The organism is Clostridium sp. 7_2_43FAA (assembly GCF_000158375.2).
GTDB classification, from domain to species: Bacteria; Bacillota; Clostridia; order Clostridiales; family Clostridiaceae; genus Clostridium; species Clostridium tertium.
In genome coordinates this window covers 1,957,654-2,015,324 of sequence record NZ_JH815222.1, presented here as the reverse complement: position 1 = coordinate 2,015,324, position 57,671 = coordinate 1,957,654, and the positions used below count along the sequence as shown (strand labels likewise).

Annotated in this window: 62 protein-coding genes (2 of these 62 only partly in view); 53 read left to right on the top strand and 9 right to left on the bottom strand. The window is 28.7% G+C overall.

Going from position 1 to position 57,671, the window contains the following annotated elements:
* From CSBG_RS11140 to CSBG_RS10990, 33 genes are all read left to right on the top strand, one after another.
* Positions 1-37: the 3' portion of a restriction endonuclease gene (locus CSBG_RS11140; protein ID WP_008679565.1), read on the top strand. Its footprint begins 776 nt before the window's first position; only the last 37 of its 813 coding nucleotides appear in the window; its start codon lies off the left edge, out of view; the stop codon is at positions 35-37.
* A 381-nt stretch (positions 38-418) separates the two neighbouring features.
* Positions 419-577, top strand: a complete 159-nt coding sequence (locus CSBG_RS18580; RefSeq protein ID WP_008679563.1) for a hypothetical protein — start codon at positions 419-421, stop codon at positions 575-577.
* Positions 577-1,221: a tyrosine-type recombinase/integrase gene (locus CSBG_RS11135; RefSeq protein WP_008679562.1), complete on the top strand. Its 645-nt coding sequence runs from the start codon at positions 577-579 to the stop codon at positions 1,219-1,221. Before CSBG_RS18580 ends, CSBG_RS11135 begins: the two co-directional genes overlap by 1 nt.
* Positions 1,222-1,526: 305 nt before the next feature.
* Entirely contained in the window at positions 1,527-2,000 is a 474-nt protein-coding gene (locus CSBG_RS11130; RefSeq protein ID WP_008679561.1) for a hypothetical protein, read from the top strand.
* A complete protein-coding gene (locus tag CSBG_RS11125; RefSeq protein WP_008679560.1) occupies positions 2,000-2,707 on the top strand; it encodes an HNH endonuclease in 708 nt (235 codons plus the stop codon). The genes CSBG_RS11130 and CSBG_RS11125 overlap by 1 nt, the downstream gene beginning before the upstream one ends.
* Positions 2,708-2,852: 145 nt before the next feature.
* On the top strand, positions 2,853-3,167 hold the full coding sequence (locus CSBG_RS11120) for a hypothetical protein (protein ID WP_008679559.1): 315 nt from the start codon (positions 2,853-2,855) through the stop codon (positions 3,165-3,167).
* Positions 3,160-4,899: a terminase TerL endonuclease subunit gene (locus tag CSBG_RS11115; protein WP_008679558.1), complete on the top strand. Its 1,740-nt coding sequence runs from the start codon at positions 3,160-3,162 to the stop codon at positions 4,897-4,899. The genes CSBG_RS11120 and CSBG_RS11115 overlap by 8 nt, the downstream gene beginning before the upstream one ends.
* Positions 4,900-4,952: 53 nt before the next feature.
* A complete protein-coding gene (locus CSBG_RS11110; RefSeq protein ID WP_051005320.1) occupies positions 4,953-6,155 on the top strand; it encodes a phage portal protein in 1,203 nt (400 codons plus the stop codon).
* Complete coding sequence (locus CSBG_RS11105; RefSeq protein WP_008679556.1) at positions 6,148-6,747, top strand: HK97 family phage prohead protease; 600 nt, start codon at positions 6,148-6,150, stop codon at positions 6,745-6,747. Before CSBG_RS11110 ends, CSBG_RS11105 begins: the two co-directional genes overlap by 8 nt.
* 18 nt (positions 6,748-6,765) lie before the next feature.
* Positions 6,766-8,049 carry a phage major capsid protein gene (locus CSBG_RS11100; RefSeq protein ID WP_008679555.1) on the top strand — a complete coding sequence of 428 codons (1,284 nt, stop codon included), beginning with the start codon at positions 6,766-6,768 and terminating at the stop codon, positions 8,047-8,049.
* Positions 8,050-8,056: 7 nt separating this feature from the next.
* Complete coding sequence (locus CSBG_RS11095) at positions 8,057-8,320, top strand: hypothetical protein (RefSeq protein WP_008679553.1); 264 nt, start codon at positions 8,057-8,059, stop codon at positions 8,318-8,320.
* Positions 8,321-8,324: 4 nt separating this feature from the next.
* A complete protein-coding gene (locus CSBG_RS11090; protein WP_008679551.1) occupies positions 8,325-8,639 on the top strand; it encodes a head-tail adaptor protein in 315 nt (104 codons plus the stop codon).
* Positions 8,626-9,069, top strand: coding sequence for a hypothetical protein (locus tag CSBG_RS11085; protein ID WP_008679549.1), 444 nt, complete (start codon positions 8,626-8,628; stop codon positions 9,067-9,069). The genes CSBG_RS11090 and CSBG_RS11085 overlap by 14 nt, the downstream gene beginning before the upstream one ends.
* Entirely contained in the window at positions 9,062-9,430 is a 369-nt protein-coding gene (locus tag CSBG_RS11080) for a hypothetical protein (protein WP_008679547.1), read from the top strand. The genes CSBG_RS11085 and CSBG_RS11080 overlap by 8 nt, the downstream gene beginning before the upstream one ends.
* Before the next feature lie 3 nt (positions 9,431-9,433).
* Positions 9,434-10,270 (top strand): chitobiase/beta-hexosaminidase C-terminal domain-containing protein, encoded by an 837-nt coding sequence (locus tag CSBG_RS11075; protein WP_008679543.1) that lies wholly within the window; start codon positions 9,434-9,436, stop codon positions 10,268-10,270.
* A gap of 43 nt (positions 10,271-10,313) precedes the next feature.
* Positions 10,314-10,646, top strand: coding sequence for a hypothetical protein (locus CSBG_RS11070; protein WP_008679541.1), 333 nt, complete (start codon positions 10,314-10,316; stop codon positions 10,644-10,646).
* Positions 10,604-10,930 carry a hypothetical protein gene (locus CSBG_RS11065; protein WP_008679539.1) on the top strand — a complete coding sequence of 109 codons (327 nt, stop codon included), beginning with the start codon at positions 10,604-10,606 and terminating at the stop codon, positions 10,928-10,930. The genes CSBG_RS11070 and CSBG_RS11065 overlap by 43 nt, the downstream gene beginning before the upstream one ends.
* Before the next feature lie 16 nt (positions 10,931-10,946).
* Positions 10,947-13,106 (top strand): hypothetical protein, encoded by a 2,160-nt coding sequence (locus CSBG_RS11060; RefSeq protein ID WP_008679537.1) that lies wholly within the window; start codon positions 10,947-10,949, stop codon positions 13,104-13,106.
* Complete coding sequence (locus CSBG_RS11055) at positions 13,106-13,804, top strand: phage tail domain-containing protein (RefSeq protein ID WP_008679534.1); 699 nt, start codon at positions 13,106-13,108, stop codon at positions 13,802-13,804. The genes CSBG_RS11060 and CSBG_RS11055 overlap by 1 nt, the downstream gene beginning before the upstream one ends.
* 13 nt (positions 13,805-13,817) lie before the next feature.
* Positions 13,818-14,201 (top strand): hypothetical protein, encoded by a 384-nt coding sequence (locus tag CSBG_RS11050; RefSeq protein WP_008679532.1) that lies wholly within the window; start codon positions 13,818-13,820, stop codon positions 14,199-14,201.
* A 33-nt stretch (positions 14,202-14,234) separates the two neighbouring features.
* Positions 14,235-18,332, top strand: a complete 4,098-nt coding sequence (locus CSBG_RS17750; protein ID WP_008679530.1) for a phage tail protein — start codon at positions 14,235-14,237, stop codon at positions 18,330-18,332.
* Between the two features lie 36 nt (positions 18,333-18,368).
* The gene (locus CSBG_RS11040) at positions 18,369-18,611 is read left to right on the top strand and encodes a hypothetical protein (protein WP_008679528.1); all 243 of its coding nucleotides are present in this window, start codon (positions 18,369-18,371) and stop codon (positions 18,609-18,611) included.
* Positions 18,608-18,814, top strand: a complete 207-nt coding sequence (locus CSBG_RS11035; RefSeq protein ID WP_008679525.1) for a hypothetical protein — start codon at positions 18,608-18,610, stop codon at positions 18,812-18,814. The genes CSBG_RS11040 and CSBG_RS11035 overlap by 4 nt, the downstream gene beginning before the upstream one ends.
* 51 nt (positions 18,815-18,865) lie before the next feature.
* Positions 18,866-19,633, top strand: a complete 768-nt coding sequence (locus CSBG_RS18975) for an N-acetylmuramoyl-L-alanine amidase (RefSeq protein ID WP_008679524.1) — start codon at positions 18,866-18,868, stop codon at positions 19,631-19,633.
* Between the two features lie 128 nt (positions 19,634-19,761).
* The gene (locus CSBG_RS11025) at positions 19,762-21,252 is read left to right on the top strand and encodes an NlpC/P60 family protein (protein WP_008679522.1); all 1,491 of its coding nucleotides are present in this window, start codon (positions 19,762-19,764) and stop codon (positions 21,250-21,252) included.
* Between the two features lie 245 nt (positions 21,253-21,497).
* Positions 21,498-21,665 carry a hypothetical protein gene (locus tag CSBG_RS18570; protein ID WP_008679520.1) on the top strand — a complete coding sequence of 56 codons (168 nt, stop codon included), beginning with the start codon at positions 21,498-21,500 and terminating at the stop codon, positions 21,663-21,665.
* Positions 21,666-21,749: 84 nt separating this feature from the next.
* On the top strand, positions 21,750-21,959 hold the full coding sequence (locus CSBG_RS11020) for a DUF6290 family protein (protein WP_035285319.1): 210 nt from the start codon (positions 21,750-21,752) through the stop codon (positions 21,957-21,959).
* A gap of 110 nt (positions 21,960-22,069) precedes the next feature.
* Positions 22,070-22,858 carry an ABC transporter substrate-binding protein gene (locus CSBG_RS11015; protein WP_008679517.1) on the top strand — a complete coding sequence of 263 codons (789 nt, stop codon included), beginning with the start codon at positions 22,070-22,072 and terminating at the stop codon, positions 22,856-22,858.
* Between the two features lie 88 nt (positions 22,859-22,946).
* The gene (locus CSBG_RS11010; protein WP_008679516.1) at positions 22,947-23,714 is read left to right on the top strand and encodes an ABC transporter ATP-binding protein; all 768 of its coding nucleotides are present in this window, start codon (positions 22,947-22,949) and stop codon (positions 23,712-23,714) included.
* Positions 23,707-24,495 carry an ABC transporter permease gene (locus CSBG_RS11005; protein ID WP_008679515.1) on the top strand — a complete coding sequence of 263 codons (789 nt, stop codon included), beginning with the start codon at positions 23,707-23,709 and terminating at the stop codon, positions 24,493-24,495. Before CSBG_RS11010 ends, CSBG_RS11005 begins: the two co-directional genes overlap by 8 nt.
* A gap of 215 nt (positions 24,496-24,710) precedes the next feature.
* On the top strand, positions 24,711-26,558 hold the full coding sequence (locus CSBG_RS11000) for a tetratricopeptide repeat protein (RefSeq protein WP_008679514.1): 1,848 nt from the start codon (positions 24,711-24,713) through the stop codon (positions 26,556-26,558).
* A 99-nt stretch (positions 26,559-26,657) separates the two neighbouring features.
* Positions 26,658-27,761, top strand: a complete 1,104-nt coding sequence (locus CSBG_RS10995; protein ID WP_008679513.1) for a hypothetical protein — start codon at positions 26,658-26,660, stop codon at positions 27,759-27,761.
* A 145-nt stretch (positions 27,762-27,906) separates the two neighbouring features.
* Positions 27,907-28,797, top strand: a complete 891-nt coding sequence (locus CSBG_RS10990) for an undecaprenyl-diphosphate phosphatase (RefSeq protein ID WP_008679512.1) — start codon at positions 27,907-27,909, stop codon at positions 28,795-28,797.
* Between the two features lie 37 nt (positions 28,798-28,834).
* Here the strand turns inward: CSBG_RS10990 and CSBG_RS10985 are convergent, their stop codons facing one another.
* A complete protein-coding gene (locus CSBG_RS10985; protein ID WP_008679511.1) occupies positions 28,835-29,767 on the bottom strand; it encodes a hypothetical protein in 933 nt (310 codons plus the stop codon).
* Positions 29,768-30,093: 326 nt separating this feature from the next.
* Here CSBG_RS10985 and CSBG_RS10980 point away from each other — a divergent pair, with 326 nt between their 5' ends.
* Both CSBG_RS10980 and CSBG_RS10975 read left to right on the top strand, forming a co-directional pair.
* On the top strand, positions 30,094-31,194 hold the full coding sequence (locus CSBG_RS10980) for a 6-phosphofructokinase (RefSeq protein ID WP_008679510.1): 1,101 nt from the start codon (positions 30,094-30,096) through the stop codon (positions 31,192-31,194).
* Positions 31,195-31,363: 169 nt separating this feature from the next.
* Positions 31,364-32,143: a serine hydrolase gene (locus CSBG_RS10975; RefSeq protein WP_008679509.1), complete on the top strand. Its 780-nt coding sequence runs from the start codon at positions 31,364-31,366 to the stop codon at positions 32,141-32,143.
* Between the two features lie 279 nt (positions 32,144-32,422).
* On the opposite strand, the gene CSBG_RS10970 is transcribed toward CSBG_RS10975, so the two are convergent.
* Positions 32,423-32,746, bottom strand: a complete 324-nt coding sequence (locus tag CSBG_RS10970; RefSeq protein WP_008679508.1) for a hypothetical protein — start codon at positions 32,744-32,746, stop codon at positions 32,423-32,425.
* Positions 32,747-32,843: 97 nt separating this feature from the next.
* Positions 32,844-33,161, bottom strand: a complete 318-nt coding sequence (locus CSBG_RS10965; RefSeq protein ID WP_008679505.1) for a hypothetical protein — start codon at positions 33,159-33,161, stop codon at positions 32,844-32,846.
* A gap of 228 nt (positions 33,162-33,389) precedes the next feature.
* Between CSBG_RS10965 and CSBG_RS10960 the strand changes: the two genes are divergently transcribed.
* Positions 33,390-33,593, top strand: a complete 204-nt coding sequence (locus tag CSBG_RS10960) for a DUF6290 family protein (protein ID WP_008679503.1) — start codon at positions 33,390-33,392, stop codon at positions 33,591-33,593.
* Positions 33,594-33,865: 272 nt separating this feature from the next.
* Here CSBG_RS10960 and CSBG_RS10955 read toward each other — a convergent pair whose 3' ends face one another.
* Complete coding sequence (locus CSBG_RS10955) at positions 33,866-34,210, bottom strand: YmaF family protein (protein ID WP_008679501.1); 345 nt, start codon at positions 34,208-34,210, stop codon at positions 33,866-33,868.
* Between the two features lie 485 nt (positions 34,211-34,695).
* Here CSBG_RS10955 and pyrB point away from each other — a divergent pair, with 485 nt between their 5' ends.
* The 6 genes from pyrB to CSBG_RS10925 are packed head-to-tail and all read left to right on the top strand — an operon-like array spanning position 34,696 to position 39,842.
* The gene (gene pyrB, locus CSBG_RS10950; protein ID WP_008679499.1) at positions 34,696-35,622 is read left to right on the top strand and encodes an aspartate carbamoyltransferase; all 927 of its coding nucleotides are present in this window, start codon (positions 34,696-34,698) and stop codon (positions 35,620-35,622) included.
* Complete coding sequence (locus tag CSBG_RS10945) at positions 35,623-36,054, top strand: aspartate carbamoyltransferase regulatory subunit (protein ID WP_008679496.1); 432 nt, start codon at positions 35,623-35,625, stop codon at positions 36,052-36,054.
* Positions 36,055-36,082: 28 nt separating this feature from the next.
* Positions 36,083-37,279: a dihydroorotase gene (locus CSBG_RS10940; RefSeq protein ID WP_008679495.1), complete on the top strand. Its 1,197-nt coding sequence runs from the start codon at positions 36,083-36,085 to the stop codon at positions 37,277-37,279.
* Positions 37,280-37,289: 10 nt separating this feature from the next.
* Positions 37,290-38,165 carry an orotidine-5'-phosphate decarboxylase gene (pyrF, locus tag CSBG_RS10935; protein WP_008679494.1) on the top strand — a complete coding sequence of 292 codons (876 nt, stop codon included), beginning with the start codon at positions 37,290-37,292 and terminating at the stop codon, positions 38,163-38,165.
* Positions 38,166-38,176: 11 nt separating this feature from the next.
* Positions 38,177-38,920 carry a dihydroorotate dehydrogenase electron transfer subunit gene (locus CSBG_RS10930; RefSeq protein WP_008679491.1) on the top strand — a complete coding sequence of 248 codons (744 nt, stop codon included), beginning with the start codon at positions 38,177-38,179 and terminating at the stop codon, positions 38,918-38,920.
* Between the two features lie 22 nt (positions 38,921-38,942).
* A complete protein-coding gene (locus CSBG_RS10925; protein ID WP_008679490.1) occupies positions 38,943-39,842 on the top strand; it encodes a dihydroorotate dehydrogenase in 900 nt (299 codons plus the stop codon).
* Between the two features lie 73 nt (positions 39,843-39,915).
* Here the strand turns inward: CSBG_RS10925 and CSBG_RS10920 are convergent, their stop codons facing one another.
* Together CSBG_RS10920 and CSBG_RS10915 are read right to left on the bottom strand one after the other, a co-directional pair.
* Positions 39,916-40,239, bottom strand: coding sequence for a hypothetical protein (locus tag CSBG_RS10920; protein WP_008679488.1), 324 nt, complete (start codon positions 40,237-40,239; stop codon positions 39,916-39,918).
* Positions 40,240-40,285: 46 nt separating this feature from the next.
* Positions 40,286-40,663, bottom strand: coding sequence for a YtxH domain-containing protein (locus CSBG_RS10915; protein ID WP_008679486.1), 378 nt, complete (start codon positions 40,661-40,663; stop codon positions 40,286-40,288).
* A 251-nt stretch (positions 40,664-40,914) separates the two neighbouring features.
* On the opposite strand from CSBG_RS10915, the gene CSBG_RS10910 reads away from it, so the two are divergent.
* The gene (locus CSBG_RS10910; RefSeq protein ID WP_008679484.1) at positions 40,915-41,751 is read left to right on the top strand and encodes a hypothetical protein; all 837 of its coding nucleotides are present in this window, start codon (positions 40,915-40,917) and stop codon (positions 41,749-41,751) included.
* Positions 41,752-41,815: 64 nt separating this feature from the next.
* On the opposite strand, the gene CSBG_RS10905 is transcribed toward CSBG_RS10910, so the two are convergent.
* The gene (locus CSBG_RS10905; protein WP_008679482.1) at positions 41,816-43,243 is read right to left on the bottom strand and encodes an alanine/glycine:cation symporter family protein; all 1,428 of its coding nucleotides are present in this window, start codon (positions 43,241-43,243) and stop codon (positions 41,816-41,818) included.
* A 246-nt stretch (positions 43,244-43,489) separates the two neighbouring features.
* Positions 43,490-46,156, bottom strand: a complete 2,667-nt coding sequence (locus tag CSBG_RS10900) for a PBP1A family penicillin-binding protein (protein ID WP_008679480.1) — start codon at positions 46,154-46,156, stop codon at positions 43,490-43,492.
* Positions 46,157-46,262: 106 nt separating this feature from the next.
* On the opposite strand from CSBG_RS10900, the gene yunB reads away from it, so the two are divergent.
* On the top strand, positions 46,263-46,919 hold the full coding sequence (gene yunB, locus CSBG_RS10895; protein ID WP_008679478.1) for a sporulation protein YunB: 657 nt from the start codon (positions 46,263-46,265) through the stop codon (positions 46,917-46,919).
* A 288-nt stretch (positions 46,920-47,207) separates the two neighbouring features.
* Here yunB and hpt read toward each other — a convergent pair whose 3' ends face one another.
* Positions 47,208-47,735 carry a hypoxanthine phosphoribosyltransferase gene (gene hpt, locus CSBG_RS10890; protein WP_008679476.1) on the bottom strand — a complete coding sequence of 176 codons (528 nt, stop codon included), beginning with the start codon at positions 47,733-47,735 and terminating at the stop codon, positions 47,208-47,210.
* 391 nt (positions 47,736-48,126) lie between these two features.
* On the opposite strand from hpt, the gene hflX reads away from it, so the two are divergent.
* The 9 genes from hflX to CSBG_RS10845 all read left to right on the top strand — a co-directional run.
* Complete coding sequence (hflX, locus tag CSBG_RS10885) at positions 48,127-49,923, top strand: GTPase HflX (RefSeq protein ID WP_008679475.1); 1,797 nt, start codon at positions 48,127-48,129, stop codon at positions 49,921-49,923.
* Between the two features lie 37 nt (positions 49,924-49,960).
* Complete coding sequence (locus CSBG_RS10880) at positions 49,961-50,572, top strand: hypothetical protein (RefSeq protein WP_008679474.1); 612 nt, start codon at positions 49,961-49,963, stop codon at positions 50,570-50,572.
* A 68-nt stretch (positions 50,573-50,640) separates the two neighbouring features.
* The gene (locus tag CSBG_RS10875) at positions 50,641-51,540 is read left to right on the top strand and encodes a nucleotidyltransferase domain-containing protein (RefSeq protein WP_008679472.1); all 900 of its coding nucleotides are present in this window, start codon (positions 50,641-50,643) and stop codon (positions 51,538-51,540) included.
* A 17-nt stretch (positions 51,541-51,557) separates the two neighbouring features.
* Positions 51,558-52,958, top strand: coding sequence for a PLP-dependent aminotransferase family protein (locus CSBG_RS10870; protein ID WP_008679471.1), 1,401 nt, complete (start codon positions 51,558-51,560; stop codon positions 52,956-52,958).
* Positions 52,958-53,605 (top strand): YigZ family protein, encoded by a 648-nt coding sequence (locus CSBG_RS10865; protein WP_008679469.1) that lies wholly within the window; start codon positions 52,958-52,960, stop codon positions 53,603-53,605. The genes CSBG_RS10870 and CSBG_RS10865 overlap by 1 nt, the downstream gene beginning before the upstream one ends.
* Before the next feature lie 220 nt (positions 53,606-53,825).
* A complete protein-coding gene (locus CSBG_RS10860) occupies positions 53,826-54,563 on the top strand; it encodes a YebC/PmpR family DNA-binding transcriptional regulator (protein ID WP_008679466.1) in 738 nt (245 codons plus the stop codon).
* 350 nt (positions 54,564-54,913) lie between these two features.
* The gene (locus tag CSBG_RS10855; RefSeq protein ID WP_008679464.1) at positions 54,914-56,206 is read left to right on the top strand and encodes a potassium transporter TrkG; all 1,293 of its coding nucleotides are present in this window, start codon (positions 54,914-54,916) and stop codon (positions 56,204-56,206) included.
* 12 nt (positions 56,207-56,218) lie between these two features.
* Positions 56,219-56,893 (top strand): TrkA family potassium uptake protein, encoded by a 675-nt coding sequence (locus CSBG_RS10850; protein WP_008679463.1) that lies wholly within the window; start codon positions 56,219-56,221, stop codon positions 56,891-56,893.
* A 461-nt stretch (positions 56,894-57,354) separates the two neighbouring features.
* Positions 57,355-57,671, top strand: the 5' portion of a protein-coding gene (locus CSBG_RS10845) for a galactose ABC transporter substrate-binding protein (protein ID WP_008679461.1). Its footprint extends 718 nt past the window's final position; only the first 317 of its 1,035 coding nucleotides appear in the window; the start codon lies at positions 57,355-57,357; its stop codon lies off the right edge, out of view.

Sequence of the window (57,671 nt, the reverse complement as noted above, 5' to 3'; positions counted from 1 at the left end):
TGAACTTATATGGAATAAACTCATAAGGCTTAAATAATAATTAGAAGTATAGCTCAGGAGGGGATAAGGTGGAGCTTCCAATATGAATAATAGGGTACCTTCTATCTTCTAAAAAAGAAATAAACAAATATAAGATAATAAATTGCAACATACCAACTTATGAAAGACCACTAAGACCAGGTAAATAGCTAAGCTATATTTAAGTAGGATAAAATAGTGAAAAAGTCAGGAAAATACAAGGAAAATATTATAGACATATGAAAAACTAATTGCTAAGATTATGGTATAGTGAGAAAAGTGTATAGATTCAGAAATAAGAAGCACAGGCGAGAGAGTTTGTGCTTTTTTATGAAGTTTAAAGGATTAGTAGTTAATAAATTACTAGTCCTTTTATTATGTTCAAAAAAGGGGTGAGAGTATGAGGATAAAGGATATATTAAAAGAAAAGCAACCAGGAACATACAGTAAGCTACATTCCAAAAAAGAAGAAAAGCTTACTGAAAAAGACATTAAAGAACTTATGAGTCATAGTGCTTATAAACGAAGTTCTAGTGGGGCAATTAGGCAGGTGAGGTAATGGATGAAATAATTCGAGGAGAAAAGGTTCCTGCTAATCCTATTCCTGAAAGAAAATATGAACAGTTTAAATATAAGCTAGAAGAAAAAAGTATAAAGTATGCTAAAAGAAATATAATGCTTTTTTATTTAGGTGTTGCTACTGGATATAGACTAGGTGATATATGTGGATTAACTATTGGAGAAATACTTGAAGCTTTAGTTGAGGATAAGTTTTCTATTCAAGAACAAAAGCAATATAAAGCATGGCAAAAATATATAAAGGAACATCCTAATTCAAGTAGGAGACCACCTAAGAAAAGAGAATCACCTATAAAAGCTAATCTTAGAAAGTTACTTAAAGATTATTGCAAAGGGAAATCTAAAAGTTCATATGCATTTGAAAGTAATAAAAAAGGTGAGCATATATCTCCAAAAGCATATAGCAATATACTTTCAGAAGTAGGAAAGGAATTAAATCTAAAAAATATTAGTGGGCATAGTCTAAGAAAGACTTATGCAACTAGACTTTGGGAATCAACTAGGAATTTAGAGTATGTAAGAATAGCATTAGGACATAAAAGTATAGAAACAACGAAGGTTTATCTAGGCTTAAATGATGAAGTTAAAGAAGGAGCTGCATCTATTGCTGATGATAGGCTTTAATTTTTTTTAAAAGCATTAATAGGCTAAAAAATACACTAGGTAAATTAGGAGCTTATTTGAAAAATTATTACTAATATATGTATGCTAAAAATGGAATGAGTAATCTATACTGTTATTACCTATTTAAAAGAAAAATCAAAATATCTTTAAAGCCTTGATATTACTAGTTTTACAATGGTTTTAATGAAATTGATAAAATTTATAAAAATTTATATTAAAAAATCATATATTCAAATTTGGGAAATATCTTAAAAAATTGCTATTTAAAAAAGTCAATTGTCCAAAATGTTAGGGGGTGTTTTTACATGGCAAAAAGCAAATTGAATGAAGTTTTAAAAAGACTGGAAGACATTGAAACATGGGCATCTATGGGATTATCAGAAAGCCAAATTTCTTATAATTTAGGGATAAGCAGATCAAGTCTTGAGAACTATAAAAAGAGCAATTTGGACATTGTAAACAGTCTGAAAAGGGGCAAAAGTAGAGCCAGTTTTAAGGTTGAAAATGCATTATATAAAAAGGCTACTGGATACGTTGTTAAAGAAACAGTTCCTTGTAAAGTTAAAGATACTTACTATGATGATAAAGGCAATAAGTGTATGAAAGAAAACATCGTTGTAGTAGAAACTGAAAAGGAAGTACCAGCAGATGTTCAAGCTATAAAGTTCTGGTTGATTAATAAAGAGAAAGGTAGATGGAAAGAGAATCCTTCAAAGGTAGAAATGGATAAGGCATTACTAGAATTAAGAAAGAAACAAGCAGAGCAGGGAGAGTGGTAATGAGTAGTGGAGTACTTAAAAGGTTTTATTCATCTGATGAATGGATTAACTTTAGACAGATTATATTACTTCAACGTAGTAAACATGATGGGATACATTGTGAAAGATGTGATAGAAGAATAGTTGTTTCAAAACATATTCAGTTACATCATATTATTGAACTTACAGAAGATAATTATAAAGATAAGATGATAAGCCTTAACCCTGATAATGTAGAAGTGTTATGCCAAGGTTGTCACAATAGACATCATAAGAGATGGAGTGGTGGAGGGCATAAAAGAAAAGAGAAGGCTGTTTATTTAGTCTATGGTCCACCAATGAGTGGAAAAACTTCTTATGTTATTGAACATATGGAAAGAGGGGATTTAGTTATAGATATGGATAGCTTATATCAAGCTGTTACCTTATTACCTAAATATGATAAGCCAGACGAATTACTTTATAATATCTTTGCTATAAGAAACTCTATAGTAGAAAATATTAAAACTAGGTATGGTGGATTTAGAACTGCATGGATTATTGGTGGATATCCGAGGAAAGTTGAAAGGGAAAGACTAGCAAAAGAAACAAGAGCAGAGTTGATATTAATGGATGTAGATAGAGATACTTGTATTAAAAGACTTAACAACTGTAATGATTATAGAAGTGAGCATAAAGAAGAATGGATTAATTATATTGATAAATGGTTTGATGAGTTTAGAAAATAATTATGGATAAATAATTATACCCCCATATAAATAATTCAATAGTTTCCCTAGGACCGTTGGAGGTGATAGGTAATTTGTGTACACACTGAAATTTTGACTTTTTTTTGAAAGGTTTTGAGAGAAAATTAGAAAGTTGGTGAGGTTGATGGATGTTAAGAAAGAATACGAGAGAATTAAATCCTTATTTGATGGAGTAGATGAGCAGCAACTTAATTTAATAGATGGAGCCCTTTGGGAATGTGCTAGATTAAGAGTTGAATTAAATGATCTACATGAAATAGTAATATCAAGTGGCTTAATAAAAGTTCATCCCCAAAATTCAACATTACAAAAAGAGTTACCAGTTTCTAAATTAATAGTTAAGACTAGAGCTAATTATTTAAATTATATTTCTAAGTTATCTAATTTACTTGGTAAAAATATAACAGATGAAGATGATGATTTAGGCGATTATGAATAATAATATTTTAAGAGATAGTTGGATACTAAAATATATTGATTTGATTGATAAAGGTGAAGAGATAGTTGGAGAAGAGTTATATATTCAACTAGAAAAGTTAAAGAAGGAATTAACAGATCCTATTTATCAAAACATAATGAATATAGAAATTGATTTAGATGATTCTGAAAAGCATATAAAATTCATAGAAAATGAATGCAAACACTTTGAAGCACCTTATGCAGGTAAGCCATTTATACTAGAGGTATTTCAAAAAGCTTTTATAGAAGCAATCTTTGCTATAAAAATGTATGATGAAGAAGTTGGAAGGTATGTCCGTAAGTATCAGGATATACTTTTTTTAGTAGGAAGAAAGAATGGTAAAACTCCACTAATAGGAGCTATATGTTTATCAGAGTGGTTTTGTGGTGAAATGGGTAAGAAAATATTATGTGCTTCTAATGACTTTGAGCAAGCCGATTTAATGTTTCAAGCTATAAATTCCATGAGGGAAGAAAGTAAGACATTAGAAAAGGTTACTAGAAAAAATCTTAAAGGTATTTATTTTGGAAACCCTAGAACTAAAAAGAAAAAAGGTAAGTTTAGTTATCAAAATAAAGGTAGTATAAGAAAACTATCAGCTAAATCAGGAGCAAAAGAAGGAAGAAATATTGGTGTTGGTGCAGTTGATGAAGTTTTTGAAATGGAAGATGATAGCTTAGTTATGCCTATAAGACAAGCTCTGTCAACTCAGGATGAACCACTTTATTTTGAATTAACTACAGAAGGATTTACTCAAGATGGATATCTAGATAAAAGATTAATTGAGGCTAGGAAGGTTTTAAATGGTGAGAAGCAAAATGAAAGATGGCTTATTTGGTTATATACTCAAGATTCAGAAGAGGAAGTATGGGAAGATGAAACCACATGGGCTAAAAGTAATCCTGGTATAGGAAAAATTAAAAAGTGGTCATTTCTTAGAAGAATGATTGAAGAAGCAAGAGATAGCTCAAGTACTAAGGCATTTGTTTTAGCAAAAGACTTTAATGTTAAACAGAATAACGCTCAAGCGTGGTTAAGTAATAAAGATATTGAGAATACTTTAGAAGCTAATATTGAAGATTTTAAAAATAAAATTGCAATAGGAGCAGCTGATTTATCTGAAACTAATGATTTAACTAATGCTAGAATTATATTTTATGATCCTAAAACTAAATCTAAAACAACATTCTCAAAATATTTTATTCCTGAATCTAAATTAAGGGATATGGAAGAAGGAGAAATGAAAGAAAAGTTTAAAAAGTGGATTAAGGGTGGATACATATTTGTATGTTCTGGTAATGAGGTTGAACAATCAGATGTAGTTGAATGGTTTGTAATGCTATATAAAAAATATAGGATTAAGGTTTATATGACTGGATATGATAAATGGCAAGCTAAAGCATTTAAAAAGGGAATGGAGGACTATGGGTTTGATGTTGAAAAAATAGGCCAAGCTTTTGAATTATCTGCAGCAATGAGTTCAGTAGAAGCAGATTTGAAGGATAAGCTTTTAAATTATAATCAAAATCCAGTTGATAAAATGTGCTTAAGCAATGTATCTGCTAAATGGAAAAGCAGTGGTATGCAAAGAGCACCAGTAAAAGTACAAGGTAAACCTGATAATTGGATTGATGGAGCTGTTACATTACTAATTGCTTATGAGACATTAAATAGATATAAAAAAGATTATATGGATATAGTAGGGAGGTGATTAAGATAGGATTTTTTAATCTTATAAACAAAGCTAAGCAAAAAAATATCAATATGAAGTATGCAAAAATGATGAATGGATATACTCCAGTATTTAATCAATTTGGAAATGATATATATGCTAGTGATATTGTTCAAAATGCAATATCAATTATTTGTAATGATATGAGTAAATTATGTCCTAAACATATTAAGATAAATCCAGAAGATGAAATGCAAACAGTAATTAATGATGAGTTAAATAGGTTATTAAAATATGGACCTAATCCATTAATGACTACAAGTGACTTTATATCAAAAATTGTCTTCCAATATGAATACAATAAAAATGCTTTTATATACCCAACTTACGATAAGATCATGTTAGGTGATAACAAATATAAAAGATATTATACTGGATTATGGCCGTTAAATCCAAGCTTAGTAGAGTTCTTAGAAGATACCACAGGAAAGCTTTTTATAAGATTTTATTTTGCAGATGGTGAGCCTTATATATTACCTTATGAAGATGTAATTCATTGGAGGAAAGATTATAGTCTAAATGATTTTATGGGTGGGGATGAAACAGGAAACCCTAATAATAAGGGCCTTTTAAAGTTGTTAAATGCAAATGATACAATATTACAAGGTATCGAAACTGGAGTTAAAGCAAGTTTTGCAGTTAGAGGAATTATTAAAATAAACACATTGCTTGATGATGAGAAACAGGAAGAGGAAAGAGCAAAATTTGAAGAAAAGATGAAAAATACTAAGAGTGGTATTTTACCTATTGATAATAAAGGTGACTATATTCCAATTACTATAGATCCTAAGTTTATAGATAAAGACACAATGGAATTTATAGATAATAGAATCTTAGCACATTATGGAGTATCAAGAGCTATATTTAATGGGGATTTTACTGAAGAACAATATCAAGCATATTATGAAAAGAAACTAGAGCCTATGGTTATGAGTTTAGGAAGAGCATTTACTAAGACTTTATTTACTCAAAGGGAATTAGAAATAGGTCATGAAATTATTTACTACCAACAAGGGTTAATGTATATGAATACAAGTAATAAAATAAATGCAGTTGATATATTAACTAGGATAGGTACTTTAACAGATAATCAAGTACTAGGAGCCTTTGGATATCCACCATTTGAAGGTGGAAATATAAGAAGAATGTCTCTTAATTATATAAATAGGGATATAGCTGACCAATATCAATTACAGAAGTCAGTAACTAAAGGAAGGGAGGATAAGAATGAGTAAATTTAAAGGTGAACAAAGACTAATAGAGATGAGAGCTGTAGATAATGAAGAAGGAAAAATGATAATTGAAGGTTATGCAATAACATATGATCAACCAGCAACTCATATTTACGGTGCAAGAAAATTTACAGAGATAATAAAACGTGGAGCTTTAGATTTTACTGATATGTCAGATGTTCCACTTAGATATAACCATAATGATACCTGGTGTATTATGGCTAGAACTAGAAATAATAGTTTGCAGCTTATAAAAGATGAGAAAGGATTAAAAATAATAGCAGAGTTAATTGATACTCAAAGTAACCGAGACATCTATAAATCTATCCAAGAAGAATTGATTGATAAGATGTCTTTTGCATTTACTGTTTCTTCAGGAGGAGATACTTGGACCTATGGAGATGAGGAAACACTTAGAACAGTTACAAATATCAAAAAATTATATGATGTCAGCGTGGTGGATACCCCGTTTTATGATACAACTTCTGTATTTGCAAGAAGTTTTGAATTGCTGGAGAGTAACTTGAAACAGCTGGAGAGCTTAGACTTGAGAAAAAGGAAGTTAGAACTAAGATACAAGTATAAAAATAATTAATGAAGAGGAGAATGTACAATGAATTTAGAACAATTATTACAACAAGCAAGAGAAAAGAGAGCTGCTTTATATGAAAGTATTAAAACAGCAGCAACTATGGAGGAAGTAGATAAAATTGAACTAGATATCAGAAAAGCTGAGATAGACATTAAAAGTTTAGAGGAGCAAATCACTTTAAGAGATGCAGGAGCGGCAGGGGACCCAGCAGCTAGAAGCTTAAGTAATGAACCAGAACAAAGAAACCTTAATCCATTAGGAACGTATGGTAGAGGTATGAGCAATAGAGCTGCTGAAGGTGTAGATGAAGATATCTATGGTTCTTTAGCTTATAGAACTGCATTTAGGAATTATGTTGTTAATGGTACTCCAATTCCAGAAGAATATAAAAATGCTGAAGAAAGGGCAGATGCTCTTACTGTAGTAGGTGATGCAGCAGCAGTAATTCCAACAACTATTATGAATAAAGTTATAGAAGATCTAACAGTTGAAGGTAAAATAATTAATAGAATTACTCAAACTTCATTCCAAGGTGGGGTTAAAATTCCGATAGCGGATATTAATCCAACAGCTACATGGTTAGCATCAGAAGAAGAAGTATCAGATGAACAAAAAGCAGAAATGAAAGCAAGTGTTTCATTTAGTTATCATGTACTAGAAGCTAAGGTAGCAATAGGATTATTAACATCAACAGTAACGCTTGGTATGTTTGAATCAACTGTTATTAAGCAACTTAAGAAAGCTATGATAAAAGCTATTGAAACTGCGGTTATTGCAGGTACAGGTTCAGGTCAACCTAAGGGGTTAACAAAATATACTTTACCAGCAGAGCAAATAATTGAATTTACAGATAAAGAAATTGGTACAGTTAAGGGCTGGGCTAGAGCAGAAGCTGCTATCCCTGAAGCTTATGAGGATAGTGAAATATATCTAATGAATAAGCAAACTTGGGAAATGCACTTAAATGGAATGACTGATACAAACGGTCAAAAAATAGGTTTAGGAAAGATTAATGAAAAAGGTCAAAAAATTCTTAATGGGAGAGAAGTTTTAACTACTGATAAATTCCCTGGATTTGATAATGCAGAAGCAGGAGCTATTTTTGGAGCTTTAGTTAATTTAGAGGATTATATTTTAAATTCTAACTTAGCAATGTACTACAAGAAATACTTTAATGAAGATAAGAATAAGTGGATTCATAAAGCTTTAATGATAGCTGATGGTCAAATGGCTATTGGCGAATCAGATTCAAAGCTTGTAGGAGCAAAGGGATTAATTTATTTAAAGAAGAAAGCAACAGTATAGGTGAGTAATGGAGAAACTTCTTGAGAATGTAAAAGTTGAATTAGGTATAACTATTAATGATGAATTAATCGATAAAAATATAACTTTAAAGATTAATGCAGTAAAAGGTTATCTTGAAAATGGTGGGGCAAAGATAGATATAAATAATATATCTGGTGAAACTCTATCATGCATTGCAATAGGAGTTAATGATCTATTAAATAATAAGGCTGGAGAGACTAAATTTTCTCCAGCTTTTAATATGCTTGCAATGCAAATATGCAGGAGGTGATTGTATGCAATTTATTAATCCAATTTATTTAGTTGAAAATCAAAATTGTACTTCGGATGATAATGGAGATATAAAGAATAATCCAATACAAAGAAAAGTGCTAGCTGATATTGAATCAATAAAACAAACTGAGTTCTATCAAGCTCAAGCTAATGGACTAAAGCCTGAAATTACTTTTATAGTAAGAAGTTTTGAATATAAGGGTGAAAAAAATATAAAGCATGGTGAGAAAAATTATAAGCTACTAAGAAGTTTTGATAGGTTAGATGGATTTACTGAGTTGGTTTGTATAGGAGTTGTTAATAATGTCAGTTCCTAAATCAGTAATAAAGATTAAGAAAGGTAATATTGAATATATTTCTTCTGTAGATAGAGTTCAATATACTATAGCTGAACTAAGTAGAGCAGCTTTAAGGGATGTTGGTAAGTTTATTTGTAATAAGTTTAGAAATGGTTACTATGGGATGTTTAGAAGAAAAAAAGGTAATGTAGGTAGATATACTCAGTATTGGGTTAGAAGAAAAGAATGTGATTTACAAGTTGGAATTAAGCCCAATGCCTTTTATGGGGGATTCCAGGAGCTAGGCAGTAGCAAATCAAAAAAATATGGATTATTACAAAAGACGGTAAGTGAAAGTATTCCAGAAATAGTTGTAATTGAATCAAAGTATCTTAGTGCATTAGAAGATGAAGCTAGTGCATTATCAATGATTGAAGAAGAGGAATACGAAGGTGGTGCAGATGGTTAGTAATACCTTAGAGTTAAGAAAAGATATAAAGAAAATTTTATCTGAAGTACATGAAAGAGTATTTTATAGAAGAGCAAGTGATAAAGCTCTTTATCCATATTTAACTTATTCAATTAGTGATATATATGGAGCAAAAGTATTAGAGCTTGATATATGGAATATTGATGTAAAAGATAGCACTATAACCATAGAAACTATTGCAGATAATATTCAAAAGACTTTAGAAGGATATAAATTAACAAATGAAAATCATAGCATAATTTTATATTACAATGAAGATAGAAAATGGATAGATGACGAAGATAAGAGAATTCAAAGAATTAATTTAAGCTATGAAATTAGATATTACGGAAAGGAGTAAATTATGGGAAAAGTTAAAAGTGGGTTTAGTAAGCAAACAAAAGAAAATTTACTAACTGGTGCAGGAGCTTTTTTTAAGAACTTTAATGTAGGTGTAGATACCTATGAAAGTGCTAAAGAAGCAGGAAAGTTAATAGGTGCAACTCAAGGTGGTGGAGAGTTTAAAGCAGTAGCAACAGTTAGGCAAATAGAAGCAGATGGAGTTGCTGGTAAGGCTAAAGGTTTAGAGTTAATAGATAGCTGGGAAGTAAGTCAATCAATGAGTTTATTAGAAACAACTCCAGAAACTATAAAACTTGCACTTGGAGCAGCAGATATAGATATTTCTAGTAATGGAGAATATGAAATTATATCAGGTAGAAGTGAAATAAAAGATGAGGACTACCTTGATAATTTAACATATATCGGAACTATAACAGGATCAGATACTCCAGTAATAATACAAATATTTAATGCTCTTAGTACAGATGGATTAAATATAAAAACAGAAGATAAAAAAGAAGCAGTACTTGGAATAACTGTATATGGACATTACACAGAAGATGACTTAGATTCACCACCATACAGAATATACTATCCTAAGAAGAAAAATGTTGCTACTCCAGTAGCTAATGTAAAAGGTGGAACTTATACAGAAAGTAAGAGTATAACTCTTTCAACATCAACAGAGGAAGCAACTATAAAGTACACTACTAATGGTTTTGAACCAACCTCAAAAGATACTACTTATTCTACAGCGATAACAGTAGATAAAAATACAATATTAAAGGCAAAGGCATTTAAGAGTGGAGTTCCAGACAGTTTAACATTAACAGAAACTTATATAATTGAAACAAATTAAGAGAGTTTTATGCTCTCTTAATTTTATATGTGGAGGTATTTAAATGAGAAATTTACAAACAAAAGACATATTTATTATGTCTAGATTAATAATGTCATTAAATTTAAAAGAAGAGCTAAAGAATATAGCAAGTAAAGTTGATAAAAATTCTGATATTAATTCAGTTGGATATGAAGTGTTTTTTACTATACTAGGTAAGTGTACAGATGAAAGTTCTGAAAAGAAAATATATGAATTCTTATCAGGGCCACTAGAAATTAAAGCAGAAGAAGTTGAAACTATGGATCCATTGGATTTACTAGAAAAACTTATGGAAGTTGCTAATGTAGATAAGTGGAAACTTTTTTTATCCAAAGCTTCACAGTTGATAAAGTAGAAACTGAGGAGCTTTTATTAAAGAGATATAGCAATATAGAATATATTTTGAACCTTTATTTTGAGGAAGGTTGTGAGTTAATATCTAAAGCTTATGAAAAGGAATCAGAAGATAGACTTTGGGAACAGTGGTTAGTTGACTATAGATTAATGGATAAAGAAACTTTTATAGGCTTTGAAGAGTATAAGAACAAAAGTAGAGTTTCAGCTATTAAAGTAGATGAGAAACTAACTAAAGAGCAAATTGAGGATAAAGTAAAGGGCATTATAGAACTAACTTTATAGAAAGGAGGTTAGTACTTTGGCAATAGAAATATTTAAGCTTATGGGTTCTATACTTGTAAATAATGATGAAGCAAACAAAAGCATCTCTAAAACTGATGAAAAAGCGGAAGGGTTAGGAAATAAGTTTTTAAAGGGAGCAGGTACAGTTGCTAAATGGGGAACAGCAATTGCAGGAGCTGCTGCTGCTGGTGGAGCTGCTTTATTTGGAATGGCAACTAAATCAGCAGAAGTTACAGATAGAATTGATAAGCTTAGTAATAAAATAGGTATATCAAAACAAGGATTTCAAGAGTGGGATTATATATTAGGACAAAATGGAATGGATGTCGAAAAACTTCAAGTAGGAGTAAAAACATTAGTTAGCCAAATGGATGCAGCAGCTGGTGGAAGTAAGAATGCTAGTGAAGCTTTTGATAAACTAGGGTTATCCTGGAATGATGGAAATGGAAAGCTGAAAAATCAGGAAAGTATGATGAATGAAGCTATAATGGCCTTAGCCAATATGGAAAATGGTACCGAGAAAGCTAGACTTGCAACTCAACTCTTTGGTAAAGCAGGAGTTGAAATGATGCCTATGCTTAATAATGGAGCTCAAGGTATTGAAGATTTAAAAAACCGTGCCCATGACTTGGGACTTGTATTAGGTGATGATGCTGTTAATGCTGGCGTAGTTCTTGGAGATACATTGGATGATGTAAAATCATCATTTAGTATGATAGGAACTCAAATTGGAGTTAAAGTCATGCCCCTTATTCAGAGTTTTGCTGATTGGATTTTATCTAATATGCCAATAATCCAGACAGTTTTAAGTGGTGCTTTTAGAGGAATAGAACTTTTTGTATCATTTGTAGTCAGAGGAATTACTACAATAGCAGATTCTGTAAATGATAAATTCGGTTGGATAATAGATAAAGTTCTTGAAATGAGGGACACATTTAATAACTCTATGGAAGAGTTTGATGATTATGGTCAAGCTTTTAAATCTATGTTAGAAGTAATAACAGGCCCAATAGGAGGTTTACCTATTTTTGAGGAGATAGGAAAAGTGATGTCAGCAATTCATGAAATAATAGCAAGAGTTAAGAATGGAGAAGGAATAGCTGAAGCATTTAAAGCTGCTTTTGAATGGAGAGATTCAAGTATAGGAAATGCATTGATAGATCTTATGGACTTTTCTATAAATATATTTAAAAGTATAGAATCTGTTATAAGAACAGTAATAGAAAATCTAGGGCCAATTTTTGAAGGATTAAAGAATTTATTTAGTATTACAATTAGTGCATTAGTTACTACCTGGGAAAGTTTTGGGAAGCCTATGTGGGATTTTTTTGTTGAAGCAATTAAAAAGGTGGCAGAAGTATTTAGTTATGTATTTCCTATAGTAGCTAATATTTTCGCTGGAGCTTGTGAAACATTAAATAATTTATGGATTAGCATATTACAACCTTTATTTCAGGCTATAGGTTCATTTTTACAGGCAGTGTTATTACCGATATTTTCATCAACTTTTGATTCGATTCTAAATGTTGTTAAATGGACCTTTGGATTTGTTGGTATATTATGGACTAGTGTATTAAAGCCTATTCTAGATGGTATCATCAATTTTATTGGGGGTATTTTTAGTGGGAACTGGTCACAAATCTGGACTGGAATAATTCAAATATTAAGCGGGATATGGGGAGCCATAAAGATGATCCTATGGTCGCCAATAGAATGGGTTATTAATAAAATAAGTGGAATAATAGAAAGTATAGTATCACCATTTAGACGAGCAGCAGATTCAATAGGAAACATATGGAGCAGTATTAAATCTGTATTTAAATTACCGCATTTCACACTCAATGGCACATTAAATCCATTGAAATGGATAGACCAAGGTATGCCTAAAATAGGTGTTGATTGGTACTACAAAGGTGGAATTTTTACAGAGCCAACTGTTTTGCCAGGTGGGATAGGAGTAGGAGATAAATTTAATGGTAAAGGATCTAATGCAGAGGCTGTTATTCCACTTGATAGTATGTACGAAAATATAAGAGGAATTGTAAGAGAAGAAGTTAATGTAGATAAAGAACAAGTTTTTATCGTAAATAACTATATGGATAGTGAACAAATAAGTCAGTATACCTATAAGAAAGTAAATGGGAAACTGGTTCTAAACTCAAGGCAGGTGAGATAATGTTAATAGATTCAATTAATATATCTAGCTTCAATGCTAAGTTATTAAAAGTAGATATTGATACACAAGAGTTAAGTAATGTAAGTGAATGGCCAACTGGTACATTAAACCCTATATTTTTAGAAAATAGGAAAAAATTTAAAAAAATAGAATTAGAGTTAGCATTTAAAGGTGAATCAAGAGATTTAATATTAAATAATATAAGCAATTTTATGAGTAAATTAACAAGAGAAGTTGTACTAACGTTAGATAGCTACGCTAATAAATACAGATGCATTTTATCTGCAAATACAACTGAAAAAACAGTATCTAAACATATGTATAAGAAGAAGTTAACCTTCCTAGGGTATGAATTTGCAAATGAGAAAATCGAAACAATGAATAGAGTAACATCTAAAACTATTAATGTAGCAGGAAATCAAGTAACTCCTGCCATAGTTGAAATTACTCCTAGTATTGCTTTAGTGGATTTAACTATTACAGGGCTAGATGAAGATTTTATTAAGATAAAAAATATAACAGCTAGTAAGAAGATAATTATAAATGGAGAAGATGGAACAGTTATAGTAGATGGAGCAAATAAGTATGGTGATACAGAAATGTGGAGCTTTCCAAGTTTGAAACCAGGAGTGAATACTATAACAGTAGATAAAAGTAGTGTAGATATAACAATAAAATATAAACCAAGATATATATAAGGAGAGAAGACAAATGAGTAAGATAAAAATAACTAATATAAATATGGTAAATGGATTAAATACACTAGCAGTTTTAGCAGGTACTAAATTACCTATAAAGATAAGCTATGCAGTAAAGAAAAATATAGAGATAATTGCTAGAGAACTTAAAACATATGATGATGAAAAAGCAATATTGATAGATAGATTCGGTCAGAAAGATGAAGAAGGAAATTTAAAGACAGAAGGCAATAAATGCTTTATTGATGATGTAGAAGGTTTTAACAAAGAGATTACGGAACTGAATAATATAGAAAATGAAGTTGATTTTTATGATATATCTTTAGATTCTCTCTTAAATTCAAATATAGAATTAACTACAGCAGAATTAACAAGTATTGAATTTTTACTTAAGTAACATTATATAAACTTCTATGAAAGGAGGGCTAAATTGTTACAACTATATGATGTAAATAGAAATAAGATAAAAGGCTTAGTAGCATATAAAGATTATTGTATAGAAAGTGCTCTTAAAACTGGAGATAAGACACTTTCTTTTTTATATCCAAAAAGACTTGGGAAGGAAATTAAAAATGAGGGATATATAAGAACTAAGACGGATGAATTTGTAATTAAGTCTATAGATAGTTCTGAGGATTGGTTAACTATAAACGCAAGTCTTAATGTAGAAGACTTAGAGGGAGAAGCAAGGGAAAGTTTTACTTGTTTAGAGGAAACTATAAGTAAGTGTTTAGATTTGGCTTTATCTGGTACTGGATGGACTGCAAATGTTACAGGAGTAACTAAAAAGAGAACTGTAAGAATGACTAACTGTAATAGTTGGGATATTATACAACAAGCTAGAAAGACTTATTTAGTAGAGTATAAATTTGACACTATAAATAAGATTATCTATGTTAAGGAAAAACAAGGGCAAGATAAAGGAACTTACTTCACAGAGGATTTAAACTTGAAAAAGTTAGATATAAATAACGATAGTTATGACTTTTTTACAAGGATTAAACCTATTGGGAAAGATGGACTTAAGATTGATGCTAATGGCAAAGACTACTTAGAAAACTATCAATATTCTAAAAAGGTTAAAACTCTTATTTGGAAAGATGAAAGATACACAGTAGCTTCCAGTCTATTAGAAGATGCAACAATAAAGCTTAATGAATTAAGCAAACCTCGTGTAGCTTATGCAGTAGGTATTATAGACCTTGCTAAGTTAAATACTAAATATAAAAATATTTTAGATTATAGTTTAGGAGATACCATTTATCTTTTATCTAAAGAAAATCGGGTACGGGAAAAGCAACGTATAGTTAAGATAAAAGAATACCCAGATGAACCAGAGCGTAATAGTTGTGAAATAGCCAATACTATCTTAACTTTTGAGGATATACAAAAGGAATATGCAGACACAACAGATACAGTAAACAATATTACTTCTGATAATGGGACAGTAAGTGAAAATGCTATTGCAAAAGCAGTGGAGAAACTTACAATCAATAAAGTTGAAATGAATAAATTCACAGCTCTTGAGGGGACTGTAGGAAGTTTAACTGTAAATAAGTTAGATGTAGATAAAGCAAATATAAAATTTGCTAAAATAGATACAGCGATAGCTAAGAAAATAGAAGTAACAGACTTAAATGCAGATAATATAAAATTTGAAGTTGCAGAAGGTGGAACTTTAAACTTGCAAACATTACTTTCTAAATTCATTACAGGAGAAAGTGGTCAGTTCTTAAATCTTACATCTAGCAATGTAGTAATAGATAATGCAGTTATAAAAGGCTTGATAGCTCCTAACATTAGTGTAGGAGATTTAAAGGCTGGTAATATAGATTCTAATAGATTCAATATAGTTGGTACAGATGGAAACTTACTTATTAAAGATAACACTATACAAATAAAAGATAGTGCAAGAGTAAGAGTTCAGATAGGTAAAGATGCTAGTGGAGATTATTCCATGTATGTATGGGATAAGCAAGGGAATTTAATGTTTGATGCATTAGGTTTAAAATCTAGTGCTATAAAAGATAAAATAATTCGTGATGATATGGTTGCTGATAATGCTAATATAAATGGTTCTAAACTTAATATTAGCAGTTTAATAACAGAAGTAAATAAAGATAATACACAAACATTAAAAGCTAGTAGGATATCCTTTGATAGTACAGGACAAAGTTTAGAAGTAAGTTTTAATAGTCTTAAGAGCAATGTAGATAATATGGAGATAGGGGGAAGGAATCTACAAGGAAACGCTGACTTTAACAAACCTTTAAGTGGTACATGGAGATATGATGCACAATTTATGAGTATAAATGAAGAAATATTATGTGATGGTTATAAATCTGTAAAAATATTAAGAACAAATGCAACTACAACAAGTACAAGGTATCTTTATACAGGTGGAGGAGTTATTCCAGCAAAATATGGAGAAGAATTTACAATGTCTTTTATGTACTATATTCCAGAGGATGTTGAACAAGAAATAGATGGAACTTTCCAAGCTGGGGTATGGTTCTATAAAGACGGTAATGCTGGTGCTGGAAGTACAAGAAAAAACTTAGAAAATGAGATTGTTAAAGGTAAATGGATTAAAGTTGTAGTTAGTGGAAAGGCAAAGAATGTTGACACTAAATCCGTGGCTTTTGTTATTGGATTTGATAAAAATTGTGAAGTATATATTTCTAAACCAAAGCTAGAAAGAGGAAATAAAGCAACAGATTTTACAGTAGCTCCAGAGGATGTAGAAGAAAAAATAGAATCCAACACAACAGCAATAACGGTGGCACAAGGAAAGATAGAAGGATTAATAAAAGAAAGCACTATAAATAAAAGTGATGTAACTACATTAAAAGATAACTATACAAGTATTAAAGCTACAGTAGATGGAATTAATACAACAGTAGCTAGTCATACAAGTAGTATAGGGAACCTAACCACAGATTTAAGTGGAGTATCTGGAAAAGTTGCAACAATAGAAAATAAACAAGCTACTTTAGAACAAAACTTAAATGGATTTAAGACTACTGTAAGTAATACTTATAGCACTAAAACAGAACTAAATACTGCAAAGATAGATGCAATAAATAGTGCGAATAACTCTACGGATAATAAATTAAAAAATTATTCTACAACAATAGCTATGAATACAGCAATTACTCAAAGTGCGAATAGCGTAAAAACAGAGGTTTCTAATACTTATTTAAGCAAAGGAGAGGCTACTAACACTTATGCTACTAAAGCAAGTATGGAGTTAACAGCAAATCAATTAAAATTAGATTTTAGTAGTAGTGGCGGATACAATTTAATAAAAGATAGTAATTTAATTAATAACGATAAGTTTTATTGGTGGCATCCTTATGTAGGAAGTTTTTATTGGCAAAGAAATTCAGGACAAGTTGGAATTTATACAAGAGTAAATGAAGCTACTGCAATATATCAAACTGTTCAAGTAAAACCATATACAACATATACACTTTCTGCAGTATTAACTCCAGAAGTATCTACATCTGGAGCAGTTTTAATAATTGAACTTCCCCAAGAAAATGGTAGGGGAATAAAATCAAATATAGTAGAAGCTGGAACTAGTAGAAGAGAAAGTATTACAATAACAACACAAAATTCAACAGAAATGAAAATAGCTGTTAAACACTTAGGTTCTAAAAACAATACTGGAGGATATGTTTGTTGGATAAAAGATTTATTACTAACAGAAGGTAAGTTATTGTTACCTTGGACACCGAATCCGAATGAGGTTTACTCAGGAAACACTATTATAGATGGTTCTGGAGTTGAAATAAGCAATGGAGCATTAACAGTTTTAAATAATTCCGGACAAGTAATGTTACAAGGAGATTCTGCTGGGAATTTAATTTTTGAAGGTAGATTACAACCATCTGACCACATTATAAAATTGTTCGGTGAAGAGTGTAGAATAGATGCGGATCAAAATATATTAAGAATTCAAAAAAATAGAGAAACATATATTTCTATAGATAACAGTGAATTAGCCTTTTATACAACAGGAAATAATAAAATGGCAATGGCATTTGAACCAGGAGCAAATACAGCATTAAGAATATGGGGGAACCGAAGTGGAGGAACTCTTAAATTTAGAAGAGATATATACGCAGTAGAAAGTAGAAATAGTTCCGATAATGGCTATGGAAGCTTTATTGCTAGTGCTTTTAATAATGCTTCTAGTAGAGAGTTTAAGACAGATATAACAGAGCCTACCGATATTGACTTTATAAATATACTTAAGAATAATCACATAAAGAAATATAAATTAAAAGCAGATATAGAAAGATTAGAATCATTCCCTACCGCAATAGATAAAGACGGAAAAGGAATGGAAATATATGCAGATGAAAAATTAGGATTTATATTAGAAGAACTAACAGAAGAAGCTAAATTATTATTAAATCCACGAAACACTCCCGGAATTGATTCCTATAGTATGTGTAGTATGCTTTGGGGAATAGTACAAGAACAGCAAAAAAGAATAGAAGCATTAGAGAACTTACAATAGTAGGTTCTTTTTAATTTATGAGAAAGAAGGTGCAAGATGAATGATATAACAACACTATTTAATACATTTGTATTTCCTGTAGCTTTATGTATTTTATTAATATGGTTCATGTATAAAAAGATATGGCCAAGGATAGAAACAACATTAGATAGGGTTACTAAAACGAATGAGGAACTAAGTACCAGTAATAGGATTTTAACAGAAAACTTAGTAGAAAAAGTAGACAATATGGATAATAAGCTTGATAAAGTATTGAAAGAGAAAGGAGAAATAGCATGAGCAAATTAGTAACTAAAATAACTAGTCTTATAGAGGTTAAAAAGATTATAGCATTATTAGTTATAACAGTATTTTGTATTCTAAGTGCTAGAGAAGTAGTAAGTACAGAGCAATTTACTACAGTCGCAATAATGATCGTATCTTTTTACTTCGGACAATCTACAGTAAAAGGTACAGTAAAATCTACTAAGGAGCAGGAGTAATCTTGCTTCTTTTAATTTATAAAATTTTAAATCTGAAAGGTGGAATTTTAAATGGCGTTAATTAAAAATTTAATACCAGAAAGTCAATATTCAACTAAGTGTCCTTATTCAATGACACCAAAAGGGATATGTATTCATAATACAGCCAATGATGCTCCAGCTATAAATGAAAGAAATTATATGGCTAGGAGGGATAATCAGAATGAAGTATCATTTCATATTGCAATAGATGATAAGGAAGCTATACAATGTATTCCATTCAATAGAAACGCTTGGCATTCAGGAGATGGAGGAAGTGGACAAGGTAATAGAAATTATATAGCAGTAGAAATATGTTATTCAAAATCAGGTGGAGAGAGATTTATAAATGCAGAAAAAAGAACTGCTAGAGAAGTTGCGGCATTATTAAAAGAATATGGATGGGGAATATCTCAAATTAGGAAACATCAAGATTTTAGTGGGAAATATTGTCCTCATAGAACATTAGATATGGGATGGCAAAGATTCTTAAACATGGTTCAAATAGAATTAAATAATTTAAATATTAATCAATATATTAAGGAGGAAATTAAAGTGGATTATATAATTCAATATTCAAATTCAACAGATCAGGCTATAGCGGAGATAATGGCAGATAGATTAAATTGTCCTACTATTAATTGTTTAAGACCATATGCTTTTTATGGACAATATAAAACAGTAATTGCAGTAGGAGAGGCTAAAAATAAAAGTGGATATACTAATGTAGAAATAAAGGGAGCTAATAGAAAAGAAACATTAGATAAAGCTATAGAGTATTGTGAAAAATTAGGAAAGTAGTTATTAATGCTAGTAGGTAGGAGAAATCTTACTTACTAGCCTTTTTTATTTTTTTCAATAATCATATTATTTACTTATTTTCCATAATATGTTATTATGTGAACATAAAACATTAAGGGGGAATTAAAATGATTAAGAAAAAACTCAAAACATTTTTGACAGTTGCAGTTTTTACATCAATTTTCTCATTAGGTTTTCTACATTCGGAAGAAGCCAAAGCATATAATGCTGGTGGAGATGGAAATGTAAAGTTCAACTCTTGGGATATCAATAATTATAGTAGTACAGCAGATTTATGGACTCAAACAAGAGCCAATTATGATCCGGAAAGAATAAAAGATAGAGTTACTTATGGTGATTATGACGGAAACGGAAAAGATGAAGTTATGGCATTTTACGATTATGGAAATGCTAATACAGGGATTCATCGCTTATATGAAGATGGTGGAAAGTATTATAATGTATCAATTTATGAATCTGGTGTAAATAATTTTAATGCAAGCAGTATAACAAACAAAGTTGTATCAGGAGATTTTAATGGTGATGGTAAAGATGAGATATTAGTGCTTTATGATTATTTTAATAGAACATCCACAATGTTTCAGTTTTCACTAAATAGTGACGGAAAATCTGTTAGTTCAAAAACTGTATGGAATGCTACAGATTTTGTTGGAGATATGGTTAATGCAATGGTAGCTGGAGATTTTAATGGCGATGGTAAAGACGAAGTGTTAATATTCTACGATTATGGAAATAATGTTACTGTTGTTTTTGAATTAACAATGGGGTCAGATGGAAAATTTACAAGTAAGGAAGCTTTTAGAGCAACGCAATTTGCGGGAAGTCAGATTAAAGGAAAAACAGTATCTGGCGATTATGATGGAAATGGTAAAGATGAAGTTGCAATGTTCTATGATTATGGAAACGCTACTACTAGGATATTATCATTAATAAATAACAATGGAGCTTATTCATTATCTGAGACATGGTATTCCAATTCATTTAATGGATCTTTAATAAATGGAAAGGTAGTTTCAACACATAATAGTAGTGGTAAAGATAAAATAATTGCATTGTATGACTATGGGAATAATGTTACTGGTATATTTAGCTGGCAATTACAAACAAATGGTAAGTTTACAGCAGTAAAGGAAAAAGAGTTAACGAATTATGAAGCAGCAAGAGTATCTGGGAGATTAGCAGTTGGAAAAATAAATGGAATTACAACACGATTATTAGCTATGTATGATGGAACTGTTGTTCAATCGCAAACACAAGCAGATAAAGTAATTGCTGAAGCTAGAGCGCATATTCCGCTTGTAACATATGTGTATGGTGCAGATGATGCAGCAAGGCATATATTTGATTGTTCGTCATTTACAAAACATATTTTTGCACATCAAGGAATATCGTTAGGAAGAACTACTTGGAATCAAATGGACCAGGGAGTCGTAGTTTCACAGGCTAATCTTAGAGCAGGAGACTTAGTATTTACATTAGGCGGAAATCACGTTGGTATATACACGTCGAATGGTAAGATGATTCATAATTCTAGGGAAGGTGTTAATGTAATCGAAAGTAATATAACTGATTTCTATACTGCAAGAAGAATATTATAATATTTAATAAGTGAAAGCACCTAGATTTATTCTAAGTGCTTTTATTTTAATATAAGTCCAGTCATAAGAACTAATATACATAAAAATGATAACTTTATGCTTATATTTATCCTTATAAAACTTCCTTTCAACTAAACCACCTTATTTAATTCACATCTACTTCTAAAAAATTTAAACACTAGGTTCTATTCATTTATAACATTGAATACAAAGATACCAGAAGTAATTAATTGGAGGTGTCATTGATGGCAGAAAGGTTAAGAGTTGTTTTAGAGTTTTCTAAGAATAAAGAAAGAGACTTATTATTATATCAGGAGTTAATTAAATACAGTAATCCAGGAGCAGTAGTTAAAGATATGCTTTTTGGAGTTCTACCTTTACCTAACATAGATAATAATTCTAATAAAGCATAGTAAATAGGCCTGTACAGTACGGATATGTACGGACAAGCCTTTATATTTCTTGATAATTAATTAAAATAGAAGTGGGGTAGGGTAGTGAGTAAAATAGTAGAGTTAATAAATTTCTTATTTAAAAAACAAGAAAAAAATATAATATTAGATGATAGGTTTGAATTTAGGCTTAATTCTAAAGAGAAACAATTAATTAAAAAGTATTGTGATTTAAAACATATATCAGCCAGCGAATTCTTTAGATCTTTAGCAATAAAGGAAATAGATAATTTTATAAAATGTAGTGGGAGATAGCATATAATGATTAATTAAAATCAATTCAGGTATTCATTTCTTAGATAGTTCATATCTAAATATTTATCCATATAAATACTTGTGTAAGAGAATATGTTGTAGATAAAACAATGCAACAAGTTTTAAGTAAAAATGCAGATATAGGATTTTGTGGACCTGAGCAAACTGTGTACATTAATAATCAAGGCAGAGAGGATTACCCAGTACTCTTTGCACAATTAACACAAACAGATGGAGCATTTTTAGTTGGAAGAGAAGCAGATGAAGATTTTAAATGGACTGATTTAAAAGGAGCAGAAGTTATAGGAGGAAGACCAGGTGGTGTTCCAGAAATGGCATTTGAATATGTATTAAAACAAAATGGATTAGATCCTAAAACTGATGTAAATATGGTAACTAATATAGATTTCACTGCTACATCAGGTGCTTTTAAAGCTGGTACAGGTGAATATGTAACATTATTTGAGCCAACAGCTTCTATGTTAGAAAAAGAAGGTAGTGGTAAGATTATAGCATCAATCGGAGAAGCAGTTGGAGACTTACCTTATACTTGTTTCTTTACAACTAAATCTTACATGGATAAAAACCCAGAAATACTTCAAAAATTTACAAATGCAATTTATAAAGGTCAACAATGGGTTGAATCACATAGTGATGAAGAAATAGCTGATTCAATAATTTCATTTTTCCCAGGAACTGATAAAGACATAATAGTTTCAGTTGTTAAGAATTACAAAGAGATAAATGCTATAGCTACTAAGCCATCAATTGAAGAAGAAGATCTAACTAGATTAATGGATGTAATAGAAAGTTATGATAGTAGCTTATTGACAGATAGACCGTCATTTGAAAAGATAGTTAATAATAGTTTTTCAGAAGAAGCAATGAATTCTAAGTAAATCTTCAAGAGCTAGCTCTAGAATACTAGAGCTAGCTAATAAACTTCCTTCTATAAATATTTACATAAATTAGAAAGGAGGTATAGATTTGAGTTTAATAGATATATCAAATATAAGTTTAACTTATCACTCTTTGAAGGGTGAGACAAAAGCTATAGAAAATGTAAATTTTTCAATAGAAAAGGGGGAGTTCGTTAGCATAATAGGGCCATCAGGATGTGGGAAATCAACGCTTTTAAATATTATTAGTGGTCTTTTAAAACCTTCTGATGGAAAAATAATTTATATAGATAAAGATATAAATAATAGATTAGATAAAATGGGATACATGTTTCAAAAAGACTATTTGTTTAAATGGCTTTCTGTTAGAAGCAATGTATTATTAGGGTTAAAGATAAAAGGCTTAGACAATGAAGAAAATATACAAAGAGCTGACAAGTTGTTAGATAATTATCAATTATCTAAGTTTAAAAATCATAAGCCAGCAGAGCTTTCAGGAGGAATGAGGCAAAGGGTAGCACTTATTAGAACTCTTGCATTAAATCCAGATGTTCTACTTTTAGATGAGCCATTTTCAGCTTTAGATTATCAAACAAGGCTTAAAGTGTGTGATGATGTTAAGAGTATAATAAAAAGAGAAGGAAAAACAGCTATAATGGTAACTCATGATTTAGGAGAAGCAATTGCAACTTCTGATAGGATAATAGTTCTTACGAAAAGACCTGCAAAGGTAAAATTAGATGTAAAGATAACATTTAAAAATGCTGAGGCAACTCCGTTTCAAAGAAGAAAGGAACCAGAATTTAATGAATATTTCAATTTGCTATGGAAGGAGTTGGACAGTGTAAATGAGTAAAGAACATGAGGATTATATTAAAAAAGTAAAAAGAGATAGAATTAAGATAGCTGTATTTAGAGTAGCCATATTATTAATATTTATTGTTTTATGGGAAGTAGCAGCAAGGCTGAAATGGATAGATCCATTTCTAACATCAAGTCCATCTAGGATACTTGATTCATTTATATCTTTTGTAAAAGAAGGAACATTGCTTAAGCATATATTAATAACTTGTTATGAAACAATATTAGGATTTACATTAGGAACGGTGCTTGGAGCAATTATAGCTATTGTATTATGGGCATCACCTTTTACATCAAAAGTGTTAGATCCATACTTAGTAGTATTAAATGCTTTACCCAAAGTTGCACTTGCACCAATAGTAATATTTTGGGTAGGAAATGGTATGACAGCAATAATTGTTATAGCACTTTTAATTTCTATAGTAACTACAATAATAACAGTATTAACAGGCTTTAATGAAGTTGATAAAGGTAAACTAAAGCTTATGCAAACACTACAAGCTACAAAGTTTCAAACACTAAAGTATCTTGTATTCCCATCAAATATCCAAGTATTAATTTCTGCATTAAAAATAAATGTTGGTTTATCTTGGGTAGGGGTTATTATGGGTGAATTCTTAGTAGCAAGAGAAGGATTAGGATTTCTAATAGTATATGGTGGACAAATTTCACAATTAGATATGGTTATGATGAGTATTGTAATTCTTTCAGTAATAGCATTTGTTATGTATATGATTGTTGCAAAGATTGAAGAAAGATTAAAAAATATAAATTAGTGTTGAAATTAAAAAGCTGATAATAGTTTTATTATTAGCTTTTTAAAATTAAATTAAATTTATTTAAAGTTTCTTCGTTAATTTTAATATGTTTAAAATAAGTATTAATTATTAGGCGAAATTTGTAAAGATTTCAATTGTAAAAGTTAAAAATATTTGATAAAATGTATATTATATAATAATTGTGTAGATAAAATGAAAAGGTGGATTAAGTTATGAAAGAAACAGACAAGCTTTTTTCTACTATAATAAAGTGCTTGAAACCGTTTGTTAAAAAACTAAAAATTGTAATTAAACCATTGGGAAAGAGCATTAATAGGACAAGCAAAAAAATAAATAATACATACAAAAAAATGAATGAAAAAAATCCATATATTGAACCAGTTGTTATGATTGGTATTCCTTGTTTATTTGTACTTGCTATGATATTAGGAATAAAGAACTTTACAACTGTTGAGGAAATTAACATAACTAAAAATAGTGCAGAATATCTATATTATGAAAATAAGTATGATGAATCAATTGAAGAATATAATAAAATGCAAAAAGAAGAAAATTGGCCAATTTGGACAGTAAAATCTGCTGATATATATTCTATAAAAGGTGATATTAAAAAATCAAGTTCTCTTTTAAAGGAAGCAATAATAAAAAGAGATAGAATAATAAAAGAAGAGGGCTTTGATAAATATAAAGATAAAGATATAGAATTGATTAATTCTATGTTGTTTACCTTTATAATGAACAAAGAATATGATGAAGCTATTTCACTTGGAGAACAATATATAAGTGAGTATGGAAGAAGCAAAGAAATTTTAAAGACATTATTCTCAGCTTATATTTCAAATAACCATATATATAAAGCTGAAATGTTAACAGAAGAGTATCCTATAGATGAAAAATCAGCTTATGATGTTTGTGTGTTAGCTAATATGAATATGCTAATTAATAGATGGGATAAAGGACTTGAACTCTTAAAAGATGCATGGTATTTAGATAAGAATGAATTGAAAATATATGATGTTATAGAAGATATGTCTTCATTTAATAGTGAAAAATTAATAGAATCAATACAAGCTAAGATAGAGAATAATACAAATGAGGATGCATATAAAATGCTTCTAGCAAAAGCTTATTCTGTTTCAAAAGAAACTGCAAATGATGCAGAAGAATTAATGAAAGATTTAGATGATAATAATGTTGATGGAATAGCAAGTGATTTTATAAATTATGAAATATGCAAATCTAGAAATAATAATTCAGAAGCAGAAGAATATTTAGAAGCAGCTGAAAGAAAAGCAGAAAAGGAAAAGAAAGATTCATATGTAACATATTATATTTCAGCAGTAAAGGCATTTAATAATGAAAAGTATGAAGAAGCGTTTAACTTGGCTAAAAAAAGCATAATAGCCAATCAAGAATATATTAATAATTATGAAAGCTTAATTCCTGATATTTTATTAGCAAAAGGAAATATTAAGCCAACAGAAGCGTATTTTAGAACTGCTATGAAAAAAGAGCCATACAACTATGAAACAATAATTAAAATAGCAAATTATTATTCAAATTATGAATCTAATTATGAAAAGGCTAGGAATTATTATGAGTTAGCTTTAAATATTAAAAAAGATGATAGTGAGTTGTATTTTAAACTTGCTAAGCTAGATATAGTTGATGAAAAGTGGGAAGATGCTTCTAACAACTTAAAGGAAGCAATAAAGCTTGATGAAGATAACCCGGAATATTATAGAACTTTAGGTGCTGTATATTTAAAGAGTTCAAAGAATGAAGAGGGAATTGAGCTTACTCGTAAAGCTTATTCTATGAATGAAAAAGATATATTGGCATTAAATAATGCAGGTTGGTATTATTTAATGGTTGAAAATGATATTGCAAGAGGATATGAAAATATAAAAGCGGCATATGAAGAAATTCCAGCAAGTATGGACGAAAGTACTAAGAATTCTCTTATAGAAAATTATAATAAATCAAAAGAGGTTTATGATAAGTTTTTAAAAGATAGCTCCCAAGAGTTTAAGATAACAGGATTGAAATTGTTTTATTAAAAGTGCCAGTAGGCACTTTTTTTATGTAGAAAAATAATACAATTTCTGGTATTATTATAATTATATTATATATATAATTATATTTATGGGGGGATCTTATTGAAAAAATCTAAAAAAATAGTTAGGCTAATTGTAGTTATTTTAGTAATATGTATCGGGTTTATATTTATTTTTAAATCAAAATATTCAAATGATGTTACTATTAAAAAGTGGGATAATATATATAATGAAAGCAATATAAAATTCTTTTATGGAGAAAAGGATGATGAAAAAATAAAAATACTTAAAGATATGTATAGTATAGAAGAAAAATTAGAAGGTGAAAAAGATAAAGTTAAAAAGGCCATAAAAATATCGGAAATTTTAAATGAAATAATTACATTTGATGATGTTCCTAATACTAAAGGAATAAATGGATTTGATATATTAAAGGAAAAGAATGGAGCTAAGAAGGCTTCAGCTAGAGATCTTGGTATAATTTATAGAGATTTTCTTGAAAGTGTAGGGTATACAGCAAGACTTGGAGAGTTTAGAAGAACTGATGCTAAATTAAGTAAGCAAAGTTCATATTATATAGTTGAGTTTTGGAGCAAAGAAGCTAATAAATGGATAATGATTGATTTTATTGATAGAGGATATTTTGATAAAGAAGGATTTCCTTGTAGTGCATTAGAGCTTCTTGATGGAGACATTAGAAATTTAAATTACACAGGAAAAAGTGATAGAAATGATTATATACCAATGCTAAAGAAGTCTTTATATACTTATACGATAAGTATTGATAATACTACTGACATGCAAAAAAGTAATAGCTATGTAACTTATATTAAAAATGAAAGTGATATAACTTTTAAGTTTAAAGGAAGCTATATTGTGCCTACAATATTCACACAAAATAAAGATTTAATAAACAAAAACCCTATTGATACACTTGTTTCAAGTGATGAAAAAGCATATTTAGTTTTAATGAAAAAGCAAGAAAAAACATCACTTGAAAATGAACAAGAAAATAGTAGTTTTGTAGTTGGGGCTTTTAAGGATGGCAAAATAATGGATGAATATTATATAAAAGAAAAGGATAGTGGATTTAGAAAAGTTAAAAAGTATTCAGATATTTTATTAACTAAAGGAGATAATTTAATAGAGCTTTCAATAGATGGTGAAAATGTAGTAAGTAGTATAGAAATAGATTATAAAAAATAAAATATAAAGTTTTCTTTATTTTATTTTTAAGTTTCTTTAATATAATCTTAAGATTTAATGGATTATATTCAATAGACAGTATAAGATTATAAAGGTATAATAAGATTTGTTGTAATTATAACAGGTCTTAAAAGGAGGAAAAAGAATGGGTTTAGATTTTATCTATATACTTAAAGCTATAGTTATAGCTATAGTAGAAGGTCTTACGGAATTTGTACCAGTTTCATCAACAGGACATATGATTTTAGTAGGAAGTCTAATAGGCTTTAGGTCGGGTGCTGTTGGTGCAGAAGAATTTGCAAAGATGTTTGAGGTAGTTATACAACTTGGAGCAATTTTAGCGGTAGTAGTATTATATTGGAATAAACTTTGGGGAGCGGTAGTTGATTTCTTTACTTATATCTTTACATTAGGGAAAAAAGGACAATCAGGTTTCAGATTTGGAATAAATGTAATAATAGCATCAATTCCAGCTCTAATTGTAGGTTTAACTTTATATGATGATATAAAAAGTTTGTTTAAACCTTCTGCAGTAGTTGTTGGATTTATTGTTGGTGGTATATTATTACTAGTAATAGAAAATAGATTTAGAAATAGGGCTTCAAAAAGAGGAAAAACTACAACAGTTGATGTTTTTGATTTAACTCCAATGCAATCATTAAAAGTTGGATTATTCCAAGTTTTATCAATGTGGCCAGGAATGTCAAGAAGTGCTTCGACAATAATGGGGGGATGGATTGCAGGACTTGCAACTCCAGTAGCAGCAGAGTTTTCTTTCTTTTTAGCAGTTCCAGCCATGATTGGTTCATCAGCTATGGATTTATTTAAATTTGATTATTCAATAATGAATTCTACATATATAGTGGCATTAATTATTGGCTTTATTGTAGCTTTTATAGTATCAATAATAGTTATGGATATGTTCGTAAGCTATTTAAAGAAGAAGCCTATGAGAATATTTGCTATATATAGAATTATTGCAGGTATAGTTTTATTAGCATTATCACTTGCTGGAATAGTAACTTTAACTATGTAAAATGATTTAAAAAAAATAAGAGTACCTAGTTGTACTCTTATTTTTTTAGTTCATTTTCTAATTCTTTTTTTAGGTTTTCAATTTCTTTTTTGTAATTTTGAGCTTTATTTGTTAAGCTTGATTGTATATTATTTACTTTAGCTTTTAAGTTTTTTGTGGAATCTAAAGCAGAATTAATTTTACCTTGTACAAAATAATCTGTAAAAAAATTATCAAATAAATAGTCAAATATACCAGACATACTATCAAGATTTAAATTAACATTAATTTCATCACTTAAATCTTTTAATTCAGCATTATATCTATTTAACATTACTTTTATTGAATTTATTGATTTTGAAGCATCATCCATTTTGGAACGTTTAGCCATTGTTGCTATAAAATCTCCACCCATCATATCATAGATACCCCAGTTTTGAGCACTATTTAAGTTTGATATAGCTTTATCTATATAAGGGATTAGTTTATCGCCTTCAAATAAAGCTTCTTGTATTTCCTTAAGTTCTAGGGAGGTATTTTTTAATTTATTTAAAATTAATAATACTTTTTCACTTTTCCCGTTATTAAATTTTATAATATATTCAGCCGAATTATTTAAAAGATCATCATATTTTAAATCAATATCACCAATATCGTTAATATCTTTTAGCATTTGTTTTTTATTAGATGTTAATCTATTTAAGTAGTCTTCTTTTTCTAAGTATCTAGCTTGTGCTTCTAAAAATTCAAGTTTTTCTTTGGAAAGCTTTTCATCCATTGATCCTTTAATTTTATAGTAAACATATGATAGGCTAAAGGATTCTAAATTATCTACATCCTTTTTTTCTTTGGCTAAAATTTTTTTTAGTACTTCTAATGATTCATTAGTTCTATTTATTTCTACATCAAGAGTAGAAATCTTTGATTTTAGTTTTTTTAAAGTAGTTCTTTCTTCCTCAAGTTTTAAAAATTCTTCGTTAAAGCTTCTCATAAATAATCCCCTATCTTTAAAATAAATATAAAGATATTATAAAGTATTTAATACTATATTTCAATATAGTTTAGTTAATTTCATATAAATTAAAACAATAATTATGAGAAAATTACAAAAATATAAAAAATATTGAAAATAAAGATAATTTTACTTTTCAGTATATTATCTTTATGCTATCATTAAATAAGAGAATTAACAATAATGCTTTGAAAACAATTGCATTAAATGAAGCTAAATTGTTATATTCAAAAAAAAGAATTAACAGAAAATTTTAAATGTATAATCAATTTGAAAGTAACTGAATTGGGTAGGGGGAGTTTTAAATGTCACAACAAATTAAAAAAATAGCATTACTAACAGGTGGTGGAGATTGTCCAGGATTAAATGCAGTTATAAGGGCCGTAACAAGAACAGCTATAATAAACTATGGAATGGAAGTAATAGGTTATAAGTTTGGATACAGGGGATTATACAACAATGATTTCGTACCTCTAACTTTAGATAGCGTATCAGGGATTCTTCATAGAGGAGGAACTATATTATATAGCTCAAACAAGGACAACTTATTTGATTACTTAGTAGAAGAAAATGGCGTTATGGTAAAAAAAGATGTATCAGATGTAGCTGTAGATAATCTAAAGAAAGAAGGAGTAGATGTATTAGTTGTAATAGGAGGAGATGGAACTTTAACATCAGCAAGAGACTTTGCAAGAAAAGGTGTTAAAGTAATAGGTGTTCCAAAAACAATTGATAATGATTTAGCATCAACAGATGTAACATTTGGTTTTAATACGGCTATAGATGTTGCCACTGAAGCGTTAGACAGACTACATACTACAGCGGAATCACATCATAGAGTAATGATTTGTGAAGTTATGGGTAGAGGAGCAGGTTGGATAGCATTAGAATCTGGTATTGCAGGATCTGCTGATGTTATACTTTTACCTGAAATGCCTTATGATATAAATAAAATTGCTGAGAAAGTAAAAGAAAGAGAAGCTGCAGGTAGAAGATTTAGTATAGTTGTAGTAGCAGAAGGAGCAAAACCTAAAGATGGAGAAGTAGTAGTTGCTAAGATAGTTGCTGATAGTCCAGATCCAATAAGACTTGGTGGAATAGGAAATAAATTAGCTGAAGATTTAGAAAAGCTATTACCAGATAAAGAAATAAGATGCACAGTGCTTGGTCATATTCAAAGAGGTGGAATAACTTCAACATATGATAGAATTCTATCAACAAGATATGGAGTTGGAGCTGTTGAACTTATTAATGAAGGTAAGTTTGGAGATATGGTTTGTCTTAAAGATGGAAAAATGTCTAGTGATAGTTTAGAGAATGTTATAGGTCAAAAATCAAAACTAGTTGATCCAGATGGAGAATTAGTTAAAGTTGCAAAAAAAATAGGAATTTCATTTGCTGATTAATTATAAACGAAGTGGTAGATATTTTACTCTACCACTATTTTTGTTATTAAATTTAAATAAAAAACTAAATAAAAGTTATATAAACTTTTATTTGATACTTCAAAATTTTCTGACAATATGATATAATTTTATTAGGCAGAGAATACAGTAAAGAAAGCTGGAGGGTATTATGAAAGAGATAAAGAAATATTTAGAATCAAGAATTGGGACATATGGATTTTTCTTTGAGGATTTGAAGAGTGGATACATTTATGGTTATAATGAAAACGTTCAAATGGTAGCAGCAGGTTGTATGAAGCTGCCTATAGCTGTATCATTAATTAAAAGTGTAGAAGATAAAAAAATTGACTTTCTAGATAAAATAAAAATTGATGGAAAAGATAAAGTTTATGGTACAGGGATAATTCATGAGTTTAATGAAAGAGAATACACTGTTTTTGAGTTATTAGTTGCTATGTTAATACAAAGTGATAATACAGCAGCAAATAAAATAATTGATATTGTTGGAATGGAAAAAATAAATAAAGATATAAAAGAAATGGGCCTGAAAAATACAGTGCTAAATAGAAAAACAACTGATGAAAGAAAGACTAAAAGTGAAGTTGAAAATATAACATGTGCGCTAGATCTTGCTAGAATTTGGAGACATTTATATAATTCAACCTATTTAAATGAAGAAAATAGTCAGATGTTAATTGATATTTTAACAAGACAGCAAATTAAAAATAAGTTAGCTCTATATATTCCAGATGATTTGAAATATGAAATTTCAAGTAAGACTGGGGATAAGAATGGAGTAGAAAATGATACTGAATTAATTAGATTATCAAAGGGGAATTTTACATTCACTGTTTTATCTATGGGAATACCTAATAGTGTTTATGGAACAGTTACATTAGCTAAATGTGGAAAAACTATGTGGGATAATGTGATGAATAATTGGCATTAATCCTTGACATATTTATATATTAAAGGTTTATGGAATGTTTGTTTAAATTGAAAGGCATAAAAGTGCATAAATTTTTGAAGTAAAATAGAGGATAGTTATTATAATTATCCTCTATTTTATATTGTTTAGAATAGAATATTCTAAGATTTAGATATTTAATTTATAACATGTCTATTGGGTGTTATATTTGGTTATCCTTCAAATTCTTAATAAGTTATTCATAAACACTATAAATAATTTATAGAAAAGTGTTTAGTATGGTTATAAAAAATAACTATATTATTCTTTTGATAAAAGAATAGTACCTTTTCCGATAATTACTATTCTATAGCTTGGATCTAGTGGTGAAATTTTATGTTTAGAAGAGTTTGGAGGTAGCTTTATTGATTGAATTAAGGTATCATTTTCATTAAATACTACAAAGTAAACGTCATCTGTTTTTGAAGTATTTTCGATATAATTTATTTCATTTAATGGGGTAGTAAAAGTATTTACTCTATATACTCCTTCTTTAAGAGGCGGTTCAGCAAATTGAATAACAGCATTAGTAGGTATGTAAGATACTGATAAAAGAACTAATAGTATGACAAGAAATTTTTTCACTTTAACATCTACCTTTCTATTTTAATTAATTGAATATATATTATATGTAGGCATTTTTAGGCGAAATAGCAAATATTTATATGGTTAAATCTTAGCTTTAAGATAAAAAAGCTTCACCATCGCCAATTAATATTAATTTATAGTTTTTTCCAAAATTGTTTAATACATATGTTTCAGATTGTGGTTTCATTTTTATTGTTTGTAACACTGTTTCATTTTGATCTAAGAGAATTAGATATATAGAACTATAATTTGAGACATTTTGAACATTTTGAACGTTGCCAAGTGTGTTAGTAATATTATTTACGTTATAAACACCTTCCTTTAATATATTTGAGGAAATTTGAGGATTTGCTTTTACTATATTAAAGTTTAAAAATAAAGAAATAAAAATAATAGCTATAAATTTTTTCATTTAAATAACCACCTTTCCCAATTATTTTGTCTTTATAAATGTTTAAATATACAAAATGAGTATTTATAAAGACAAAATATATAAATATAATAAAATTTTGTAATAATCTTGTTACCAATATAATAAATATGTAATGTAAGATCGTTTAAAATTACTATAGAATTAAAATAGTTTTTAAACTACCTTTTCAGTAAGATAATTTTAAATATATATCTATGGAGGACAATAATGGGTAATATATTAAATTTAATTAAGTTTATTTTTAAGAAGAAGGAAGACTCTATTTTAGATGATAAAGTTGAGCTTAGACTCAACAGTAAAGAAAAACAATTAATAAAAAAATATTGTGATCTAAAGGATATATCGATAAATGAATTTTTAAGAACTGTAGCTATGAAGGAGATAGATGAGTTCATTTATATAAATATATAAAAGGCAAATATATGGAAGAAGGAATAACTAATAGTATAGTTATTCCTTGGAGAATTTTATAGTCCAATATATACCTTTTCAGGAACTTAACTTCATAGTTCATAGTATGATATATGTATAAAAAAAATTACAAAAAGATATGAAAATATTAAATAAAATGTATGACTATAAATTAATAATTAACTTTTTAGAAAATAAGTATAGCTTAAGATCAAAATATTAATATTATAAATATAAAAAAAGAACCCTTAAAACGGGCTCAATAGCATAAATTATAGTTCAGGGGCTTCGATTAATGTTGTGAAAATAAACTCGTGAACATGCCCTTGCACAAATGTTGTAGTAGCAATTGCCAAATGAATGTGTTTACCATTACTCATAGGTATAGCAGGACCTGTTATAATACATATATCATGATAATGTCCGAAAAAGTCTGTACTAGTTTTTATTTTATGAACATGAGATCCATTGTACGGTATGGCTTCACTTGAGATACCTGCAAAGCGATGATTATGTCTATCATCGCTTTCTTCAGTAAATCTAGTACTTCCTAGGAATTCGTGATTGTGTGTTTGTCTACGATAACGTCTTAAAGCACTATAATCATTCGGATACATATAAAAATCTCCTAACTAAATATAATATAAACCTTATTTCAATATAATTTATATTATATTTAGTTTAAAAGGCAAATGTGCAAAATGATCATATAGAATATGTTTTTATGTTCCTAGAGAATGGATATAAAGTATAATTTTATATAAATTAGTACTAAGAAGAGAGGTTCTTATTAATACTTTCTTGACAATATATTATATAAGTGTTATCCTATTGGAAAAGATGACCTTTAATTTAATCCAGAGAGATTAACAAGGAAGAGATTGTAATAGTAAAAGACTTTTATTTAGGGCTTATTATACCTTCCTTGAAATAAGGAAGGTTTTTTTCTGTAAATTATTATAATATATGTTTCAATTAATAATTTGTATTATTACTATTTTATAAAATTAAAAATTAATAAGCTTATTTAAGTAAAATAACAAAATTGAAAACATATATACCTTTAAATTTAACACGGAGATGTTAACAAGGAGTGATGTAAATGAATATGAAAAGCAAACATTTGATTGATCCAATGGATTTTTCAAAAGAGGAATTACAAGAAATTTTTAAATTAGCACATCAAATAATAGCAAATCCAAGGGAGTATTCTCATATCTGTGATGGAAAAATTTTAGCGACTTTATTTTATGAACCAAGTACAAGGACAAGATTTAGCTTTGAAGCTGCAATGATGAGACTTGGTGGTAAAATTCTAGGGTTTTCTGAGCCAAATTCAAGTTCTACTGCAAAGGGAGAAACTTTAGCAGATACTATAACTATGGTGTCTATATATTCTGACATAATTGCTATGAGGCATCCAATGGAAGGTTCTGCTAAACTTGCAAGTATGTATTCAGAAGTTCCTGTAATAAATGCAGGAGATGGAGGACATCAGCATCCAACTCAAACATTAACTGATCTTTTAACAATAGAGTCTTTAAAGGATGGTTTAACAAATCATACAATAGGAATTTGTGGAGACTTAAAAAATGGAAGAACAGTTCACTCACTTATAAAAGCTATGTCACGATATGAAGGAACTAAATTTATCTTAATTTCACCAAAGGAATTATCTATACCAGTTTATATAAGAGAAGAAATATTGATAAAAAATAATATAGAATTTAAAGAAGTTGAAAAATTAGAAGACGTAATAGATGAACTAGATATTTTATATATGACTAGAATTCAAAAAGAAAGATTTTTTAATGAAGAGGAATATATAAGGCTTAAAGATAGCTATATTTTAGATGTAGAAAAGATGAAGTTAGCCAAAAAAGATATGATAGTTATGCATCCACTACCAAGGGTAAATGAAATTTCCATAGAAGTTGATAGAGATGATAGAGCCTGCTATTTTAAGCAAGCAGAGTATGGAATGTATGTAAGAATGGCATTAATTGCGAAACTTTTGGGGGTGGCTTAGATGTTAGAAATAACAAGTATTAAAAATGGATTAGTAATAGATCATATAAAGGCTGGAATGGGAATAAAAATATTTAATTATTTAAATCTAGATAAGGTTAATAGCCAAGTTGCATTAATAATGAATGCAGAAAGTGATAAAGTTGGCAAAAAAGACATAATTAAAATAGAAAATTCTTCAGAAATAAACTATACAATTTTAGGATTATTATCACCAAATCTAACTATAAACGAGGTAAGGGACGGACAAATATCTAGAAAAATAAAACCAGAGTTACCTAAAAAGGTTGTAGATGTTCTGATTTGCAGTAATCCAAGATGTATAACAGAGGTAGAACAATATGTTCCGCATACATTTAACCTAATAGATGAGAATAAAGGAACATACAAGTGTGATTATTGTGATCACATAACAAGTCTATCTGATTTATAGATTTAAATATAAACTATGAGGTGAAATTATGAATTTGCTAATAAAAAATGCTAGAATAGTAGATTACTCACAAGATTTTATTGGAGATATTTATATAGAAAATGGAAATATAAAAGAAGTAGGATTAGATATTAATATAGATGCTATAAATGTTATAGACGCTAAGGGGTTAACTTTAATGCCTTCATTTATCGATACTCATGCACATTTTAGGGAACCAGGGCTTACTTACAAAGAAGATATAGAAACAGGGTCTAAAGCAGCATTAAGAGGTGGATATACTGGAGTATGTCTGATGGCAAATACTAAGCCAATATGTTCTAGTAAAGAAGTTTTAGAAGAAGTTAGAAACAGAGAGAAAGAGTTGAATTTAATAGATTTGCATCAATGTATATCTGTTACAAAAGGTTTTAATGGCAAGGATATAACGCATTTAGATAACTTTGCTAATGATAATAGGCTTAAAGCAATATCAGATGATGGCGTTGGAGTTATGGACTCTGAAATTATGTATAAAGCTATGCTAAAAGCAAAAGAACATGGATGGGTAATAATGTCTCATGCAGAAGATCATAGTTTCTCAGATATAGATATGAGAATAGCTGAAAATATAATGACATTAAGAGATATTTATTTAGCAAAAGAAACTGGGGCAAGGCTTCATATGTGTCATGTTAGTACAAAAGAAGCTATAGGGTATATTAAGAATGCAAAGAAGCGTTTTAGCAATATAACTTGCGAGGTCACTCCTCATCATATATCATTAACAAAAGATATAAATAATTATAGAGTAAATCCGCCTATAAGAGAAAAAGAGGATGTATATGAAATTATAAATGCTATAAAAGATGGAATTATAGATTGTATAGGTACAGATCATGCTCCTCATACACAAGAAGATAAAGAAAAAGGATCACCTGGAATGGTTGGGCTTGAAACATCATTTTCTATATGTTATACAAGCTTAGTTAAATCCGGAGCTATAAATTTAAATAAGTTAAGTGAAATTATGTCAAAGAACTGTGCGGATATTCTAGGTATGAATAAGGGGAGAATTAGTCCTGGAGTTGAAGGAGATGTAGTCTTATTAGATTTAGATAAGAAGATCAAAGTAAACTCAGAGGAATTTAATTCAAAGGGAAAAAATACTCCTTTTCAAGGTATGGAGTTTTATGGAGAAGTTCAAATGACAATAAAAGCAGGAAGGATTCTTTATAAGAAGTAGGGAGATAAATATGAAAAGTTTAATAATGGATAAATTGTTTAATAGAGTAGAAGAAAGAGGAGTAGTTTGTGTTGGATTAGATACAGCGCTTGAATATATACCTAGTTATCTTTTTGAAGGAAGATCGGAAGTTGAAGCATTAGTTGAGTTTAATAAGCAAATAATAGATGCAACTATCGATGTGGCAGCGTGCTTTAAAGTTCAAATTGCTTATTATGAAGCTTTAGGATTAAAAGGAATGATTGCTTATAAAGAAACTTTAGATTATTTAAGAAAAAAAGATGCAATTATAATTGCAGATATAAAAAGAGGAGATATAGCAGCAACAGCCAAGCAATATGCAAAAGCTCACTTTGAAGGAGATTTTGAAGCTGATTTTATAACTCTTAGCCCATATATGGGGATGGATAGTATAGAGCCTTATATGCCATATATGGAAAAAGGAAACAAGGGACTATTCTCATTAGTTAGGACTTCTAATCCAGGGGCAGAAGATATAGAAATGCTAAAGACTACAGATTCCAGAGATGTATATAAGGTAGTTGGTGATAAAATAGTTGAGCTTGGTAAAAAAATAGTAGGAGAATGTGGATACTCAAGCATAGGTGGGGTTATAGGATGCACTCATATTGAAGAAGGTATTGAAATAAGAAAAAGATTTAAAAATATGTTTTTCTTGATACCAGGATATGGGGCTCAAGGTGGAAAGGCAAAAGATGTGGCTTTATATTTAAATAATGGAAATGGAGGAGTCGTAAACTCTTCAAGAGCTATACTTTTAGCATATAAAAAGCAGGAAGGCATGGAAAAAGAATTTGCATTATGCGCAAGGGAAGAAGTTATTAGAATGAGAGATGAAATAGGAGCAGCGGTAAAGAATCTATAGGAGGAAAACTAATGAAGGTATCGTATACTAAATCAAAAGTTATATCAAACGAAAAGATAGTGAATGGAATATACAAAATGGTTGTAGAAGATAATAATGAAGTAAAGCCGGGACAATTTTACATGTTGAAATTAGGTGGACAAACATTACTTCCGAGGCCAATAAGTGTATGTGAAAAAAATGAAGGGACTATAACATTCTTATATGCAGTTGTTGGAAATGGCACAAAAGAATATGTTAGTTTAGAAAAAGGAGATTATATAAACCTTACTGGACCATTAGGAAATGGATTTAATGTATATGAAAAGCTTGGTAGAGTTGCATTGGTTTCTGGTGGTATAGGTACTGCACCAATGCTTGAGGTAGCTAAAAAGCTTAAAGAAAATAATAATGTCTCTAAATTAGATTTATATGCAGGATTTAGGGATGAAATTTATTTAATAGATGAAATAAAGAATTATGTAGATGGAACATATATAAGCACTAATAGTGGTAACTATGGGCATAAGGGATTTATAACAGATATCCTTAATGTAGAGGAATATGATACCGTACTTTGCTGTGGTCCAGAAATAATGATGAAAAAAGTTATAGATATATGTAAAGAAAAAAATGTAAAAATATATGTATCTATGGAAAAACATATGGCTTGCGGAGTTGGGGCTTGTCTTGTATGTACATGTAAAACTAAGGATGGAAATAAAAGGACATGTAAAGATGGTCCAGTATTTGATGGATATTATGTTGAACTTTAAAATCAAAGGAGGAGTTTTGTAAATGTTGAAAGTAAATATAAATGGAATAGAGTTTAAGAATCCAGTAATAGCAGCATCAGGAACCTTTGGTTTTGGAGCAGAATATAATAATTTTTATGATGTTGGAATTTTAGGAGGAATATCATCAAAGGGATTAACTTTAAATCCTAAAGGTGGTAATGAAGGAATAAGAGTATATGAAACTCCATCAGGAATGATGAATTCAGTTGGACTTCAAAACCCTGGAATAGACAGATTTATAAAAGAAGAACTTCCTAAAATGAAGGAACTTGGCACCAATATTATTGCAAATGTTGGTGGAGGATGTATTGAGGATTATGAGGAAGCCATTCAAAAATTAAGAGATACTGATATAGATATGATAGAACTTAATATATCATGTCCTAATGTAAAATCAGGGGGAATGGCATTTGGAATAAAGTCAAATGTAGCTTATGAAGTTGTTTCTAAAATAAAGAAAATTTCAGATAAACCTCTTATGGTTAAGCTTTCTCCTAATGCAGAAGATATAGTGAGAATGGCAGTAAGCTGTGAAGAAGCTGGTGCTGATTCAATATCACTAATAAATACATTGAAGGGATTTGCAATAGATCCGTATAAAAGAAAGCCTATATTCAATAATATATATGCAGGACTTTCAGGACCGGCTGTAAAGCCAATAGCATTAAGGATGGTACATGAAGTATCAAAAGCTGTCAGCATACCTGTAATAGGATTAGGTGGTATTTCTAATGGAATAGATGCAATAGAGTTTATGATGGCAGGAGCAACTGCAATTCAAATAGGTACAGTAAATTTTATAAACCCTATGGCAGGAAAAGAAATAATAGATGAAATGGAAAAGTTTTGTATAGAACAAGGTATTAAAGATATAAAAGATATAATAGGGTGCATAAAATAAAGAATGAAGTATTTAAATAGGACAGTACATAGTTGATTAAAACAACTATGTACTGTCCTATAACATATGTATATTATTTTTTTGAAAATACTCCAACTATTATATTTATGATATCTTTTATAGTATCTAATTGATTAACAATTCCATCCTTCATAACAATAGCTTCTGCTGTAGTTTCAACAGCAACATCACTTATATCTTTAACATTTTCAGAGATTCCGTTTAAATTCTGTATAGTACTATCTAAATTTGTTTTATTATCTTTAAGAGTTGTATTTATAGTATCAATAAGTACAATAAGTTTTCTTAGGGCTAAAATTAAATAAATTAAAGCTATAACAGAAACGATAACTATAATAGTTAATAAAAGAGTATTAAGATTAATAGTAATAGTCATATTATATATCCTCACTTAATATTTATAAAATAAGCATACTATTTAATTAAATATTTGAATTTTCTTGAAGGTTATTATCACTTTCTTCTGTCATTTCTTTTGTAGATTCTTCTAAAGAATCGCTAGTTATAGCTTTTTTTGACTCAAGATATTTTGCAATTTTACTTTTAGCGTCACTAAAATTACTCTTAGCATCCTCAGTAACATCTATAGCTTTACTCTTAATTGTATTATTTAAATCATTAGCAGTTTTCTTTAATGATTGTCTAGTATCTTTACCTGACTTAGGTGCAAATAATAATCCACTAGCTAGTCCAGCAGCAACACCAATAGTAGCTCCTAAGGCTACATTTTTAGCAACTTTAGCTTTTTCTTTCTTAGCTTTTTCTTTTTTCTTTTGCTCTATTAATTTTGATAAATTCATATTAAAATCCCCCATTTATAGTAAATTAGTTGTATACATGGATTATAGAATAAATAGTATATAAATACAAGTATGTTTAAAATAAGTTAATAATATTAAATATTATTAACTTTAAAAATTAAAAAATACTTTATATTATAACTTGTATAATGTAAAATATAAATATAACAATTAAGATTTTATTAAAATTATTGTATTAAGAAAATATAGTTATAGGATTAAAATTAATACAATAAGTTAAGGAGGATACAATGAGACTAAAAAAAGGAACTATAGTTTTCAGTATAGTTATTGTAGTATTATTAGTTCTTATAGTATTTATGATAAACAACATACTAAATAAAGGAACAAAAGAAGTTATTGTAGCAAAGAAATTTATAGAAAATTTGTCTGATAGTAATATAATAGAAGAATATAAAAATAATAGTAAAATAGATGAAGAAGCAACTTTAAATAAACTAGCTAATAAAAGTTCCCAAATACAATACTCTGTTATAGTTGGAAATTATGGGGTAGATATAGATAAAGATTATAATGTGCTGGGATTTTCTAATAAAAATTTAGGAAGTACATCTACAAATGAAGTTATAGATGAAAAAAAAGCTATTAATTTAGCAACAAAGTATGTTAATGAAATTACTAATGATGAGTTCAAATTTAAAGAAGTTAGGTCAAGAGAAGAGGAAAATAGTCCATGTTATAATATAGTTTTTTATAAGTGTAAAGATGGATATCCTTACTATAAGCAGGAAATAAGTGCAGTAATTGATAAAAGCAAAGGAAAGTTAGAAGGGTATTCAAACTATCCGTTGGATCATATAAAACATATTAAAGAAATAAACATTGATGAAGTTAAGGCTGGAGAGATAGCAAAAGGACACTTTGTCAATCTTAATTTTAAAGTTAGTGCTTTGGAGAATCCTATGATTGCTTTTGTCGCTGTAAAAGATAATGAAATGGTATTATCATATATTTATAATGTAAAAGTAATTAATAATGATAAAAAAGAAGAAGTATATTCTATATGTGTAAGAGCAGATTCAGGAGAAGTAATAAATTTCAATTTAGATGCTGTAGCAATAAATTAAGAAAAATAAATAAAATTAGTAAAAAAGAGATTTGAATATTAAATTTATTCAAATCTCTTTTATATTAAACAGCTATATCATTTTCATTATTTGATTGCCATTCTATTTCTTCATCAGAAAGTTCAGGAATTGATGAAGCATCAAATACAGGATCTTTTATTCCAGCTCTTTTTTGCTTCTTATAGTCATCTAATGCTTTAAACGCAATCTTACTTAGTAATACAATTGCTATTAAATTTATTATAGCCATAAAGCCCATAAATACATCAGCTAAATTCCAAACGATATCCATGCTGACAAGTGAGCCAAAGAATACCATTGCGCCTACTGCAATTCTATAAATTTGTAAGTAAATCTTCTTATCAGTTATAAATTGAATATTGGCCTCGCCGTAATAATAATTTCCAACAATAGAGCTAAATGCAAACAATAAAATACAAATTGAAATAAAGATTCCACCCCAAGAACCAACTTGAGAGTTAAGTGCTATTTGAGTAAGTTCTATTCCTTTTACAGTGCCATCAAGTGGAGCATCTGATAATAAAATTATAAATGCAGTACAACTACATATTATTATTGTATCAGTAAATACACCAAGAGTTTGTATAAAACCTTGTTTAACAGGATGTGATACGGTTGCTGTGGCAGCAGCATTTGGAGCTGAACCCATACCAGCTTCATTAGAGAATAAACCTCTTTTTATACCTTGCATTAATGCAGCACCGATTCCACCACCAACAATTTGATTTATACCAAATGCATTTTCAAATATTAATTTTATGACTGAAGGAATTTGACCTATATTTTTAACAACAATAAATAGCGCAACAACTATATAGGCTATTGCCATAATTGGAACTAAAATACTCGAAACCTTAGCAATTCTATTAACTCCTCCAAAAATAATGATAGTAGTAAATATTGTTATCAATGCCCCAATGAATGCTCTATTAAATCCAAATGAATTGTTTAGAGAAAGAGTAATAGTATTTGCTTGGACTGAATTGAATACTAATCCAAATGCAATTGTAATAAGTAGTGCAAAAGTAACACCCATCCATCTTTTTTTAAGTCCTTTTTCCATATAATAAGCTGGACCACCTCTAAAAGTATGTCCATCTTTAACCTTATATATTTGGGCTAAAGTTGATTCTATAAAACTTGAGGCTGCTCCAACAAGTGCTATAAGCCACATCCAAAAGATAGCACCAGGACCACCTATTGCAATAGCAGTTGCAATACCAGCAAGATTACCAGTACCAACTCTAGAAGCAGTACTTATACAAAAGGCTTGGAAAGATGAAACAGAATGCTCTTTTTTTTCAGCAGTAGCGCCATCTCCAAGAAGTCTAAACATTTCTTTAAGGTTTCCAAATTGAACAAATCTAGTTTTTATAGTAAAGTAAAGTCCAATTATAATTAACATGGCTATTAGTACATAAGTCCATAAAAAATCATTAAATGCTAAGATTATATTATTAAAAAATTCCATAAAATAAAAATCCCCCTTTTCTTTCGTAATTAATACAAATTTCATCTTAGATTATAATATATTAAACATAAGAAAAATGCAAGAAAAAAGTTGATGAAATTCATAAAATACGATAAATAAGTGGTTTTCTATGAATACATGCATTATAATGAATTAGATTCTGACAACTTATGCATAATAAAAAGTAGATAATGGAAAGTAGATAAAAAAAGAGAACCTAATAGGTTCTCTTTTTGATGTATTTAATTAATCATTATCAGAATTTGGTGGTGTAGTATTGTTATTGTTGGTATTATTGCCATTGTTGTTAGGTTCATTGTTATTTTCGCCATTATTATTTTCTTCAGAGTCTTTCAATTCTATAGTTATTGTATCACCTTTTTTAGCTTTATCAGCTGACAAACTCTTAATTATTCTAGTTTTAGCATCATTGTTAGAAATCTTTACATTTACTCCTTTAGATTTTAACAATTCTATAGCATCATCAGCGTTACTTCCTATAGTTATTCCTAAATCAGATAAATTGAATGCTTCATTCTTTGGAACATATTTTGTATCATCTTTTTCTGTTGGAAGTACATATTGATAATCAGCTGTACCAGAAGAAGGATTAGCTTTCTTTATAAATACTCTTTCTTCAATTAAATTCTTTGGAGTATTTTCTGTTGCAAGTTTGTTATTGTTTTTATTAACTTTCGCTGTTACGTGAACATCACAAACTCCTGTAGGCTCAGTTCCAGCAATGAATAACTCATTATATACCCTTGAACCTCTTGGATCTTTATTACATAAATCTGTAGGTCTTTTTCCAGAGTCTTTACAAATAGCAACACTAGTAACACCGCCAGGATTTCCATCAAATTCTTTATATTCTAAGTTTTCATGTATTGGAGCCATAATAGCACCCCATAATGAAGCCGCTGAAGAACTATAACTAGCACCTCCCATTGCAGAACGATTATCATAACCAATCCATACTGCACCTGAATAATATGGGGTTAATCCAGCAAATAAAAAGTCTGTAACATTGCTAGTTGTACCAGTCTTACCTATTACAGGCATATTAGGAATCTTAGCTAAAGAACCATCAAAGCTTAGAGGACCTTTAAGTAAATCTCTCATTATATATGCAGTTTGAGGAGAAAATACTTGTGTTTGATTAAGTTTAGGTTCTAATATAACTTTACCAGTAGCATCAACAACTTTAGTATATAATATAGGCTCAGTATATAAGCCGTTATTACCAAAGCTTCCAAAGGCAGAAGCTAGGATATATGGATTACCACCATCAGGGTTTGCTTCGGCCTCTGTAAATTCACCTAAAGATATAGTAGCTATACCTTTTGATTCTTCACTATAGACTAATCCTAATTTTTCCCCATAGGCTAATCCAGTTTCAATACCAAGTTTGTCTTCAATAAGAACTGTTGGTACATTTTTAGATAATGCAAGTGATTGTCTTGCTGTAATTAATCCGTCTGAAACTTTGTTCCAGTTTGCTGGATTATACCCACCATATTTACTTTGAATAGATGATGGAAGACCAGCATCATCTAGGACAGTACCAGCAGTAATAGTTTTAGTATCAATTGCAGGTCCATAAACAGTTAAAGGTTTTGTAGTAGACCCTATAGATCTTAAAGCATAATAAGCTCTATTTGTAGATCTAGCAGGTTGCTCACCTCTACCACCAACCATAGCTTTAATTTGGCCTGTTCTATAATCCATAATTACAGCAGCAGCTTGTAGTGCTGGAGTTCCATTTTCATCGGTAACTTCTGGATTAGCATAAATATCTAGTTGTTGAATGCTATTTCTATCATTTAAAACAGCTTGAGTAGAATCTTGTATTTTTCTATCCATAGTAGTATAAATTTTTAGACCACCAGTAGCAAATAATCTATCTACTTCTTCATCAGTATACTTATATACATCCTTTAAATCTCTTCTGACTTGATCTAAAGCAGGATATACAAACCATTCATAATTAATTTTGTAATTAATTACTGTTTGAGAAAAAGCAAATTGATTTGAATCTGTAAAAGCATAAGCTTCGTCATATTCTTCTTGAGTTATATAACCTAAATCCCTCATTTTCATAAGAACAGTTTTTGTTCTATCTAAGTATATTGTAGGGTCGGCTATATTTTCTGGGTCATAAGGACTATAAGCACTAGGTGCTTGAGTTAAACCAGCAATAAATGCAGCTTCAGGTAAAGTTAAATCTTTAGCACTTTTTTCAAAATAGTATTTTGAAGCAGCTTCAACTCCATAAATTTTACCACCTAGAGGAATGGTATTTAAGTACGCTTCTAATATTTGATCTTTTGTAAGTTTACTTTCTAGTTTTAGTGAAAGATAAATTTCTCTAATTTTTCTTTCAATCTTAACATCGTTTGTTAATAATGTATTTTTTATTAATTGTTGAGTAAGAGTAGATCCACCTTGTACGTTTCCACTTCCTGTAAAGAAGTATTTTGCAGATCTTAGAGCTGAACCTAAAGTTCTTTTTATATCTACGCCAGGATGTTTATAAAAACGTTCATCTTCAATTGAAATGTAAGCATCTTTTAAGTATTTGGACATTTCATCTAACTTTACTTTATATCTCTCTTCTTGAGTTGGTAGATTATCAATATATTGACCTTCACTATCATAAATCATTGAAGGCTCATTTAAAGTCAGGACCGCATTTACGTCAAGAGGCTCAGTACTTTTAATTATTGCAAATACATAACCAAGTCCAACAACAAAGCAAAGAAGCCCTGCTATTAATATTCCAAGAAAAGTACCTTTCAAAATTTTCTTATATTTAGGTTGATTTTTTTTCTTTTTAGAATTTTTGCCGCTGTTTTTATTTTTCTTAACATTAGCTTGGCTTTTTTCTGTTCTAGAAGTATCTTTAGTAGCCATTTGTTCCTCCCTTGCAATTTAAAATTATTTAAAGTATAAAATAAATAATATAGAATATTATAGCATATTTATATAAAGAGTAAAATAATAACTCAAGAAGGTGTCTATGAAGTATTATACAAAAAAACCTAAAATGCGATTTCAAATTAAACATCCTAAACTTATATTGGGTATTATTGCCATTTGTGTCTTATTTAATTCTATATTGTATTTTTTTGATAAAAATATTTTACCAGCTGTTTTAACTATAGGAGAAGAGCAGTTAAAAAGAGAAGCAACAGAGATTATAAATGAAACAGCTTTGGATATTTATTCAAATCAATTTGATTATTCTGACATGATAATTATAGAAAAAGATAATGATGGAAATATAACTATGCTAAGAGCCGATACTGTAAAATTAAATTATCTATCGTCAAAATTGATTTTAGCATCTAACGATAAATTTGGGAAATTACAAGAGATGGGGTTAGAAGTGCCCTTAGGATATATGACTAAAAATTTAGTTTTTTATAATTTGGGGCCTAAAGTGAATATAAAAATGACTCAAATAGGAAACATAACTAGCAGTTATGAGTCGGTATTTGAAAGTGCAGGAATAAATCAAACAAGACATAAGATTTATTTGAATGTTAATATGAAGATGAAGATAGTAGTACCATTAAATAGTAGGGATGTAGAAGTAGCATGCCAAATACCAGTTGCAGAAACAATAATAGTTGGGAAAATTCCTAATACTGCAATTGAGCTAAATAAACCTTGAAAGTAAATAACAATTAACTACTGATAAGATACATTAGCCAATTTATAAGTTAAAATATTCATAAGAAAATAATTAAAACACTGTAAAGAAAATCTATTTATATAGATGAATGAGAAAATAAGAAAATTACAAAAATAAAGAAATGATTTAGTTAAATGTAGTTAAAAATTATAAAAGCCCCAATTTTAGGGGCTTTTATAATTTTGGGTAGATTAATCAAGTACATTTAATATCTAATTACTTACATGTATATTATTAATTGATATATTAAAAAATAAATATGTATTTTTATTTTGATTCCCAGTTAAATACATAAGGAACATTTCTATAGAAGCTTTCATAATCAAGTCCGTAACCTACTACGAATAGATCTTCTATTTCAAAACAACAATAATCTGGTTTCAAATCAACCTTTCTTCTTGAAGGTTTATCTAATAGAGTACAAGTTTTTACTGAATTAGCTCCACGTTTTTTTACATAATCTACTACAAATTCCATAGTGTAGCCAGTATCTATGATATCATCTACGATTAATACATCCCATCCTTCTATATTATCAGGAATGTCATTTACAACTTTAACTTCTCCAGTACTTTCTTCTCCATGCCCATAGCTAGATGTAGTCATAAAACCAACTTTAGCTCTGCAATCAATAGCTCTAAATAAATCTGCTCCAAAAACAAAGCTACCTCTAAGAAGTGGAAGCACATAAAGCTTCTTGTCCTTATATTCTTCAGTTAAAACCTTTCCAAGCTCTGCTATTCTAGTTTTGATTTGCTCTTCTGTAAAAAGTATGTTTCTTTTCTTGTCATCCATTAGTTTAATCCTCCTAAAATGTTCTATATAAAACCCAATACTTTATAAAAATTGCATTATAAAATATTTATAATAGTTATACTTAATCAATTTATAATTAGCTTTTGCAATATTAATTATATTATTATTTTTATATTACATATTATTTCAAATTCTTGCAACTCATTTTTGAAGACTTTTTCACCATACTTTAAGTTTTTATAAAGTATAATATGAATTTATATGTTATTATTTATTATATGTAATTAATTCAATATAATTTATCTAATATAAATGGTATTTTAATTAGATAAACATAGATATTATATTGATTTGGCTATATTTACAATATCTAATTAATAGTATAGAATTATATGAAAGTTGTTAATAGTATATAAGTGAGGTGGTATTAATGATATTTGGAAATATAGATGGTATTAAAAAAACTTATTTAGATGAGCTTGAAAGGCTTTATAAAGTAAAGGTTTTAAAAGATGAGGCATGTAGTGTAGAAATAATAGAGGTAATCTCAAGGCTGACTTCTATTTTGGATAGGGAAATAAGCGTTGCAGTAGATAGAAGAGGTAAGGTTGTTTCTGTTGCTATTGGAGATTCAACTTCAGTTGAAGTATCTATGATAGACATAAGAGAAAAAAGATTGTCAGGTGTTAGAGTTATACATACACATCCTAATGGCTTTTCTAATTTATCTGCTCTTGATATATCAGCATTATTAAAATTAAAGCTTGATGCAATTATGGCAATAGGAGTACATGAAGGTAATGTTACAGATTGCTCTTTAGGAATGATAACAATTTCAGATGATTTATTAGACTATGAAGAAAAATTAAATCTTACAATTGAAGAAGTACTTTCAATTCATATATTAGATAAAATTCAACATATAGAAAGTATGATTAAAGAAAAAGATATTATTGAAGATGAAGGTGAAAAAGCTATTTTAGTTGGATCTGATACTAAAGAAAGTTTGGAGGAGCTTAAGGAGCTTACAAAAGCTTGTGATATACCGGTACTAGATTCAGTATATCAAAGTAGAAGTAAAATTGATCCAGCTTTTTATATAGGAAAAGGAAAGGTTTTAGAAATAGCTAGTTTAAGACAAAGTAAGCATGCAAATCTTATAATTTTTGATGATGAACTATCAGGTTCCCAAGTTAGAAATTTAGAAGCTGCTACAGGTGCTAAAGTCATAGATAGAACAACTTTAATTTTAGAAATATTTGCAAGGAGAGCAAGAAGTAAAGAATCAAAAATTCAAGTTGAATTAGCACAGCTGAAATATAGAATGAGTAGGCTTCAAGGCTTAGGAACAGTACTTTCAAGAACCGGCGGTGGAATAGGAACAAGAGGCCCAGGAGAAAAGAAACTTGAAACTGATAGAAGACATATAAAGGAAACTATATATGATTTGAATGATGAACTTAAAAAGATAAAGAAAACAAGGGAAGTCCAAAGAGAAAAAAGGACAAAAGAAAGTATTCCTAGAGTATCACTAGTAGGATATACAAATGCAGGTAAATCAACTCTTAGAAATAAGCTTTGTGATGTTGCAGCTCAAAAAGAGATACAAGGAAAAGAAAAAGTCTTTGAAGCAGATATGCTATTTGCAACTTTAGATATAACTACAAGATCCATAATACTAAAAAATAAAGGCGTAGTTACTATAACAGACACAGTAGGATTTGTAAGAAAATTGCCTCATGATTTAGTTGAAGCATTCAAATCAACTTTAGAAGAAGTAATATATTCAGATCTTTTATGTCATGTTGTAGATACTTCTTCAGATTCTGCACTTGATCAAATAAAAGCTGTAGAAGAAGTCTTAGAAGAGCTTGGGGCAAAAGGTAAAGAAACTATATTAGTTTTAAATAAAATAGATAGAGCTACAGAGGAACAAGTAGAAGAAGTAAAAAAGGCATGTTCAGAATATAAAATAATTGAAATATCAGCTAAAGAAGGTATAAATTTAGATAATCTTCTTGACTTAATAGAAGAAAAATTACCTTATAAAATGAAAAAATGTGAATATTTAATTCCTTATGATAGGAGTGATATGAATTCATATCTTCATAGAAATGGAAGAGTTTTAGAAGAAGATTATAGAGATAATGGAACATTTATGATTGTTGAAGTAGATGACGAAGCTTATAACAAATCAAGTGATTTTATAATAAACATACTTACTTAAGAATATACTGTAACAAACAAGTTATGGAGATGATTAAGTGCAAAATATGATATATGAGGTAGCAATAGATTCATCAAATGACGAAGAAGATATAACCCTTGAAGATGATCAAGCAGCAATAATTGGTAATAATACGCAGTTGAATAATACATCAGGATTAAATGATACATCAGATGCATTAAATCATTCATCTTGCAACTCTGTGGATGATGCAGTAGCTAAAGTAACAACTTTATCTGCTGCAGTAAACAGTATGCAAACAAATATAGGTTCAATAATTATAGGTGGTGAAGAAGAAAAATACTTTTATGATAGAAAGGTTAAACCACTATTAGATGAACTATATTTTCTTTCTTTATCAGCACAAGGTATATCTATAGCAGCACAAAATTTACAATCTAATGCATATGCAAAAAAGAGGCAGATTAAACTTCCAGTTGATTTAACGCATGAAATAGTAAAAGAAGCTTATTGTGTTTTAGATACTTTAAAGAAAAGAAATGCTATATATAGGCGCGCTGTTGAAAATGATATTGAAAGATGCGGAGATTTACCAAACGATTATAAATCATGTTTTGACTGTTTAAATGAAGATGATAAATATTCTGAGAATGATAGTAAAAAAGATGATGACTGCGATGAAGATTAGACTTTATTGCAGTTTTTTTATATAATAAATTGTAGTAATACAATAGTAAATAATAAGGGGGCGTATTAATGGTGAAATCAATTATAGATTATCAAAAATCATATAAGGAAATTACAGAAATTCTTATGAAAAATACTGACGTAATAGCCATTTTTGTATTTGGAAGTATGGTTACTGGTGATTTATGGGAGGAATCAAATATAGATTTATTTGTAATATATAAAGATGAATTTGAACAGGTAAGAGATTTATATTCAGAGATTATGGATATACCAATACATATAAAATTTTTAGGTAAGGACGCTTTCAAAAAGAATTTTCTTGAGGCAGGAAAGCGAGATATAATAAAAAATTGCCTTATATCCGCTAAGTTAATATATTCAATTGATCAGGAAATAACAGAACTTTATCAAAGGCTTATATATGTAATGGATTTAGATAAAGGACGATGGAATTTAGTTTATTTAGGAAATACATTGAAAGAAATAGGAATTTGTAAAAAGTATCTAAGTACAGGAAGTAGGTATACTGCTTCTGAGCTTTTAATTAGAGCACTAAGTAGTTTTTCTAATCTTTATTTAAGTATTAACGGCTATACTGTAAGCAAGGATTCATTAACGATGGCATGTAATTTGAATGATGAACTTAATGAAATGGTTAGAGAGCTTTTTTATTCTGATATTAATGATGAAAATATAAAAAGTGTTTTAAATTACATTGAAAATTACTTAGAATATAATATCGAAATGTCCGCAAAAGATATATTAGATTATATAAAAGAAATGGATAAGCCTTTAAGTGCTTTTGAAATTAAGAATAATTCATATTTTAAAAATTTTAATATTAAATTTGAAGAAATATTAAAACTATTATATAAGAATAATATTTTGACAAGAAGTGAAAGAAAATTTAGAGATTCTAAGGGAAGCTTACTTGCTGTTGAAAATGTATATAGTTATAAAAAATAAGTTGCTTTGGGGGAAGTATGAAAGAATTTTTTAAGATATCTTTTGAAGATGAAATTCCTAAATATGTACAAATAGCAAATCGTATAAGAAAATTAATAGATAATAAAGATATAAGTGATGGAGAAAAATTACCTACTATAAGGGAATTAGCAGATATCTTAGAAGTAAATAATGTTACTATAGTAAATGCATATAAAAAACTAAAATCAGATGGATATGCTTTTCAAAAAGTTGGTTCTGGAACATATGCTAAAAGAAAAGAACTAACATCATTATTTAATAGAGAATATTCTAAGATATTTAAAAATATGTTACCAGAGGAACTGGAAAAGATTATAGATTTTACGGGAGAAACAAATACAGAAGTTTATTTCCCAATAAATGAATTTAAATCTGTAATAAATAAGGTTCTAGATAGGGACGGAGCAAATGCTTTAATAATAAAAGAACCTCTTGGATATGAAAAACTAAGAGATACCATAAATAAATCTTTTTGGAACAATAAATTAGATTTAGATAATATATTAATAGTTTCAGGAGCACAGCAGGGGATTGATATAGCATCAAAGGCTATCGTAAATATAAATGATAATGTTATAGTAGAAAAGCCAACTTATGGGGGAGCATTATCGGTATTCAAATGGAGAAGAGCTAATATATTTGAAATAGAAATTAAAGAAGATGGCGTAGATTTAGATGAATTTGAAGAAATTTTAAAGAAGAATAAAATCAGTTGTTTTTACACTATGAGTTATTTTCAAAATCCTACTGGTATAAGTTATAGCCGTGAAAAAAAACTAAAGTTATTAGATCTTTCAAAAAAATATGATTTCTATATTATAGAAGATGACTATTTATCTGAACTTATATATGATAATAATATAATTCATGAACCATTGAAAAAACTTGATAAGTATGAAAGAGTTATTTATATAAAAAGTTTTTCAAAGATATTTTTACCAGGAATAAGACTTGGGTATATGGTAACACCAGCTTCATTTAATGAAATTATACAAAGTTCTAAAATAAATACTGATATTACTACTTCAAGTCTTATGCAAAGGGTTTTGGAACTTTATATAAGTGAAGGATTTTGGAAAGAGCATATTGCTTACCAATGTAGGGAATATAAGAAAAAATATAAATTAATAAAAAGTTTAATTGAAGGTGAGCTTTTAGATAAAGTAACATATATAGATCCTAAAGGAGGACTTTATTTTTATATAAAATTAAAAGATAAAAGTATAACATCTAAGGAGCTATACTATAAGTTAAAAAGAAAAAATGTATTTATTACTCCAGGAGTAATATTTTATAGAGATTCCAAAAATGGAGATTACTTTTTTAGAATTGGTTTCTCACAAGTAAGTAAAGATAAGATAATAAAAGGTATAGGTTTAATTAAGGAGGAACTTTAATGAGTTACATTACTATAAGAGATTTTGGAGAAGATAGTTTTGTAGAGAAAAAATCAGAATTTATTGGTTATGCGAAAAGATGTGAAAGTGAAGAAGAAGCAAAGGCATTTGTATCAGAAATTAAAAATAAACATAAACAAGCCACTCATAATTGTTTTGCATATGTTATTGGAGAAAATATGGGGATTCAAAGGTATAGCGATGATGGTGAACCACAAGGAACAGCAGGAATACCAATACTTGAAGTAATGAAAAAAAGTAATGTAACAGACTGTGCAATAGTAGTAACCAGATATTACGGTGGGATATTATTAGGTACAGGAGGGCTTACTAGAGCATATACAAAGGGGGCATCTATAGCTTTAAAGGCTGGTGGAATAGTTGAAAAAGTAAATGGAGTAAGACTATTATTTCATATGGATTATGATATGTTAGGTAAAATTCAATATAAATGCAATGAAAATAACTGGTATATAGAAGATACAGAGTATACAGATAAAGTTGTTGTTCATATATTAGCAGAAATAGAAAAAGCTAGTGATATTGAAAAAGAGATAATTGAAATATCAAATGGGAAAATAAAAGTGGATAAGCAAGATGAAGGAATATATTTTAAAGAAGAAAATAGGCTTTATAAGTTGATTTAAAATTATAAAATTTGTAATTTACTTATGAATATACTAACTATTAAGATATTATTAGTTTTATTGTATAGACTATTAATTGAATTATATTAAAAAATATAATTATAATAATGTAGCATATTACTAATTTAAGAATATATAAGGAAGTTTGTCATAATAATATAATTGTGTTATAATTCCAATATATTTATAAAATTTTTGATTAATGTTGGGAGGAATAAAAATGTCAGGACATTCAAAATGGCATAATATACAAAATAAAAAAGGAAAAGCGGATGCTAAAAGAGGGAAAATATTTACAAAGTTAGGTAAAGAAATTGTTATTGCAGTTAAAAATGGTGGCCCTGTACCCGACACTAATCCAAAATTAAGAGATGTAATAGCAAAAGCAAAGGCAGCAAATATGCCTAATGATACTATAACAAGATCAATAAAGAAAGCTTCAGGAGAACTTGCTGGAGTTGATTATGAAAAAATAGTTTATGAAGGTTATGGTCCATCAGGAGTTGCTGTAATAGTTGAAACTTTAACAGACAACAAAAATAGATCAGCAGGAAATGTAAGAAGTGCTTTCACTAAAGGTGGTGGAAACATGGGAGCAACAGGTTGTGTAGGTTTCATGTTCCAAGAAAAAGGTGAAATTGTTATTGAAAGAGAAGATAAAGATGAAGATGAAATTATGATGCTTGCTTTAGATGCTGGTGCAGAAGATTTCGCAGCTGAAGAGGAAGTGTTTGTTATAACAACTACACCAGAAGATTTTGGTACTGTCAGAGAAGCATTAGAATCAAATGGATTAGAATTCTTAGAAGCAGCAGTTAAGATGGTTCCAGATACATATACTGAAATCAACGAAGATGATGCTAAGAAGTTCCAAAAGATGTTAGACTTACTTGAAGATGATGATGATGTTCAAGAGATCTACCACAATGCTGAATTCCCTGAAGGATGGGATGAATAAATTTAATAAAAACTCCGTATCAATTTTAAATTGATACGGAGTTTTTTTATTAAAATATTCATTTGTTTAATTAAAGTAAGAATTTGCAAAGATTTAAGAAGATAAAGTAAATTAGAGTGGGTTATTTTAATCTATTGCAATTTTTATAGGAATATGAATAAGAATAATAAAATTGACAGTACATAGGAGTCTATATATAATTAATCATAAAAATCATGGTAAATTTTGTGGGGAAAAAGTAAGATTTTAATATATTCAGATCATGAAGAAGATAGGAATTTATTTAAATTCTAAAATTATTAATATAAGGAAATAATAATAAAAAGACGTCACAAAGGGGTGAGCTTTATATGAAATTAATGAAGAAATTAAAGCCTGGTAGAATTATAGTTTTAGGATTTTTATCAGTTATTATTATAGGAGCAATTTTATTAAAATTACCAATATCTATAAATGATGGCGTTAAAGTTTCTTTTGTAGATGCGTTATTTACTTCTACCAGTGCAGTTTGTGTAACTGGATTAATAGCTATAGATACAGCTGATACATTTACTGTTTTTGGACGAACTGTGGTAGCTTTATTGATTCAAATAGGTGGATTAGGAGTGACAGCAGTAGGTGTGGGTTTTATTTTACTTATGGGGAAAAGAGTAGGAATTAAGGAAAGAACACTTATCAAGGAGTCTATGAATTTAGAATCTATGAAGGGACTAGTAAGATTAGTTAAATCAGTGCTATTAATGACATTAACATTCGAGACAATAGGTGTAATATTAAGTTATTTAGTTTTTTCAAAGGACTATAAGCCATTAGATGCATTAGGAATAAGTATGTTTCATTCCATTGCAGCATTTAATAATTCAGGATTTGATATACTTGGAGGACTTCAAAATTTAATACCATACCAAAATAATATTTTATTAAATTTGACTACATGCGGATTAATAATATTTGGAGGATTAGGATTTTTAGTAATTAAAGAAATTTTAATGAAAAGATCCTTTAAAAAGTTTAGTTTACATACAAAAGTAGTAATTACAATGACTTCTATATTATTAGTAATTGGAACAATATTATTAAAGTTTACTGAAGATATTTCTTGGCTTGTAGCATTCTTTTTTAGTACTTCTGCGAGAACAGCAGGATTTAGTACTTATTCATTAAGCAATTTTACAAATGCAGGATTATTTGTATTAGTTATTTTAATGTTTATTGGAGCATCTCCTGGGTCAACAGGTGGTGGTATAAAGACTACTACTATATTTACATTATATAAAAGTATTTATAGTACAGCTACAAATAAACATTGTATTGCTTTTAAAAGGAAGATACCTACTAGTGTAGTATTTAAAGCTTTTAATATAACTATATTAGCATTGTTCGTTGTTTGCCTAGGAACCTTTATATTAAGTGTGTTAGAGCCTAATTATACCTTTATGCAACTATTGTTTGAAGTAACTAGTGCTTTTGGAACAGTAGGGTTATCAACAGGAATAACACCAAACCTTACTGATTTAAGTAAAATTATAATTTCAATAATCATGTTTATAGGAAGACTTGGACCAATGACTATTGCTACAATTTGGTATTTTAAAGAAACGGCAAATGCTTATTATTCAGAAGAAACAGTTATAATAGGATAGGAGAGGTAGATAATGTTTAATCATAGACCTGAAATTGAGTTTGGAATAATTGGAATAGGAAGATTTGGTTTTGCTTTGGCAAAGACTTTAATAGAAGCAGGTAAGGAAGTAATAGTATTAGACAATAATGAAAATAAGATAAAGCAAATTAGATCTCTTACAGAAAATGCTTTTGTAGTTAATAATTTAGATAAGGAAACCTTAGAAGAAACAGGAATTCAGAATTGTGAAACTGTATTTGTATGTATAGGAGAGAAGATCGATGTAAGTATTTTAACTACATTAAATGTAATAAATATGGGAGTAAAGAGAGTTATTTCCAAAGCAATAACATATGAACAAGGATGTGTATTAAAAAAAATAGGTGCTGAAATTGTATATCCTGAAAATGATATGGCAATTAGAATTGCAAATAGATTATTAAATGAAGAAGCATTAGAATTTATTGAGTTAAATAATGATATTCATATAGAGGAGTTAAGGGTTACTTCAAAAATAGATGGAAAATCAATATTAAAATCTAAAATAAGAAATGATTTTAATTTAAATATTATTGCATTGGAAAGAGATGAAGAAACTATAATAGAAGTAGACCCAAATTATATTTTAAGGGAAAATGATTTAATAGTAGTTATAGGTAAAAAGAGTAATATAAGAAAATTAGAAGAGCATTTAAATAATAAATAAAAATATAAACTTATGAAAAAAGGTCTTTTATAGGCCTTTTTTTGTAAAATATAAAAACAATTAAATCTAACTATCAAAATATTAAGTTGATTTATAAAAAATAAAAATGAGTTTAAATAAAAAAGAGTGATTTGCCATAATCACTCTCCACAATAAACTTGTGTAACATCTATTTCACTCCACTTGGAAGTTACTTAAGACTAAATTTATAATATCAGTATGTTATTAATATTACAAGTTGTAATTTATTCTTTATATTTAAGTATATGGAAAATAAGAGTTGTAAATCATATTTTAAATTGGTATTAAAAATACCTTTATGATTAATACTAATTCTAGGAATTATAACTTGTAAGAATAAATATAAATATTAAATTTTCAAATTACAAAAATATATAGGAATAAAAATAAATTTAGATAGAAAGACTTTATTAATAATTACAGAAAAGGTGGAGGATAATATGAAAAAAGTAAGTTTATTTAGTATTATAGTAATTATAATATTAAATATATTTAGTGCTGATATAAGTGCTAATACAAAGAACATTAAGCCTATAAGAGCAGGAGTACTACTATATAGTGAAGATGATTATTATATTTCTGAAGTAAGAGATTACTTGTTAAAAATAGAAAACGAAAATAAAGAAAGAATAGATTTTATATTTTATGATGCCGATAGAAATCAAGAATTGCAAAACAAGCAAATAGATGAACTCATAAATATGAAAGTAGATTTAATATTATTAAATATTGTGGATATACATCAAGCAGATTCAAT

Excerpts from the sequence above, each read along its gene's own strand:
- CSBG_RS18580 (WP_008679563.1), top strand. The coding sequence starts at position 419 with ATGAGGATAAAGGATATATTAAAAGAAAAGCAACCAGGAACATACAGT.
- CSBG_RS11135 (WP_008679562.1), top strand. The coding sequence starts at position 577 with ATGGATGAAATAATTCGAGGAGAAAAGGTTCCTGCTAATCCTATTCCT.
- CSBG_RS11130 (WP_008679561.1), top strand. The coding sequence starts at position 1,527 with ATGGCAAAAAGCAAATTGAATGAAGTTTTAAAAAGACTGGAAGACATT.
- CSBG_RS11125 (WP_008679560.1), top strand. The coding sequence starts at position 2,000 with ATGAGTAGTGGAGTACTTAAAAGGTTTTATTCATCTGATGAATGGATT.
- CSBG_RS11120 (WP_008679559.1), top strand. The coding sequence starts at position 2,853 with ATGGATGTTAAGAAAGAATACGAGAGAATTAAATCCTTATTTGATGGA.
- CSBG_RS11115 (WP_008679558.1), top strand. The coding sequence starts at position 3,160 with ATGAATAATAATATTTTAAGAGATAGTTGGATACTAAAATATATTGAT.
- CSBG_RS11110 (WP_051005320.1), top strand. The coding sequence starts at position 4,953 with ATGAAGTATGCAAAAATGATGAATGGATATACTCCAGTATTTAATCAA.
- CSBG_RS11105 (WP_008679556.1), top strand. The coding sequence starts at position 6,148 with ATGAGTAAATTTAAAGGTGAACAAAGACTAATAGAGATGAGAGCTGTA.
- CSBG_RS11100 (WP_008679555.1), top strand. The coding sequence starts at position 6,766 with ATGAATTTAGAACAATTATTACAACAAGCAAGAGAAAAGAGAGCTGCT.
- CSBG_RS11095 (WP_008679553.1), top strand. The coding sequence starts at position 8,057 with ATGGAGAAACTTCTTGAGAATGTAAAAGTTGAATTAGGTATAACTATT.
- CSBG_RS11090 (WP_008679551.1), top strand. The coding sequence starts at position 8,325 with ATGCAATTTATTAATCCAATTTATTTAGTTGAAAATCAAAATTGTACT.
- CSBG_RS11085 (WP_008679549.1), top strand. The coding sequence starts at position 8,626 with ATGTCAGTTCCTAAATCAGTAATAAAGATTAAGAAAGGTAATATTGAA.
- CSBG_RS11080 (WP_008679547.1), top strand. The coding sequence starts at position 9,062 with ATGGTTAGTAATACCTTAGAGTTAAGAAAAGATATAAAGAAAATTTTA.
- CSBG_RS11075 (WP_008679543.1), top strand. The coding sequence starts at position 9,434 with ATGGGAAAAGTTAAAAGTGGGTTTAGTAAGCAAACAAAAGAAAATTTA.
- CSBG_RS11070 (WP_008679541.1), top strand. The coding sequence starts at position 10,314 with ATGAGAAATTTACAAACAAAAGACATATTTATTATGTCTAGATTAATA.
- CSBG_RS11055 (WP_008679534.1), top strand. The coding sequence starts at position 13,106 with ATGTTAATAGATTCAATTAATATATCTAGCTTCAATGCTAAGTTATTA.
- CSBG_RS11050 (WP_008679532.1), top strand. The coding sequence starts at position 13,818 with ATGAGTAAGATAAAAATAACTAATATAAATATGGTAAATGGATTAAAT.
- CSBG_RS11040 (WP_008679528.1), top strand. The coding sequence starts at position 18,369 with ATGAATGATATAACAACACTATTTAATACATTTGTATTTCCTGTAGCT.
- CSBG_RS11035 (WP_008679525.1), top strand. The coding sequence starts at position 18,608 with ATGAGCAAATTAGTAACTAAAATAACTAGTCTTATAGAGGTTAAAAAG.
- CSBG_RS18975 (WP_008679524.1), top strand. The coding sequence starts at position 18,866 with ATGGCGTTAATTAAAAATTTAATACCAGAAAGTCAATATTCAACTAAG.
- CSBG_RS11025 (WP_008679522.1), top strand. The coding sequence starts at position 19,762 with ATGATTAAGAAAAAACTCAAAACATTTTTGACAGTTGCAGTTTTTACA.
- CSBG_RS18570 (WP_008679520.1), top strand. The coding sequence starts at position 21,498 with ATGGCAGAAAGGTTAAGAGTTGTTTTAGAGTTTTCTAAGAATAAAGAA.
- CSBG_RS11015 (WP_008679517.1), top strand. The coding sequence starts at position 22,070 with ATGCAACAAGTTTTAAGTAAAAATGCAGATATAGGATTTTGTGGACCT.
- CSBG_RS11005 (WP_008679515.1), top strand. The coding sequence starts at position 23,707 with ATGAGTAAAGAACATGAGGATTATATTAAAAAAGTAAAAAGAGATAGA.
- CSBG_RS11000 (WP_008679514.1), top strand. The coding sequence starts at position 24,711 with ATGAAAGAAACAGACAAGCTTTTTTCTACTATAATAAAGTGCTTGAAA.
- CSBG_RS10990 (WP_008679512.1), top strand. The coding sequence starts at position 27,907 with ATGGGTTTAGATTTTATCTATATACTTAAAGCTATAGTTATAGCTATA.
- CSBG_RS10985 (WP_008679511.1), bottom strand. The coding sequence starts at position 29,767 with ATGAGAAGCTTTAACGAAGAATTTTTAAAACTTGAGGAAGAAAGAACT.
- CSBG_RS10980 (WP_008679510.1), top strand. The coding sequence starts at position 30,094 with ATGTCACAACAAATTAAAAAAATAGCATTACTAACAGGTGGTGGAGAT.
- CSBG_RS10975 (WP_008679509.1), top strand. The coding sequence starts at position 31,364 with ATGAAAGAGATAAAGAAATATTTAGAATCAAGAATTGGGACATATGGA.
- CSBG_RS10965 (WP_008679505.1), bottom strand. The coding sequence starts at position 33,161 with ATGAAAAAATTTATAGCTATTATTTTTATTTCTTTATTTTTAAACTTT.
- CSBG_RS10960 (WP_008679503.1), top strand. The coding sequence starts at position 33,390 with ATGGGTAATATATTAAATTTAATTAAGTTTATTTTTAAGAAGAAGGAA.
- CSBG_RS10955 (WP_008679501.1), bottom strand. The coding sequence starts at position 34,210 with ATGTATCCGAATGATTATAGTGCTTTAAGACGTTATCGTAGACAAACA.
- pyrB (WP_008679499.1), top strand. The coding sequence starts at position 34,696 with ATGAATATGAAAAGCAAACATTTGATTGATCCAATGGATTTTTCAAAA.
- CSBG_RS10945 (WP_008679496.1), top strand. The coding sequence starts at position 35,623 with ATGTTAGAAATAACAAGTATTAAAAATGGATTAGTAATAGATCATATA.
- CSBG_RS10940 (WP_008679495.1), top strand. The coding sequence starts at position 36,083 with ATGAATTTGCTAATAAAAAATGCTAGAATAGTAGATTACTCACAAGAT.
- pyrF (WP_008679494.1), top strand. The coding sequence starts at position 37,290 with ATGAAAAGTTTAATAATGGATAAATTGTTTAATAGAGTAGAAGAAAGA.
- CSBG_RS10930 (WP_008679491.1), top strand. The coding sequence starts at position 38,177 with ATGAAGGTATCGTATACTAAATCAAAAGTTATATCAAACGAAAAGATA.
- CSBG_RS10925 (WP_008679490.1), top strand. The coding sequence starts at position 38,943 with ATGTTGAAAGTAAATATAAATGGAATAGAGTTTAAGAATCCAGTAATA.
- CSBG_RS10920 (WP_008679488.1), bottom strand. The coding sequence starts at position 40,239 with ATGACTATTACTATTAATCTTAATACTCTTTTATTAACTATTATAGTT.
- CSBG_RS10915 (WP_008679486.1), bottom strand. The coding sequence starts at position 40,663 with ATGAATTTATCAAAATTAATAGAGCAAAAGAAAAAAGAAAAAGCTAAG.
- CSBG_RS10910 (WP_008679484.1), top strand. The coding sequence starts at position 40,915 with ATGAGACTAAAAAAAGGAACTATAGTTTTCAGTATAGTTATTGTAGTA.
- CSBG_RS10905 (WP_008679482.1), bottom strand. The coding sequence starts at position 43,243 with ATGGAATTTTTTAATAATATAATCTTAGCATTTAATGATTTTTTATGG.
- CSBG_RS10900 (WP_008679480.1), bottom strand. The coding sequence starts at position 46,156 with ATGGCTACTAAAGATACTTCTAGAACAGAAAAAAGCCAAGCTAATGTT.
- yunB (WP_008679478.1), top strand. The coding sequence starts at position 46,263 with ATGAAGTATTATACAAAAAAACCTAAAATGCGATTTCAAATTAAACAT.
- hpt (WP_008679476.1), bottom strand. The coding sequence starts at position 47,735 with ATGGATGACAAGAAAAGAAACATACTTTTTACAGAAGAGCAAATCAAA.
- hflX (WP_008679475.1), top strand. The coding sequence starts at position 48,127 with ATGATATTTGGAAATATAGATGGTATTAAAAAAACTTATTTAGATGAG.
- CSBG_RS10875 (WP_008679472.1), top strand. The coding sequence starts at position 50,641 with ATGGTGAAATCAATTATAGATTATCAAAAATCATATAAGGAAATTACA.
- CSBG_RS10870 (WP_008679471.1), top strand. The coding sequence starts at position 51,558 with ATGAAAGAATTTTTTAAGATATCTTTTGAAGATGAAATTCCTAAATAT.
- CSBG_RS10865 (WP_008679469.1), top strand. The coding sequence starts at position 52,958 with ATGAGTTACATTACTATAAGAGATTTTGGAGAAGATAGTTTTGTAGAG.
- CSBG_RS10860 (WP_008679466.1), top strand. The coding sequence starts at position 53,826 with ATGTCAGGACATTCAAAATGGCATAATATACAAAATAAAAAAGGAAAA.
- CSBG_RS10855 (WP_008679464.1), top strand. The coding sequence starts at position 54,914 with ATGAAATTAATGAAGAAATTAAAGCCTGGTAGAATTATAGTTTTAGGA.
- CSBG_RS10850 (WP_008679463.1), top strand. The coding sequence starts at position 56,219 with ATGTTTAATCATAGACCTGAAATTGAGTTTGGAATAATTGGAATAGGA.